Origin of the sequence: Micromonospora sp. NPDC048887, from assembly GCF_040649715.1 — a bacterium.
Taxonomy (GTDB): domain Bacteria; phylum Actinomycetota; class Actinomycetes; order Mycobacteriales; family Micromonosporaceae; genus Micromonospora.
Genome location: NZ_JBEZGA010000023.1, coordinates 1 through 55089 on the forward strand (window position 1 = coordinate 1; position 55089 = coordinate 55089).

Below are 55089 nucleotides of genomic sequence, written 5' to 3' on the forward strand. Positions count from 1 at the left end.
CACGCCACCGGTGAAAGCCAGACCAGCGATACCCAGGACGCTCTTACGCAGGATCGTGTTCATGAGGGGGCTCCATTCGGGGGTCGACGCACCCGAGGGACGGGATGCGGGGGCACCGTCAGGCGCTCAAAGTCTCAAGGGGGTTCGGCTACTCACGGGGCGGGGCCTCTCGCGGCGCCGGAAGGATGTCCAACGACCGGCGGCCCGGGATGATTCCCGAGGACGTCTCACGCACCCGGGATAGCAGGTGCGGGCCTCACGCCGCCAGAACCGTACTCAACGCGTGGCGGCCCGGCGAGATTCCCCGGGACCCGCCCCGCCTGGGGCGAGCCGCGCTCGGTCGTTCACCCGGTTACAACGCCACCGGCCCGCCGACGATTCCACCCCCAGAGTGCCGCCCACCACCCCCGAACCAGACACCCACCCCAAACCCCCAAGTCCCGCCCCCAGCACCGCGCCCTGCCACCCGTGATCAAGGACTTTGCGGCAGCCTTCTGCGCCAACGACGACACAAACCCCTTGATCACCCCCGAGAGGCACTCCCGGGTCACCCGGCACCCGGTGCCCGGCGATCATGAGGTTGGCGGCGACAAAACGGACACCGAGCGCCGTCAACTTCATGATCGACGCCCTCGGGCGGGGCAGATCGTGGGCGGGAGGCGGGCACTGCGGGACAAACCGGCGATCTTGCAGTTTGAGCCCATCGGATGCCCCATTCGCGCGCTATGCGGGGTACCGAAGTGCAAGATCGCGGCGTTCAGGGGGTGGTAGCGGTCAGCGCGTACGAGGATCCGCTGCGGTCTGGGGCGAGTTCATCGATCTTGGAGTTGTGGTACCTCGCGAACCTGCACCAAAAGGGCAATTCGGGGAGCCACAACTCCAAGATCGGCGTGGGTCGGCGCGCGAGCCACGGCGGCGGAGGGGTCAGGGCTCGAACTTGTAGCCGAGGCCGCGGACCGTGACGATGTAGCGCGGGGCGGACGGCTCCGGCTCGATCTTGGAGCGCAGCCGCTTCACGTGCACGTCCAGCGTCTTGGTGTCGCCCACGTAGTCGGCGCCCCAGACCCGGTCGATCAGCTGCCCCCGGGTGAGCACCCGTCCGGCGTTGCGCAGCAGCAGCTCCAACAGCTCGAACTCCTTGAGCGGGAGCTGCACCCCGGCGCCGCCGACCGTCACCACGTGCCGTTCGATGTCCATCCGCACCGGCCCGGCGGCGAGCGTCGGCGCACCCGTCTCGTTCGACTCGGCGCTCTGCCGGCGCAGCACCGCCCGGATGCGGGCGACCAGTTCACGCGGCGAGTACGGCTTCGTCACGTAGTCGTCGGCGCCGATCTCCAGGCCGACCACCTTGTCGATCTCGCTGTCCCGCGCGGTGACCATGATGATCGGCACGTGCGAGCGCTGGCGGAGCTGCCGGCAGACCTCGGTGCCGGACATCTCCGGCAGCATCAGGTCGAGCAGCACGATGTCGGCGCCGGTCCGGTCGAACTCGGTGAGGGCGGCGGGGCCCGTCGCGGCGACGGAGACCTCGAACCCCTCCTTGCGGAGCATGTAGGACAGGGCGTCGGAGAACGACTCCTCGTCCTCGACCACCAGTACGCGGCTCAACGGGTGTTTCCTTTCCTGTGGTCAGACCTGCCGGAGCTCGGCCGGGCCGGCCTCGATCCCAGCGGAGGCGAGTGTCGTCTCCAGGTCGTCCGGGGGGCGTGCGGGCAGCCGGAGAGTGAACGTCGATCCCCCACCAAGGGTGCTCGACACGTCCACCCGGCCGCCATGGTTGCTGGCGATGTGCTTGACGATGGCCAGGCCCAGGCCGGTGCCGCCGGTGGACCGGGAGCGGGCCTGGTCGGCCCGGTAGAAGCGCTCGAAGATCCGGTCGACCTCGTTCGGGGCGATGCCGATGCCCTGGTCGGCCACGGCGATCTCGACGTGCTCCTCGGTGCCGGTGACGGTCACCCGGACCGTGGTGTCCTCGCCGGAGTAGTTGATCGCGTTCTCCACCAGGTTCGCCACCGCCGTGGCCAGTTGGCTGTCGCTGCCGTACACGGTCAGGCCCCGCTGCCCGCCGACGGCGATCTCCACCCGGCGGGCGGTGGCCGCGGTGCGGGTCCGGTCGACGACCTCGGCGAGCACCCAGTCCACCGAGACCGGCTCGGGGGCGGGTTGCGGCTCGGCGCCCTGGAGACGGGTCAGTTCCAGCAGCTCCTGCACGAGGCGGCCGAGCCGGGTCGACTCGTGCTGGATCCGCTCGGCGAACCGCCGCGCGGCGACCAGGTCCTCGGACAGGTCGGGTGCGCCGTCGGCGGCCGGCTCGGTGGCGTCGACGAGCGCCTCGGCGAGCAGTTGCAGCGCGCCGATCGGCGTCTTCAGCTCGTGGCTGACGTTCGCGACGAAGTCCCGGCGTACCCGGGCGAGACGGTGCGACTCGGTGACGTCCACCGCCTCGACGGAGATGTAGCCGGAGCCCAGTCCCATCGCCCGCAGGTGCACGCCGAGCGGGTTGTCCCCACCGCCGTCGCGGCCCCGGGGGAGGTCCAGCTCGATCTCGCGCCGCACGCCCGTGCGGCGGACCTGCCCGGCGAGGGTACGGATCAACGGGTGCGCCGCGATCGACCCGGGCGTCGCCCCGGTACGGAGCAGACCCATCGCCCGGGCGGCCGGGTTCACCAGCACCGGCACGTCGTCCAGGTCGAGCACCACCACGCCGGCGCGCAGCGAGTCGATCGTCTTGCGGCCGAGCCCGGGCAGGCCCCCCTGCTGGTCGTCCGGAATGTTCGTCCTCCCTGCGTCACGACGGAGGATCCCGCCGCCCTGCGACGCCCTGCGGCGCCGCCACTCGTCAACGGGTCCGGACAGCAGCGCCCCGGCGACCAGCCCGGTCACCAGCGCTCCGGCCACCACGACGGCCACCGCCCATTCCACCCGGCGATCGTAGGGTCATTGTTAACCCGGAGATCGGTCACAGGGGGACGAATCACTCTCGCTTTCGGCAAAGTTCACCTGCGGGCCCAGCGTCGTTCACCCGCGTTCACCCTGGTGCCGACCGTTCGGCCTAGCGTGGGTCGCGCACCTGCTCCTGCCGTACCCCTCCAGGTGGCGGCAACCGACCCCAGGAAGTGACGATGCGCGACGAGTTCCGGGCCGACCTGCAGATTGTCAGCCAGTTGCTGGTGGACATGGCCGAGGCGGTACGCGCGGCCATGCGCCAGGCCACGAAGGCGCTGCTCACCGCCGACCGGACGGCCGCCGAGACGGTGATCGCGCGGGACGCCGAGATCGACGAGCTGTACCGGCACGTGGAGGAGCGGGTCTGTGACCTGCTGGCCCGGCAGGCGCCGGTCGCCTCCGACCTGCGCGCGATGATCACCGCGTTGCACGTGGCCGCCGACCTCGAACGGATGGGCGACCTGGCCGACCACGTGGCGAAGACGGCACTGCGCCGGCACCCGTCCCCGGCGGTGCCGGCGGAGCTGCGGCCGGTCTTCACCGACATGGCCGGGATCGCCGACCGGATGGCCGAGAAGATCGGCTCGGTGCTGGCCAAGCCGGACGCCGCCGTGGCCGCCGAGCTGGACCGTGACGACGACGCGATGGACGACCTGCACAAGAGCCTGTTCGGCGTGCTGCTCGGCGACGACTGGCCGTACGGGGTGGAGACGGCGATCGACGCGACGTTGCTGGGGCGCTTCTACGAGCGCTTCGCCGACCACGCGGTGAACGCGGGCGAGCACGTGGTCTACCTGATCACCGGTTCCACCTCCGCCTGACCGCGTGCAAGGAAGGGCCCCTTGTTAACGCGTCGGGTTAACAAGGGGCCCTTCCTCTACCTCAGGCGTTAATAGGGGCCCTTCCTTACACCTCAGCGGCCCTGGTTGGCCACCGCGGCGGCGGCGTCCTTCGCCGCGTCCGGGTCCAGGTAGGTCCCGCCGAGCACCTGCGGACGCAGATCGGCGTCCAGGTCGTAGCGCAGCGGGATGCCGGTGGGGATGTTCAGCTTGGCGATCGCCTCGTCGGAGATCTGGTCGAGGTGCTTGACCAGGGCGCGCAGCGAGTTGCCGTGCGCGGCCACCAGCACGGTCCGGCCGGCCAGGATGTCCGGCACGATCGAGTCGTACCAGTAGGGCAGCATCCGGTCGACGACGTCCTTCAGGCACTCGGTGCGCGGCATCAGCTCGGTCGGCAGCAGCGCGTACCGGGGGTCGCCGACCTGCGACCACTCGTCGGCGTCGTCGATCGGCGGCGGCGGCGTGTCGTACGAGCGGCGCCAGAGCATGAACTGCTCCTCGCCGTACTCGTCGAGGGTCTGCTTCTTGTCCTTGCCCTGCAGGGCGCCGTAGTGGCGCTCGTTGAGCCGCCACGACCGGCGCACCGCGATCCAGTGCCGGTCGGCGGCGTTCAGCGCCAGCTCGGCGGTGCGGATGGCCCGGCGCATCAGGCTCGTGTGCACCACGTCCGGCAGCAGGTCGTGCTCGCGCAGCAGTTCGCCGCCGCGCCGCGCCTCGGTCTCCCCCTTTGTGGTCAGGTCGACGTCGACCCAGCCGGTGAAGAGGTTCTTGGCGTTCCAGTCGCTCTCGCCGTGCCGCAGCAGGACCAGCGTCCCGACGGTGGGCCCCTCGCTCGCAGTCATGCCGATCATCCTGCCGTACGGCGCGGGCGGACACGCGGCGACCTGTGGTGACGACCACCACGTGGAAATCCTGATGACCACGGCTCCGGCCCGGCACTAGGTTGTAAGGCGTCTTACAGGGGTCGGTCATTACCAATCGGGGGCGTCGGGATGCGGACGGTACGGGGCTGGTTCCAGGACACGGCGGGTGGCCTGCCACGGACGTTCTGGTACCTCTGGGCCGGCACGCTGATCAACCGCCTCGGCTCCTTCGTGCTGATCTTCCTGGCCATCTACCTCACCCAGGAACGCGGCTTCTCCGCCGCACAGGCCGGTCTGGTGATCGGCCTCTGGGGTGCCGGCGGCGCAGTCGGCACCACTATCGGCGGCACCCTGACCGACCGCTGGGGACGGCGGCCCACGCTGCTCGTCGCGCACGTCGGCGCGGCCGGGATGATGGTCGCGCTGGGCCTCGCCCGTCCGCTGTGGGCGGTCGCCGTGGGCGCGCTGCTCCTCGGCGCGTTCGCCGAGGCGGCCCGCCCGGCCTTCGGCGCGATGATGATCGACGTGGTGCCGGACAAGGACCGGCTGCGTGCCTTCTCGCTCAACTACTGGGCGATCAACCTCGGCTTCGCCTGCGCCGCGGTGCTCGCCGGCTTCGCCGCGCAGAGCAGCTACCTGCTGTTGTTCCTGGTCAACGCGACCACCACGCTGGTCACCGCGCTGATCATCTTCGCCAGGGTCGGCGAGACACGCGGCCCGGTGACCGCGCTCCCGGCCAAGGGGATGCCGGCGCCGGCCGGCGCGCTGCGCACCATCCTTGCCGACCGGGTGTTCCTCGGCTTCGTCGCGCTCAACCTGCTCGCCGCGTTGGTGTTCCTCCAGCACATCTCGATGCTGCCGATCGCCATGGGCGACTCCGGGCTCAGCCCGGCCACCTACGGCTCGGTGATCGCACTGAACGGCGTGCTCATCGTGTTCGGCCAGTTGTTCGTACCCCGGCTCATCAAGGGCCGCAGCCGCTCGCACGTGCTGGCGCTCGCGGCGCTGGTGATGGGCGCCGGGTTCGGGCTCACCGCGTTCGCCGACACGGTCTGGCTCTACGGCCTCACCGTGCTGATCTGGACCGTCGGCGAGATGCTCAACTCGCCGTCGAACGCCACCCTGATCGCGGAGCTGTCGCCGGCCGCGCTGCGCGGCCGCTACCAGGGCGCCTTCTCGCTGTCCTGGCAGCTCGCCGGCGCCGCCGCGCCGATCCTCGGCGGCCTGGTGCGCGAGCACGCCGGCAACAGCGCGCTCTGGCTCGGCTGCGCGGGCATCGGTGTCGTGGCGGCGGTCGCCCACCTGGTCTCCGGCCCGGCCCGGGAGCGCCGCGCGGTCGCCCTGCGCGCCGCAGGCACGCCGGTCGCGCCGGTCACCGTCACCGCCGCCCCGGCGCCCGAGGCGGGCGAGGCCGCTGCCACCGCACCCGCCGAACCGGTCCGGGCCGGTTCCTGAGTGCGCCCGCGCGCGCCCTGCCCGAGGCGGATCGATACGGTACGGGGAGGAATCGTAAGGAAACCTTTCTGGAGGACGTGTGCGCGGCCTGGGGCGCTGGTGGGACGACACGGCCGGCGGACTGCCGGCCACGTTCTGGTACCTCTGGTCCGGCCTGCTGATCAACCGGGCGGGCGCGTTCGCGCTGCTGTTCCTGTCGCTCTACCTGACCGCCGCGCGAGGCGTCCCGCCGTCGCTGGCCGGGCTGGTGGTCGGCGCGTACGGCATCGGCGGCGCGGCCGGCACGCTGCTCGGCGGCGTCCTGGCCGACCGCTGGGGACGGCGGGCCACGCTCCTCGCCGCCCACCTGGCCGCCGCCGGGCTGATGGCGGCGCTGGCGTTCAGCACGCACCTGGCGGCGATCGCCGTACTCGCCACGCTGGTCGGGGTGGCGCACTCGATGCCCAGCCCGGCGTTCGTGGCCGCCATCGTGGACGTGGTGCCGGAGGCCCGCCGCTCCCGCGCGTTCAACCTCCAGTTCTGGGCGTTCAACCTGGGCATGGCGGTCGCCTCGCTGCTGGCCGGCATCCTCGCCGAGGCGAGCTTCACGGCGCTGTTCCTGGTCGACGCCGGTGCCACGCTGGCGGCGGCGGTGGTGATCGCGCTGAAGGTGCCGGAGACGCTCACCCGGCGGCCGGCGCTCACCCCACGGGCGGTGGTCGGACGCCGTCCCGGGCTACGCACCGCGCTCACCGACCGCACGTTCCTGGTGTTCGTCGGGCTGACGTTCCTGCTCGCCGTGCTGACCATGCAGACCTCGACGATCATGCCGCTGGCGATGCGCGCGGACGGCCTGCGCCCGTCGGCGTACGGGCTGGTGGTGGCACTCGGCGGGGCGCTGATCGTGGCCGGGCAACTGTTCGTGCCGCGGCTCATCGAGCCGTACCGGAAGTCGAGCGTGCTGGCCGCCTCCACCGGGCTGATGGCGCTCGGGTTCGGTGCGCTGACGATGGCCGACGGGCTGCCGCTCTACCTCGGCGCGGCGGTGGTCTGGACGGTCGGGCAGATGCTCGCCGCGCCGCCGAACGCACAGATCAACGCGGACCTCGCGCCGCCGGAACTGCGCGCCCGCTACCAGTCGGTTTTCTACCTGACGTTCCCGGCCGCGTCGTTCGTGGCGCCCGCGCTCGGCGGGATCAGCCTGGAACACCTCGGCGAGCGGCACTGGCTGGTGGTGGGCGCGCTCGGTCTGCTGGCCGCCGCCGGGCACCTGCTCGCCGGGCCGCGCCGGGAACGGCGGGTGGCCGCGCTGCGGGCGGCGGCTGCGGAGCCGGTCGGTGCCACCGGCTGAAGGGGCTCGGGACAACGGCAGAGCGCCCACCCCGACCCCCGTCGAGATGGGCGCTCTGACCGTACGCCCGGCGGCGGCGGGCGACACTCACCCCCGTAAGCGTCGCCCGCTCGCGCCGCCGGTTCCACGGGTGGCACCGTCCCCCAACGGTGTGCTCCACCCGATCTTCGCGTCTCGCCTGCGCGGACCTGATCGATCCACCGCTCCCCCGAACGGAAACAAGCGTGACGCGGTGCAATAAAGTTAGTTCGCCCGGATTCCGGATTCAACCCAGATCGCTGTCTTGCCCGTCACAGCGCCCTGTCGGAAACCCGGCTGTCCCTGTTGTCGTCCCTGGAGTGGCACCACGGCGTTCCCGTCCGCCATTCCCGTAAACCTCAGCCGTCCTCGCGATTCGGGTTCTCGGTCCGGAAGAAGTTGCTCTGCCGGCCGTCCCGCATCTGCTCCTGATAGATCAGGTTCAGCCGCCGGAGATCGAACGTGCGGAACCAGTCGTCCCAGGTGATCTCCCGGATCCGGCTGCTCTCCCGGTAGCCGGGGATGTTGAACGTGAGCACCCCGGGCCGGTTGCCGCGCTCGGTGCCGGCGATGGTGGCGGGCTTCGCGCCCCGCGCCCGCGCCCAGCGCTGGATCACCTCGTGGTTACGGGTGACCAGGCTCCGGCCCGGACGCTCCGGCCGGTCCGCGAGCGACGTGATGAGCTGCGACGATCCGATCGACCGGCTGGATGCCGGGCCACGGGTCGGCGCGCTCTGCGCCCGAGCGGACGACGCCTTCCGAGCCGGCGCCGCCTTCGCCCGCGACGGAGCGGCCTTCGCCCGTGACGGGGCCGCCTTCGCCCGTGACGGGGCCGCCTTCGCCCGTGACGGGGCCGCCTTCGCCCTCGACGGGGCCGCCTTCGCCCGAGCCGACGTCGCCGTTGCCCGCGACGAGGTCGCCTTCGCGCGGGCGGGTGCCGCCTTGCGCGTACCCGCCGCCTTGGCCCTGGCGCCGGTGGCCCGCGCGGCCGGCGCGGACTTGGCCGGCGACGTCGCCCGGCGGGCTGTGGTCTTCTTCGCGGCGGTGCTCTTGCGGGTGGCCGACGGCCGGCCGGCCGGGCCGGAGCTGCGCCGGGCGGCGCCGCCCTCCCCACGCATGGTGCGCGCCAGGGTCTTCACCAGTTCCGGCTTCCGCAGCGCGGAGATCCCGGAGACACCGCGCCGCCGAAGCTGGCTGCGGAGGTCGTCGACCTTCATCCGTGAGATCGCCGACTCCGACACCCTCGGGGTGTTCGGCGTCTGGTTGCCGGTTTGCCGCTTGGTCCGGGTCGCAGTCGTGCCGCGACCTGAGCTGTTGCGCTGAGCCATGGGACACGCTCCTCGACAGTCCGTCCTCGGCCCGCGGTGGGTCCCAGTGCTCCGCACCGCGCGGGGCGGCATACCCGTCAGGAGGGCTCCGAACCTCCGGCGGACGAACCGGCGGTCGCGGAGGGCTCGAAGAGGTGCGCGAACGCGGCCAGGTTCGCCGTCGACTCGCCGCGCTTGACCCGCCATTCCCACTCCCGGCGGATGGCGGTGCCGAAGCCGATCTCCAGCATGCTGTCGAACGACTCGTCGGCGTACGTCAGCACGGAACCGAGCAGCCGGTCCAGCTCGTCGGCGTCGACCCCGGCCAGGTTGACCCGCCCGGTCAGGTAGACGTCGCCGACCGAGTCGATGGAGAACGAGACGCCGTACATGCGGGCGTTGCGCTGGAGCAGCCAGGCCCACAGCTCCTCGCGGCGCTCGTCGGGCTGGCGCATCACGAACGCCTCGACCCGCAGCGCGTGCTCACCCACGATCAGGTTGCAGATCGTCTTGAGCTTGTGCGTGCCGGGCAGCGTCACCGCGTACGACGCCTCGCCCGTGGACTCCCACTCCAGCTCGCGCTCCGCGCAGACGGACTCGATCAGCGCGGCGACCTCACTCCTGCGGCTCATCGCACCCACTCTACGACCGGCGGACCGGGGCCGCCCGGTGGCCGGTGACGGTCACCAGGAGCACAGCAGGGCCGGGTCGCCGCACCGCCGCGCCAGCCGGGCCCGGTGCTCGGTGATCGCCTCCCCGTAGACCGCGAGCAGGCCGGCGGCGGTGCGCTGCCAGGAGAAGTCCCGGGCGTGCCGCTCGGCGCCCCGGCCCAGCGCGGCACGGCGTGCCCGGTCGGGCAGCAGGCGGGCGAGCGCCCGGGCCCAGTCGACCGGGTCGTGCCCGTCGATGAGCACGCCGCTGACGCCGTCGCGTACCGCGGTGACCAGGCCGCCCACGGCGGCGGCAAGCACCGGCGTGCCGCACGCCTGGGCCTCCAGCGCGACCAGCCCGAACGACTCGTTGTGCGACGGCACCGCGACCAGGTCGGCGGCGCGGTAGAGGGCGGGCAGGTCACCGCCGGTCTGCGGCGGGAGGAAACGCACCCGGTCGGCGACGCCGAGCGCGTGCGCCAGTTCGATCAGGGCGGTGGGCCGGTCCAGGCCGCTGCCGCTCGGCCCGCCGCAGATCACCACGGTCAGCTCGTCGGCCAGCGCCGGGTCCCGTTCGCGCAGCGCGGCGGCGGCGCGGACCAGCACGTCCGGCGCCTTGAGCGGCTGGATCCGGCCGACGAACGCGACCACGTACCCGTCGGCCGGCAGGCCGAGCCGGCGGCGCGCGGCCCGGGTCGCGGCGTCCCGGTCGCCGGGTGCCGGGCGGAACCGATCCAGGTCGACGCCGGGCTCCACGACCGCCACCCGGTCCGGGGCGGCCGCGTACCTGTCGAGCAGGTCGCGGGCCTCCACCCGGGTGTTGGCGACCAGCCGGTCCGCCTCGGTGACCACCTGCTCCTCGCCGATCACCCGGGCCTTCGGCTCGGGACGGTCGCCGGCGGCGAGGCGGGCGTTCTTGACCTTGGCCAGGGTGTGCGCGGTGTGCACAAGCGGTACGCCCCAGCGCTCCTTGGCCAGCCAGCCGACCTGCCCGGAGAGCCAGTAGTGCGAGTGGATCAGGTCGTAGTGGCCCGGCGGGCGGGCGGCCTCGGCGCGCAGCACCCCGGCGGTGAAGGCGCAGAGCTGACCCGGCAGCTCCTCCTTGGTCAGCCCCTCCAGCGGGCCGGCGGTGACGTGCCGGACGGACACCCCGGGCGCCACCTCGACCACCGGGGGCAGGTCACCGGCGGTGGCCCGGGTGAAGATCTCCACCTCGACGTCGGCCTCGGCCAGCCGCCGGGCCACCTCCAGGATGTAGACGTTCATGCCGCCCGCGTCACCGGTGCCGGGCTGGTGCAGCGGCGACGTGTGCACCGACAGGGTGGCGATACGGCGGGGCCGCGGCCACGGAAGGGCACCTCGCTGACGACCGACACCGGTGTGCAAATCCGCCACGTCCGCTCCCTCTGTCACGGTTGATGCCGTCCCGCACGACCGGCGCTTCTCGGTCAACCCGTGTGCCGGATGTCATCTTCCCCATCGGGGTACGGAAATGCTTTCCGCCGGGTCCCGGGCGTGACGGACCTCATCCCGCCGCCCGGCGCGGCGACGGGAGACAATGACCGGATGACTTCCATCGCCATCGTCACCGGGGCGTCCAGCGGCATCGGCGCGGCCACCGCCCGCCGGCTCGCCGCCGAGGGCTTCCACGTGCTGGCCGCCGCCCGGCGTACCGACCGGCTGGCCGCGCTGGTCACCGAGATCGAGGCGGCTGGCGGCGCGGCGACGGCGGTGGCCTGCGACGTGACCTCGGACGAGTCGGTGGCCGCCCTGGCCGCCGCCGCCGAGGCCGCCCCCGGGCCGGTCACGCTGCTGGTGAACAACGCCGGCGGCGCGCGCGGCCTGGACCCGGTCGAGTCCGCCGACGTGGGCGACTGGCAATGGATGTACGACGTGAACGTGCTCGGCACGCTCCGCGTCACCAAGGCGCTGCTCCCGGCGCTGGAGCGCTCCGGCGCCGGCACTGTCGTGATCGTCAGCTCCACCGCCGGGCACGTGGTCTACGAGGGCGGCGGCGGCTACACGGCCGCCAAGCACGCGCAGACCGCGATCGCCGGAACGCTCCGGCTGGAGCTGTGCGGCCGCCCGGTCCGGGTGGTCGAGATCGACCCCGGCATGGTGAAGACCGAGGAGTTCGGCCTGGTCCGCTTCGGCGGCGACGCCGACCGGGCCGAGGCGGTCTACGCCGGAGTCGCCGAACCGCTCGTGGCCGACGACGTGGCCGACTGCGTCGCCTGGTGCGCGACCCGCCCGCACCACGTCAACATCGACCGGCTCGTGGTCCGCCCGCTGGCCCAGGCCGCGCAGCACAAGGTGCACCGGATCTCCTGATGGAGCGTCCGCTCGGCGTGGCCACCCGGGGCACCACCAACCCCAACCGGCTCCGGCGGGTGGACAACTGGATCGTCGAGACCTGCGGCGACGCGCTGCGCGCCGCCGCCGACCCGCTCGTGGTGGACCTGGGCTACGGCGCCACCCCGGTCACCCCCGTCGAACTGCGGGCCCGTCTCGCCGCCGGGGTCCGCGCCGACGTGCGGGTGGTCGGCCTGGAGATCGATCCGGTACGCGTCACCGCCGCCTCGGCCGCCGCCGACCCACCCGGGCTGACGTTCGCCCGGGGCGGCTTCGAGCTGGCCGGGCTGCGTCCCGCGCTGGTCCGGGCGTTAAACGTCCTACGCCAGTACGACGAGAGCGAGGTGGCCGACGCCTGGCGTACCGTCACCGGGCGGCTCGCGCCGGGCGGGCTGCTGGTCGAGGGCACCTGCGACGAGCTGGGGCGGCTCGGCTCCTGGGTGCTGCTGGACGCCACCGGCCCGCGCACGCTCACCCTGTCGGCGAAGCTGACCACGCTGGAGAGCCCGGCCACGCTCGCCGAGCGGCTGCCGAAGGCGCTGATCCACCGCAACGTGCCGGGGGAACGCGTCCACGACCTCATCGAGGCGCTGGAACACGCCTGGCGTTCGGCCGCCGGGTACGCCCCGTTCGGCCCTCGCCAGCGCTGGCTGCGTACGGTCGAGGTGGTGAAGGAGGCGGGCTGGCCGATCCAGGACACCCCCCGCACCTGGCGCCACGGCTACCTGACCCTCCCCTGGCCCGCCGTCTCCCCCCGCTGAACCGCCCGCACCAAGGGCCGGAAGTGCAACATCGCGGGGGTGAGGCGGGCGGGGTGGGGTCAGATGGTGCAGTTGATGAGGACTGGCTCGGGGTGTAGGGGGACGCCGAAGCGGGACTGCACGCCGTCGCGGATCTCGCGGGCCAGCGCCACCAGCGCGGCCGTACTGGCGGTGCCGGAGCGGTTGGTGAGCGCGAGCGTGTGCTTGCTGGAGATGGCGACGCCCTCCGGGCCCGCGTACCCCTTGCCGAACCCGGCCTTGTCGATCAGCCACGCCGCGCTGAGCTTCACCGTGCCGTCGGCGCCCGGCCAGTGCGGCGGCTCCCCCAGGTCGGCGGCGCGCTCCCGCACCTGCGCGAACGCCTCGACCGGCAGCACCGGGTTGGTGAAGAACGAGCCCACCGACCAGGTGTCCGGGTCGGCCGGGTCGAGCACCATGCCCTTGCCGGCGCGCAGCTCGCGCACGGTGGCCCGGGCGTCGGCGAGCGGCACCCGGTCGCCCACCTCGACGCCGAGCGCCCGGGCCAGTTCGGCGTAGCGGACCGGACCGGACAGCGGCGACCTGGTGAGCTGGAAGTCGACCGCTAGCACCACCCAGCGGTCGCTGTACTTGAAGATGCTGCCCCGGTAGGCGAACCCGCAGTCGGCCGCCGCGATCCGCACCACCCGGCGTTCCGTCCGGTCGTACGCCTCGACGGCGACGATCGTCTCGGCGACCTCCTGGCCGTACGCGCCGACGTTCTGGATCGGGGTCGCGCCGGCCGACCCGGGGATGCCGGAGAGGCACTCCAGTCCGGACCAGCCGCGCTCGACGGTGGCGGCGACGAGGTCGTCCCACGGCTCGCCGGCCTGCACACGTACCGTGACGGTGTCGCCGTCCTCGGCGACGACCTGGAACCCCCGGGAGCGGACGAGCACGACGGTGCCGGGGAAGCCCTGATCGCCGATCACGACGTTGCTGCCGCCCGCCAGCACCAGCACCGCCTGCTCACGGGCTTCCGCTTCCTGCACCTTTAGTACGATCTGGGAGGCATCCCCGGCGACCTCCAGCCGCCCGGCGGGGCCGCCGAGCCGGAGCGTGGTGTAGCGCGCCAGGGTGGCCGGATCGGTCGGGTCACCGGCAGTCGCCGGTTCGGCGTAGACGTCTGACACGCCTTTCACCCTAGGCTGAGGGGTAGCCGGAGCACCCACTGGTGGCCCGGTCACCCCCGGGAGGATGGCGATGAGCAGACTGCACCACACGAAGGACTTCTGGATCGGCGCGCTGCGCACGGAGGGCCCCGCCTTCGCCGTGGCGGTGACAGAGGCGCCGCCCGAGACACCCGTGCTGTCCTGTCCCGGCTGGACGGTCACCGACCTCGCTCATCACCTGACCCGCGCGTACATCTGGGTGGGCACCGTCCTGACCGCCGGCGGGACGGCCCGGCCGGAGCGGCACGACCCGGAGCCGCCCGCGGGTCTGACCGCGGCGCAGTGGTACACGCGGGAGTACGAGCGGATCAGCGCGCTGCTGGAGGCGACGGATCCGGAGGCGCCGGCCTGGAACTTCGCGCCCCAGCCGAAGAAGGCCGCCTTCTGGCCGCGCCGGGTCGCGCACGAGACCGCCGTCCACCGCTGGGACGCCCAGCTCGCGATCGGTGCGGGTGACCCGATCGAGGCGAAGCTCGCGGCCGACGGGGTGAGCGAGGTGCTGGACACCTGGCTGCCGGCGGGACGGCGGGTACGGCCCGGGCAGTGGCACGGCGTGGTGCATCTGAACGCGACCGACGCCGCGCAGGAGTGGTATCTGCGGTTGCGGGGCGAGGGGGTCGCGCTGCTGGACACCGCGACGATCCTCGACCACGACGACCACCGGGCGCGGGCGCAGGTGTCCGGCACGGCGAGCGATCTGCTGCTGGCGTTGATGGGCCGGATCAGCTTCGACGCGCTGGACGTGGCGGGCGACTCGGCCCTGCTGGGGGGCCTGCGGGTCGGCTGACGACGGGCACCGGACGGAGAGGGACGGCGGCCGTCCCTCTCCGTTTCTTTTCGGACAGCTCTGAGAGCGCTCTCTTGACAAGGTCCGGGACCCTCCACCACGCTGTCGTGAGAGCGCTCTCTTAGTTCCGGAACCGCCTTCCACCACCCGTTTCGACGACCCGAGAGGTCAGGACAGATGCTCACCTTCACGCGCCGCCGCCTGGCGGCGGTGGCCCTGGTCGCCGCCACCGCGTTGCTCGGCACCACCGCCTGCGGCGGCGGTGACGACGACGCCGCAGCCGACGGGCCGATAACGCTCACCGTCGACGTCTTCGGCCAGTTCGGTTACGCCGATCTCTACCAGGAGTACATGGCCAGCCACCCCGGCGTGAAGATCGTCGAGCGGGGCACCGGCGGAAACCTCGACGAGTACTCCCCGAAGCTCACCCAGTGGCTCGCCGCGGGCAAGGGCGCCGGTGACGTGGTCGCCATCGAGGAGGGCCTGCTCGTCGAGTACAAGGCCAACCCGCAGAACTTCGTCAACCTCCTCGACCACGGCGCGGCCGACCTGAAGGGGAACTTCCTCGACTGGAAGTGGAACCAGGGGCTCACCGCCGACGGCAAGCAGCTCATCGGCCTCGGCACCGACGTCGGCGGCATGGCGATGTGCTACCGCACGGACCTGTTCGCCAAGGCCGGCCTGCCCACCGACCGGGAGGCGGTGTCCAAGCTCTGGCCCACCTGGCAGGACTACATCAAGGTCGGCGAGCAGTTCACCGCGAAGAAGACCGGCGCGTCGTTCCTGGACGCCGCGACGAACACGTTCAACACGATCCTGCTCCAGACCGCCGGCAACAGCAGCGGCTACAGCTACTACGACACCGGCAACAACCTGGTCGTGGGCAGCAACCCGGCGGTGAAGCAGGCGTACGACACCACGATGGACATCATCGACTCCGGGCTGTCCGGCAAGTACGGCTCCTGGTCCGAGGAGTGGGTGTCGGCGTTCAAGCAGTCGAAGTTCGCCACCATCGCCTGCCCGGCCTGGATGACCGGCGTGATCGAGGGCAACGCGGGCGCCGCCGCCAAGGGCAAGTGGGACATCGCCCAGATCCCCGGCAACGGCGGCAACTGGGGCGGCTCGTTCCTCGCCGTGCCGAAGCAGAGCAAGCACCAGGCCGAGGCGATCGAGCTGGCCAAGTTCCTGACCAGCACCAAGGGCCAGATCGGCGCGTTCAAGGCGAAGGGTCCCCTGCCCTCTTCGCCGCAGGCGCTGGAGGACCCGGCGATCCTCGACTCGAAGAACGCCTACTTCTCCGAGGCGCCCGTCGGCAAGATCTTCGCCACCGGCGCCAAGAGCCTGAAGCCGGTCTACATGGGACCGAAGAACCAGGCCGTACGCACCGAGGTGGAGAACGCCGTCCGCTCGGTGGAGCTGGGTAAGCGCTCCCCGGAGCAGGGCTGGACCGACGCGGTCGCCAACGCCGAGAAGGCCGCCGCCAAGTAACCCGAGCAGCGCGTGCGGGCGGCCACCCGGCCACGGGGGCCGCCCGCACGGCGGAAAGGAGTCCCGGGTCATGGCCGTCCAGCTCGACGCCCGCCCGCCGGTCGCACCGGCACCCCGTCCCACCCGTCCCGGCCTGGGCAACCGGCTCAGCCGGCTCGACACCAAATACTCGCCGTACCTGTTCATCGCCCCGTTCTTCCTGCTGTTCGGCGTCTTCGGGGCGTACCCGCTGGCGTACACGTTCTGGGTCTCGCTGCACGACTGGGACCTGCTCGGCGCGGAGCACCCGTTCATCGGCTTCGACAACTACACGCAGTTGCTCGCCGACACGGACTTCTGGCACTCGGTGGTGAACACGCTGGGCATCTTCGTGATCTCCACGGTTCCCCAGCTGCTCGCCGCACTCTGGCTGGCCAACCTGCTCAACCGGCAGTTGCGCGCCCGTACCACCTGGCGGATGGCGGTGCTGATCCCGAACGTCACCTCGACCGCCGCCGTGGCGATCGTGTTCGCGGTGCTGTTCGGCCGCGAGTTCGGCATGATCAACTGGCTGCTCGACCACATCGGGATCAACGCGATCGACTGGAAGGCGAACCGGTTCGCCGCCTGGGTCGCCATCTCCACCATGGTCGACTGGCGCTGGACCGGCTACAACGCGCTGATCTTCCTGGCCGCCATGCAGGCCATCCCCCGCGACCTGTACGAGTCGGCGGCGATCGACGGCGCCGGCCGGGCACGCCAGTTCTGGGCCATCACCGTGCCGCTACTCAAGCCGACGATCATCTTCGCGGTCATCATCTCCACCATCGGCGGCCTCCAGCTCTTCACCGAGCCGCGGATGTTCAACTCCGGCACCAACGCGATCCGCGGCGGGCCGCTGCGGGAGTCGCAGACGGTGACCATGTACATGTTCGAGAACGCCTTCGCGCCGCACTACAACTTCGGCTACGGCTCGGCCGTCGCCTGGCTGCTGTTCGCGTTGATCGCCGTGGTCGCCGCCATAAACGTCCTGCTCCTGCGCCGGCTCGGCGGCGGCTCCCGCAAGGAGGTCTCCCGATGACCCGCCTCTGGTCGGCAAGCCGGCTCACCTACCTGGCGCTGACGCTCTCGGCCGTCCTGTCGATCTTCCCGATCTACTGGATGTTCGTCGTCGCCAGCCGCACCAGCGACACGATGGGCCAGGTGCCGCCGCCGCTCACCCCCGGCGGCAACCTCGGCGCCAACATCGCCCGGCTGTTCGACAACACCGACGCGTACTTCCTGACCGGCCTGATCAACTCGGCGATCGTAGCCGTCACCGTGACGGTCTCGGTGGTGTTCTTCTCCACCCTGGCCGGGTTCGCCTTCGCCAAGCTGCGCTTCCGTGGCCGCAACGCGCTGCTGCTGGTCATCGTCGCCACCATGATGGTCCCAACCCAGCTCGGCGTCATCCCGCTCTACCTGCTGATGACCAAGCTGAACTGGAACGACCGGCTGCCCGCCGTGATCGTGCCGGCACTGGTCACCGGATTCGGCGTGTTCATGATGCGCCAGTACGCCGGCCAGGCGGTCAGCACCGAACTGATCGAGGCGGCCCGGATGGACGGCTGCAACACCGCGCGGATCTACTGGAACGTGGTGCTGCCCGCGCTGCGCCCGGCCGCCGCCGTCCTCGGCCTGCTCACGTTCATGACCACCTGGAACGACTTCCTGTGGCCGTACGCGGTCCTGAACGACCCGGAGAACCCGACTGTGCAGCTGTCGCTGCGGGCCCTCTCCGACGGGTACTACCAGGACATGTCGCAGGTGTTCACCGGCACGGCCATCGCCACGCTGCCGCTGCTGCTGGTATTCGTCGTTTTCGGCCGCCAGATCATCGGCGGGATCATGGAAGGTGCGGTCAAGGCGTGAGTGAGATGCGATTCCCCGAAGGGTTCGTCTGGGGCGGGGCCACCGCCGCGTACCAGATCGAGGGCGCCGCCCGCGACGACGGTCGCGGCCCGTCGATCTGGGACACCTTCAGCCGTACGCCCGGCGCGGTGTTCGCCGGACACACCGGCGACGTGGCCTGCGACCACTACCACCGGTACGCCGAGGACGTCGCGCTGATGGCCGAGCTGGGGCTGCGGGCGTACCGGTTCTCGGTGTCCTGGCCCCGGGTGCGGCCGGACGGCACCGGCCCGGTCGAGCCGCGCGGACTCGACTTCTACGACCGGCTGACCGACGCGCTGCTGGACGCCGGCATCGACCCGATCGTCACGCTCTACCACTGGGACCTGCCGCAGGCGCTGGAGGACCGGGGCGGCTGGACCGTCCGGGAGACCGCCGAGCACTTCGCCGAGTACGCGCTCACCGTGCACGGCCGCCTCGGCGACCGGGTCCGCACCTGGACCACGCTCAACGAACCGTGGTGCTCGGCCTACCTCGGGTACGGCAACGGGGTGCACGCCCCGGGCCGCCGCGACGCCGGTGACGCGTTCCGGGCCGTACACCATCTGCTGCTCGGCCACGGCCTGGCGGCGCGGGCGCTGCGCGCGGCCGGCGCGCAGACGCTCGGGGTCACGCTCAACCTGGCCGACGTGCAGCCGGCGGACGCCGGTAGCGCCGCGGACGCCGAAGCGGTCCGGCTCGTCGACGGCCTGCACAACCGGATCTTCCTGGACCCGCTCACCGGCGGCGGCTACCCGGAGGACGTGCTGGCCCACGTCAGCCGGATCGTCGCGCCCGACTTCGTCCGGGACGGGGACGAGAAGCTGATCGCCGCGCCGCTGGACCTGCTCGGCCTGAACTACTACGCGCCCACCTACGTGGCCGGGCGGCCGGGTGGCGCCGGGAGCGACGCCTACCCGGGCACCGCCGGGCTGGTCGAGTTCCTGCCGCCCGAGGAGCCGCTCACCGACATGGGCTGGTCGATCGAGCCGGCCGGGCTGACCCGGCTGCTGGAGCGGGTGGCGGCCGACCACCCCGGGCTCCCGCTGATGATCACCGAGAACGGCGGGGCGTTCCCGGACACCGACAGCGACACCGACGGCGCGGTGGCCGACGCCGACCGGGTCGCCTACCTCGACGGGCACCTGCGCGCGGCGCACGAAGCCATCGCCCGCGGCGTGGACCTGCGCGGTTATCTCGTATGGTCGGTGCTGGACAACTTCGAATGGGCCGAGGGTTACCGGAAGCGGTTCGGGATCGTCCACGTCGACTACCTGACCCAGCGGCGCACACCCAAGCGCAGTGCCCGCTGGTACCAGGAGGTGATCGCCCGGAACGGGCTGTGACGAGGTGGTGGTAACGGGGATGACGACGGCACAGCGACCGACCCTGGAGGCGGTGGCCCGGCTGGCCGGCGTGTCCCGGGCCACCGTCTCCCGGGTGGTGAACGGCTCGACCACAGTCGCGGAGCCGATCCGGCAGGCGGTACGCCGGGCGGTCGAGGAACTCGGGTACGTCCCGAACCTCGCCGCCCGCAGCCTGGTCACCCAGCGGACCGACTCGGTCGCGCTGGTGATGCCCGAGGCGGCCACCCGGGTCTTCTCCGACGACCAGGTGTTCCCGGGCATCATCCGGGGCGCCGCGCAGGAGCTGGAGGCGGCGGACAAGCAGCTCGTGCTGATGCTCGCCGGTTCGCCGGCCGGGCACGAACGGGTCGAGCGGTACACCACCGGCCGGCACGTCGACGGGGTGCTGTTCGCCTCGCTGCACGGCGAGGACCCGCTGCCCGGCCGGCTGGCCCGCCTCGGCATCCCGGTCGTGTGCAGCGGACGGCCGCTCGACGGCGCCGACGTGCCGTACGTGGACGTCGACCACACCGGCGGCGTCAGCACGGCGGTCCAGCACCTGATCACCAGCGGGCGGCGGCGGATCGCCACCATCGCCGGGCCGCAGGACATGGTCGCCGGGATCGAGCGGCTGATCGGCTACCGCGACGCGATCACCGGGGCCGGGCTGCCGGAGCTGGTCGCGTACGGCGACTTCACCCGGGAGTCCGGCACCGCCGCGATGCGCGAACTGCTCGCCGCCGACCCGGAGCTGGACGCCGTGTTCGCCGCCTCCGACCTGATGGCGCACGCCGCCCTGCGGACGCTGCGGGAGGCGGGACGGCGGGTGCCCGAGGACGTGGCGGTGATCGGGTTCGACGACATCGAGACGGCCGCGTACACCGAGCCGCCGCTGACCACAGTGCGGCAGCCGATAGTGGAGCTGGGCCGGTCGATGACCCGGCAACTGCTGCGCATCGCCGCGGGCGAGACGGTCGAGCAGGCGCTGGTGCTGCCCACGGAGCTGGTGCTGCGCGAGTCGGCTTAAGGAAGGGCCCCCTCTTAACGCCTCAGGTAGAGGAGGGGGCCCCTCTTAACAGCCTGCGGGGCAGCCCGCCGCGCGTTAACCGGTCGCGGGGCTGGCGGGCGCGGGGCTAGGGTCCGCCGGATGAGTGGAGCCGAGATCCGTCCCGCCCGCCCCGACGACGCGCCCGCAGTGGTGGCGTTGCGCGCGCTCGTCTACCCGTACCTGGTGCGCGGCGTCGAGTCGACCCGTCGCATGATCGCCGACCCGCCGGCCGGCGAGGACTGGTCGGCCTGGGTCGCCGAGGCGGGCGGGCAGGTGATCGGCTGGGTGTCGGCGTACCGCAACACGCAGACCTCGACGCCCGGCGTGGGCGAGATGGCCCTGCTGCACGTCCACCCGCGGCACCGCCGCCGGGGCACCGGCACCGCGCTGTTCGAGACCGCGTTCGACCACCTGCTGACGCTCGGGACGACACGCGTGCTCACCCATGCGCGTACCGACTCGCTGCCGTTCGCGCGGCGGCACGGCTTCGAGCCCAGCCGGGAGCTGCGCTACTCGGCGCTGGACCTCACCACCGCCCCGCCGATGCCGCAGCCGCCGCCGGGCGTACGGCTGGTGTCCGCCGCCGCGCTCGACCCGCGCCAGGTGCACCGGGTCGACGCCGAGGCGGCCCGGGACGAGCCGGGAGACGTGCCCACGGACTCGCTCGGCTTCGACCTGTGGCTCCACGAGTGCTGGGACAACCCGGGTCTGGACCGGGAGGCCAGCACGCTTGCCGAGGTGGACGGCGAACTCGTCGCGCTGAGCCTGGTCAAGCGGGACGGCGACCGGATGTGGTCGGACTTCACCGGCACGCTGCCCGCGTACCGGGGGCGAGGGCTGGCCCGGCTGGCCAAGCAGGCCGCGCTGCACACCGCCGCGACGCGCGGGGTACGCACCGCGTACACCTCGAACGACGGGGCGAACGCGCCGATGCTGGCAGTGAACGAGCGGCTCGGCTACCGGCCGGTGGACAGCCAGTGGTCGTGCCGGCGCACGCTCAGCTGAGCCTGGCGGCAACCCGCACCGCCGTGGCGTACGTGTCGCCGCCGAACAGCACCAGCCGGGCCTCGGTGACGTGCTCCGGGTTGGCCGCGTGCAGCACGGTGAGCGCCTGCGCCACCGCGTCGTCGACCGGCCACCCGTAGACGCCCGCACTGATCAGCGGGAACGCGATCCGGGTCGCGCCCAGCCCGTCGGCGACCCGCAGGCTGTTGGCGTAGCAGTCGCGCAGCAACGCCGACCGGTCCTCGTGCGGCGAGAAGACCGGGCCGACCGTGTGCACCACCCAGCGGGCGGGCAGGTTGCCGGCGGTGGTGGCGACGGCCTGGCCGGTGGGCAGCCCGCGCCCGTAGCGGGACGCGCGCAGCGCCCGGCACTCCTCCAGGATGGTCGGGCCGCCGCGCCGGTGGATCGCGCCGTCCACTCCCCCGCCGCCGAGCAGCGACGAGTTGGCGGCGTTGACTATCGCGTCGACCTGCTGCGCGGTGATGTCGCCCTCGATCAGGACGGTGTCCATCTCAGCTCTCCTCGATGGGCTGGCCCAGCGACCGGCGGGCCAGCAGCGCGGCCCCGGCGACGGCGGCCGGCATGACCAGCACCGCGCCGAGCGGGATCAGGAAGCACAGGAAGACCGCCACCCCGAAGCCGAGCGCCGTCGGCCGGTCGGCCCGCAGCCGCACCCGCCGGTCCGGCAGCCGCATCCCCCGCCGGTAGAACGGCGCGCCGACCAGCTCCAGCGCCAGGAACCAGCCACCCACCAGGGCACCGACCACCGGGACCATCGTCTGCCCCACCACCGGGATGAAACCGGCCGCGAAAAGGGGTACGCCGATCAGCGCGGACAGCGCCACCAGGCGCAGCGAGTCGGCGAGGCTGCGTCGCAGCGAGGACCAGAACGGCACGTCCACCGCACCGGGGGTGCCGCCGAGCCGGTCCTCGACCCGCTCGGAGATCGCCTCGTAGAACGGGTCACCGATGACCAGCGTGACGGCGGTGAACGTGAGCACCCCGACCAGCCCGGCGACCCCGACCACCGCCAGCCCGGCGGCCACCCGCAGCAGCCCGCGCCAGGGCGACGACCAGTCGTCGGCGAACGGGGTGAGCCAGCCCGCCAGGTCGTCCACGAAGTAGAGCAGCGTGGCGAACAGGGCCACGTAGAGCGCGCCGGTGATCAGCGCCGGGATCACGCCGAGCAGCATCAGCTTCGGGCTGCGGACGTACATGCCGAAGCCGCGCAGCAGCAGCCCGGCGCCGCCGAGGAAGCGGGTGGCCGCGCCGGTGACGGGCGCGACGGTACGGGAGGCGTTCACGACGGCACAGCCTAATCCGCCGGTGCACCACAATGGGCCTGTGCGTGCGTCGCGGCTGATCTCGCTGGTGTTGTTGCTCCAGTCCCGGGAGACGATGACGGCCGCCGAGCTGGCCCGCGAGCTGGAGGTGTCGGAGCGCACCGTCTACCGGGACGTGCTGGCGCTCTCCGCCGCCGGTGTGCCGGTGTACGCGGACCGGGGGCGGGCCGGCGGCTACCGGCTGCTGGGCGGCTACCGGACCCGGCTGACCGGGTTGAGCCGGGACGAGGCCGAGGCGCTGTTCCTGGCCGGGCTGCCCGGTCCCGCAGGGGACATGGGACTTGCCGACTCGGTCGCCGCCGCCGAGCTGAAGGTGCTGGCCGCGCTGCCGCCGAGCCTGCGGGACGCGCCCGCGCGTACCGGGCAGCGGTTCCACCTGGACGTGCCCGGCTGGTTCCGGGAGACCGCGCCGCCGCCGGCCCTGACCGAGCTGGCCCGGGCGGTCTGGCGGGACCGGTTGGTGGAGCTGCGCTACCGGCGCGGGGACCGGGAGGTGACCCGCACGCTGGCGCCGTACGGGCTGGTGCTGAAGAACGGGGTCTGGTATCTGGTCGGCCGGGTCGGGGACGGCTGGCGGACGTACCGGGTGGACCGGGTGGTCTCGGTCGAGGTGAGCGCCGACGGGTTCGAGCGGGACGAGGACTTCGACCTCGGGGCGTACTGGCGGGAGCAGGCGGGCGCGTTCCTGCGTGAGCTGCTGCGGGAGCGGGTGACGGTGCGGCTGGGCCCGGCCGGGTTGCGGGCGTTGCGGCACCTGGTGGACGCGCCGTTCGTCCACACCGAGGCGGTGGAGGCGGCCGGGCCGCCGGACGAGCAGGGCCGGCTGGTGCTGCGGCTGCCTGTCGAGTCGGTGGACGTCGCGTACGGCCAGTTGCTGGCGCTCGGCCCGGAGGTGGAGGTGCTGGCGCCGCCGCAGCTGCGGGCGCGCTTCGCCGAGGCGACCCGCCGCGCGGCGGCGCTCTACACCGATCCGCCGTCCGACGGTCAGCGGTAGCCGGTGGCGTCGGCCGGCTTACCGGCCTTGATACCTGACAGCGGAAGTCCGGTTTGCCGGACGATCCGGATGGGCGATCATCACCGGTATGCACCTGCTGTTGTCCGGGATCGTCGGCTCGGTCGCGTACGGGCTGGCCGGTCCCGGCTCGGACACCGACCGGATCGGCGTGTTCGCCGCGCCCACAGTCGCGTTCCACGGCCTGCGCCCGCCCCGCGAGTCGGTGGTCACCACCGACCCGGACGTCACGCTGCACGAGGCCCGCAAGTACGCGCTGCTGGCGCTGAGCGGCAACCCGACCGCCACCGAGCTGATGTGGCTGCCCGGCGACTGCTACGAGACCCGTACCGGGTTCGGCGACGAGCTGATCGCCATCCGGTCGGCGTTCCTCAGCGCGCCGCGCGTCCGTGACGCCTACCTCGGGTACGCCTCGCAGCAGTTCCGCAAGCTCGCCACCCGCTCGGCGGACGACGGCGGGCGACGGCGCTCGGCCAAGCACGCCCGGCACCTGGCCCGGCTGCTGCACCAGGGCCGGGTGCTGTACGCGACGGGCGTGCTGGAGATCCGCCTCGCCGACCCGGGCTGGTTCCGCGCGTTCGGCGAGCGGGTCGCCGGTGGCGCGCTGGACGAGGCGCAGGCCCTGGTGGCGGCCGCCGAGGCGGAGTTCGACCGGATCCGGTCGCCGCTGCCGGAGCGCCCGGACGAGCAGACGGTGGAACGCTGGCTGCTCGCCGTCCGGGCGGCGTACCTGCCGCGCTGAGCCGTCAGTCCGCCAGGCGTACGCGTACCCGGCGGTTGGCCCGGCCCTTGCTCTCCACCTTGACCACCTGGACCTTGCCGATCTGGGCGGTGGACGCGACGTGCGTGCCACCGTCGGCCTGCACGTCCAGCCCGACGATGTCGACGATCCGCACCTCCTGCTCCTCCGGCGGGATCAGGTTCGACTGGGTACGGATGATGTCCGGCAGGGCGAGCGCCTCGGCGCGCGGCAGCACCCGCACGGCCACCGACCGGTCGGCGGCCACCTCGGCGTTCACCAGTTCCTCGATGCGAGCCTTGAAGTCCGGCGGCACCTCGGGCAGGTTGAAGTCCATCCGCGCCTCGCCCGGTTCCATGTTGCCGCCGGTGACCAGCGCGCCGAAGTCGCGGAACACCACGCCGCAGAGCACGTGCAGCCCGGAGTGGGTGCGCATCAGCATGGTCCGGCGGTCGTCCTCCACCGCGCCGACCACCTCGGCGCCCACCGGCGGCACCGGGTCGCCCTCGGCCGGGATCAGCCACAGGTCGTCGCCCTTGCGGGTGCCGACGATCCGGGTCTGTACGCCCTGCCAGAGCAGCACCCCGTGGTCCGGCGGCTGCCCGCCGCCACCGGGGTAGAACGCGGACCGGTCCAGCACGATGCCCTGCTCGGGATCGGCCGCCAGCACCCGGCAGGTCCACTCGCGCAGGGTCGGGTCGGCGAGGTCGAGCCGGTGCGTACGGCCGTGGTGTGTGACGCCCATGGTCCGCGACGTTACCCGTTCAGGAACTCCGAGACGCGCCCCCGCAGGTCGGCGCGTTCGGTCCAGAGCACGCCGGGACGGTCGTACACGTGCAGTGTGGCGTTCGGGAGCGCGGCGGCGAGCCGTTCGGCGACGGCGACCGGGTGCAGGTCGTCCTCGGCGGCGGCGATGACGAGGGCCGGCGCGGTGACCGAGGCGAGCGACCCGGCGTCGTCGAGCGGCGCCTGGGCGGGCAGGTCGGCCAGCCCTGGTGCGAGCCCGTCGCGCAGCAACTGGTCGAGCCGCTGCCGCAGGTACGCCCAGCCGGCCGGGGTGTTGCGCACCGACGGCGGCAGCTCCAGCGACACCGCGTCGGCCAGCGCCGAGGCGTCGCCCTCGGCCACCGCGTCGAGCAGGCCGGTGAGCCGGGCACGGGCCACCTCGCCGCGTGGCGTGTCCAGTGCGGCGGGGAGGAAGAAGACGAGCCGCTCGAAGCGCTCCGGGCTCTCCGCGAGCAGCCGGCAGAGCGCGCCCGCACCGAGGCTGGCGCCGAACGCCCGGGTCGCGCCGCTCAGGTCGGCGATCGCGCGCAGGTCACGGGCGAGGTCGAGATAGCTCCACGGCCCGGGCGGGGAGTCGGATCGGCCGTGCCCGCGGAACTGGAAGAAGACGCGCCGCCCGGCGACGCCGCTGCCGAACGGGCGGGTGGTGGCGATGCCGCTGCCGAGCCCGTGGGCGAACACGGTTACCGGGTCACCGGTGCCGGTGACCAGCCGTTCCAGGCTCACCCCGTGCGGCGTGGCGACCAGTTCCGTCTCCGGCTCGGGCAGCGCGGGCCGCCCGGTCCGGGGCGCGCCGGGACCGGGCCCCCAGGTGCGGGGGCCGCCGTCCGGCGGCGGAGGCCAGCGGAAACCTCTCACCAGGACCCTCGGCCGTCGTGCAGGTCCCGCAGGCCGGGCCGCACGTCGAGCAGGTAGATGAGACCGGCCGCGATGCCGATCAGTCCGAACAGGCTGATCGGGCCGAAGCCGAGCAGGGTGAGCGCCAGGCAGACCGCCAGGATGGCGACCCAGCCGCCCTTGGGCAGCGTGCCGATCGCGGCGAATCCGTCGCCGCGCTGGGTGACCGCGTGCACCAGCGCCACCCCCTGAACGACGAGGGCGAAGACGAGCAGGATCAGCTGGATCACGCTTTGGACTGCGAACGCGAAGATCGGCGCGGCGGTGGCCATGGGTGCAAGCTTAAGCCGAGACCCCGGAAACGTCCGACAGGACGTTGTCCGGGGTCCCGGTGGAGCATCGGATCACTCGGCGGCCGGGCGGGTCCGCTTCGTGGTCTTCGGCAGCTTCGCCGCCGGAGTGGCCGGCTTGGTCGCCTTCGTGGCGGTCGTCTTGGTGACTGCCTTGGTGGCGGTCGCCTTGGTGGCTCGGGTCCGCTTCACCGCGGCCGGCTTGGCGGCCACCGCCTCGGCCACCTCGGCCGGGCTGGGCACCTCGGCCGGCGCGGTGGCGGCCGGCTTCGGGGCGGCCTCGGCCTTCGGGGCCACGTCGACGCCGGTGGCCTCGGTGGCCTCGATGTCGGCGTTCACGGTGTCGGCGGCCTCCAGCACCCCGGCGCCGACGACACGCTCACCCCGGGCGACAAGCTCGGCGTACGCGGCCAGGGCGCGCTCCTGCGCGGCGTGCGCACCGGCCACCACGACGGCGGCGTTGCGGGTGGCGGCCTCGCGGAGCTTCTCGATGTTGGCGGCCTCGCGCAGCTTCTCCAGGTTGGCCGCCTCGCGGAGCTGGTCGAGGTCGGTGGCGACGGCCCGCTCGCGCAGCCCGGTGGCGGTCTGGTTTGCCGTCTTCAGCGTCTCGGTGGCCTTCTGGCGCAGCTCGAAGCCGGTGACGACGGCCTTGCCACCGAGGTCGGCCACGACCCGGGTGCCGAGGCCGCTGACCACGGTGGGCAGCTTGCGCAGCTGCTCCAGGGCCAGCTCACCGGCGCCGGCGGCGGCGTAGAGGGGTGCGGGGATGCGGTTGGTCTTCGGCTGGGTGGTCATGACTGCTCCTCTTCGGCCGCACCGGCGGCCTTCCGGGCCGCCCGGCGGGCGGTCGTGTGCTCAGGGGCGGCGGTGGTCGGGGCCGGCGCGGCACCCGCTTCGGTGACGGCCACCGATTCGAGGACCGCCTCGGTCGGGGTGCCCTCCGGCGTGACCGGACCGGTGGCGGCCGCCGCGACGGTCGCCGGGGCCTCCGGCGCACCGGCCACCTCGGTCGCCGTTGTCCCCGTCGTGGCGGCCTTCTCGGCCGTGGCGGCCGTCTCCGCCGCCGTGGCCGCCTCGGTCGCCTCGGCCAGGCGGGCGTTCTCGCGCCGGAACGTCTCGTAGATCTGGGTGAGCGACTGCTTCTGGGCCATGGTCAGCTCGGGGTCGACGGCGATCGCCGCGAGCACGCCCTGGCCCTCCTTGTCGTCGAGCAGCCCGGCGCGCAGGTACATCGCCGGGGTGGAGACACGAAGCGCGCTGGCGAGCTGCTGGAGCACCTCGGCACTCGGCTTGCGCAGCCCGCGCTCGATCTGGCTCAGGTAGGGATTGCTGACACCCGCCTGCTCGGCGAGCTGGCGCAGTGAGATCTTCGCGTTGCGCCGCAGGTCGCGAATGAACCCGCCGACATCGGGAAGGTCCTTGCTGGTGGCCATGACTCAACGCTAGCCCGGTCCGCTAACTGCTGCAAGCAAAACGCTAGCCAGAGTTAGCAGGGTCACCGAAGGTGGGTTGCGGAGCCGATGTCCGGTCCGTACCGTTCCCGTCCGTGACCAAGATCGATATCAACGGCGCCCAGCTCGCGTACGACGAGAGCGGCGCCGGCACCACCGTGGTGCTGCTGCACGCCGGCATCGCCGACCGGCGGATGTGGCGCGAGCAGGTCCCGGCGCTCGCCCAGCGGCACCGGGTGCTCGCCCTGGACCTGCGCGGCTACGGCGAGTCGGAGCTGCCGCCCGCGCCGTTCGCCCACCACGACGACGTGATCGGACTGCTCGACGCCCTCGGCATCGAGCGGGCCGCGCTCGTCGGCTGCTCGTTCGGCGGCCGGGTCGCCGTGGACACCGCGCTCGCCCACCCGGAGCGGGTCTCGGCGCTGGCGCTGTTCGGCGCCGCTATCTCTGGCAACGAGTGGTCGGAGGAGACCGAGCAGCTCTGGGAGGAACTGGTCGGCGACGTGGACCCGGAGGACTTCGCCGCCACCGCCGCCGGGGAGGTGCGCTTCTGGGTGGTCGGCCCGACCCGCCGCCCGGAGGACGTCGACCCGGAGCTGATCCGGTTCGCCGAGGAGATGGACCGCCGGGCGCTCGCCGCCGAGCAGGCGCTGAGCGCGATCGAGGTGGGCGAGCTGGACCCGCCGGCCATCGACCGGCTGGGCGAGCTGCGCGTACCGGTGCTCGTCGCCGCCGGCGCCGACGACCTGGCCGACATCCGCCGCCTGGCCGACCGCATCGCCGACGAGGCCCCGAACGGCGTACGCCTCCCCGACGTCCCCGACGCGGCCCACCTGCTCCCCGTCGAGCGCCCCACCGAGACGAACGCCGCCCTCCTGCCCTTCCTCCCCTGACCCACTCTTTCGCCGATCTTGCACTTACGGCCCTCCGCGCGCCCGGAATACCCGGTTTGCCGGGGCAGCAAGTGCAAGATCAGCGAGGGGTGGGGTGAGGGTCACCAGAGGGGGCGGATGGCCCCTACCGGGAGGCCGCCGCCCAGCAGGGGGGGCTCGGCGTACTCGGTGAGGATGGGGGCGCGTACGTTCAGGCGGGCCAGGGCGGACACCAGGACAGGTGTGCGGGCTCTCGCGGCGCCGTCGTCGATCTTCAGGGCGACAGCGCCGACCTCCGGGATCGCCGCCGCGATCACACCCTCCGCGCCGATCTTGGCGAGCAGACCGGGTACGCCGCGCATCAGCCGCGTGTCCTCCGCCTGGGTGCCGCCGACCAGCTCCGGGTACGCCCGCATCGCGTCCGCCACCGTCCGCTCCTCGGTGCCCGGCTCGGCGCCGACCAGCCGCAGGAACGCCCGCGCCAGCCCGGTCAGCGAGACGGCGAGCACCGGTGCGCCGCAGCCGTCCACCCCGACCGCAGCCGCCCGCTCGCCGGTGAACTCCTCGATGGTGGCGGTCAGGTGCTGCTGGAGCGGATGCTCCGGCCGCCAGTAGCCGTCCAGCGGCCACCCGGCGGCCAGGCAGGTGCGCAGCATGCCCGCGTGCTTGCCGGAGCAGTTCATCAGCACCCGGGCCGGGCCGCCGCCGGCCCGCAGCACCGCCTCCCGGGCGGCCTCGCCGAACGGCAGGTCCGGCGGGTTGTGCAACGCGTCCCCGCTCAGGCCGGCGTCGCGCAGCAGCGCTGTCACCCGCTCGACGTGGAACTCCTCGCCGGCGTGACTGGCCGCGACGAGCGCGACGTCGGCCGGGTCGGTCAGCGGCAACCCCGCCCGGAGCATGCCGATCGCCTGCATCGGCTTGTTCGACGAGCGGGGGAAGATCGGCGAGGTGACGTCACCGGCCCCGGCGACCGGCTCACCGGCGGCGTCGAGCACCACCACTGAACCCCGGTGGACGCCCTCCACGAACCCGGACCGGACCACCTCGGCGAGCGGTACGCCGCCCTCGTACGTTTTTCCCACGTTATGGACGGTACCGAGGGGACGGGCCCGGTCGGCGGCGGGGTGACCTGCGACGTCGACCGAGGCGGTACGGGGCCGCAGCGGGGTGCGCCGCTTACCTGGCGGTAGCCGGGAGGCCGAGCAGCGTACGGGCCTCGGCGGTGGTCAGCGGCGGGCGCTGGGCGAGCTGGGCGAAGCCCACCGCCCGCGCGACGAGCTGCATGTTGGACTCCACCGGGCGCCCCTTGGCGTACGTGACCGTGTCTTCCATGCCGACGCGCAGGTGACCACCGGTCGACAGCGAGGCCAGCATCACCGGGATGGTGCTACGCCCGATGCCGGTGGCCGAGAACGTGGTGCCCTCGGGCAGGTCACGCAGCATCTGCTGGGCTGCCACCAGGGTCGCTGTGGTGCCCGGCATGCCGCCCGGCACGCCCATCACGAAGTCGACGTGCACGTGCCCGCCGTGCGGCAGGCCGTACTTGCCGAGCAGCCGCTGCAACGCGGTGAGGTGGCCCAGGTCGAAGATCTCGTACTCGGGGACGACGCCCCGCTCCTGCATCCGGGTGTGCAGGTCGACGATGAACTCCCACCGGTTGAGGAACACGTCGTCGCCGAAGTTGACAGTGCCCATGGTGCAGGAGGCCATGTCCGGCCCGGCGTCGAGCACCGCCAGCCGGGCGGCCTCCGGGTCGGTCACCGCACCGCCGGAGGAGAGCTGCACGATCAGGTCGGTGCTCTCCCGCAGCGCCGCCACCGTGTCGCGCAGCCGCCCCTGGTCGAGCGTGGGCCGCGCGTCGTCGTCGCGGATGTGGACGTGGATCACGGCGGCGCCGAGCGCCTCGCACTCCTTGGCGGTCAGCAGCAGCTCGTCGAGCGTCACCGGCAGCGCCGGCACCTCCGCCTTCGCCGACTCCGCGCCGGTGGGGGCAACCGTGATCAACGTCCCTGTCGTCATGCCCCGGATCCTAGACCGGTGCCCGACGCCGGGTCGACCGGAGGATTTCCGGTGCGAGCGGCGTTAAGAAGGGACCCTTCCTTTACCGGAGGCGTTAATAGGGGGCCCTTCCTTACACGTCAATGGCGGCGGCGCTCTCACCCACCAGCAGGCGGGCGTCGTCGGGCGTGTTGCGCTTCAACACGGCGAGCGCCACCTGGCCCAGCTCGAAGTGCTGCACGGCGGTGCCCACGAAGCCGACGGTCCGGCCGTCGAGCGTCACCGGCGTACCGGCCACCGGCGGCTGGTCGGTCGCCACGCCGTCCAGGTGCAGCAGGACGAGCCGGCGGGGCGGTTTGCCCAGGTTGTGCACCCGGGCCACCGTCTCCTGACCCCGGTAGCAGCCCTTGTCGAGGTGCACGGCCGGGGCGATCAGGTCCACCTCGGCCGGGATCGTCCGGTGGTCGGTGTCCACGCCGGCCCGGGCCCGCCTGGCGGCCACCCGCATCGCCTCGTACGCCCACAGCCCCGCCACCGGCACCCCGGCGCCGCGCAGCTCGGCGACCACCTCGTCCATGGCGGGCCGGGGCACCAGCAGGTCGACGCCGAGCGCCACCCGCCGGGCCCAGCCGTCGACGGGGAGCGGCTTCACGTCGTACACCACTGAGGGCCGCGCGGGCAGCTCACCGGAACGGAACTTCGGACCCGGCACCGCGACCACGTCGGGTGCGGCCAGCCCGGTGACGCCGAGCGTGTCCAGCGCGCCGGACGCCTCCGGCCCGACCAGCGACAGCAGCGCGTGCTCGGCGGTGGCGTCGCGCGGGTCGACCCGGCTGAAGAACCGCATCTTCTCCAGGAATGACAGGAGGCCCTCGGTCATCCCCGGCTCGGTGTCCAGCCAGGTGGTCTCGCCGTCGTCGGCGACCATCGCGTGCTGCTCGACGTGCCCGTGCGGGGAGAGCACCAGCAGTTCGGTGCCCTGCCACGGCGCCAGCGCGGCCAGGTGCTGGCTGGTGAGCGTGTGCAGCCAGCCGATCCGCTCCTCGCCCGGCACGGCGACCACGCCCCGGTGCGAGCGGTCGACCAGCCCCACGCCGGTGGCCAGGAGCCGCTGCTCGCGCATCGGGTCGCCGTAGTGCGCGGCCACCGGGCCGACCCCGGCGGCGCGGTGGGCCGGCTCGGGCTGGTCCCGGGTCTTGTCGTCGATGGCGTCGGTGGTCACCGCGCCGGCGATGTCGATCATGTGTGTTCCCCGTCCTGTGCGCAGCGGCCGCAGACCCCGAAGAGCGCGACGTGCCCGATGTCGACCTGGAACCCGCGCTGGTCGGCCAGCTGGTCGGCGAGCGGGCGGAACATCTCGGGTGAGATCTCGTCGATCGCCCCGCACTCCCGGCACACCAGGTGCACGTGCTGGTGCTCGCCGGCCGCGTGGTAGGTCGGCGAACCGTGCGACAGGTGCGTGTGCGTGACCAGACCGAGCCGCTCCAGCAGCTCCAGGGTGCGGTAGATGGTGGTGATGTTGACGCCGGCCGCCACCTCACGGACCGCCGTGTGCACCTGCTCCGGGGTGGCGTGCCCGAGGTCGAGGACGGCCTGGAGCACCAGCTGCCGCTGCGCCGTCAGCCGCAGCCCGCGCGCGCGGAGCATTTCCGCCAGGGAGGATTCGGACACCCTTCGATCATAGTTCGGCCGCCGCGCCGGTCCGTCCGCCGCCGGGGTACGCCACTACGCTGCGGCCGTGGAGGCGACGCGGGTGGCGGTGCTCGGCCGGGGGCTCGTACCGGCGGGTGAGCCGGTGCTGCGCGGCGACGACCGGGGCGTGCTGCACGGCGACGGCCTGTTCGAGACGCTGCACCTGCGCGACGGGCGGCCCTGGCTGCTGGAGCCGCACCTGGCCCGGCTGCGGGCCGGCGCCGCGGCGATCGACCTGCCGCTGCCCCCGGACGCCGCGCTTGTCGAACTGCTGGACGCGGTGTGCGCCGGCTGGCCCGCGCGGACCGAGGGCGCGCTGCGGCTGGTCTGCACCCGGGGGCCGGAGGGCGGCGGGCCGCCGACGGTGTACGCCACGCTCGGCGAGGTGCCCGCGTCGGCCCGGGCCGCCCGGCGCGACGGGGTGACGGTGGCCACGCTGCCGCTCGGGGTGGCCGCCCGGTCCCGCCCGGAGCTGGGGTGGCTGCCCAGCGGCGTGAAGTCCACCTCGTACGCGCTGAGCACCGCCGCCCGGCGGTGGGCGCGGCGGACCGGCGTGGACGACGTGCTCTGGGTCTCGTCCGACGGCTACGTGCTGGAGGGGCCCACCGCCAACGTGGTGTGGTGCAGCGGAGGCCGTCTCCTCACGGTGCCGGCGGCGCAGACCGGGATCCTGCCCGGCGTGACCGCCCACCACCTGCTGGAACGCGCGGCCGAACTGGGCCTGGCGGCCGGCGAGCACCTGCCCACGGTGCCCGACCTGCACGAGGCCGAGGCGATCTGGCTGACCAGCTCCCTACGCGGCCCGGTCGAGGTGACCAGCCTGGACGGCGATCCCCGCCCCAGGCACCACCTGACCCACCGCGTCCAGGCCCTCCTGCGCTTCACCCCACCCCGTTGACCATGAAGTTGGCGGCGTCGGCTGCCCGATTCGTCGCCGCCAACTTCATGATCGCCGGGATCGACGGCGGGGCGGGGTCAGCCGGCCACCCGGGTGAGACGGGCGGAGAGGTGCGGGCTCAGCGGCTGACCCACGGCGGCCATCTCCTGGGCGTACAGCAGGGCGCCCTCCACGATGCCGAACAGGCGGGCACCGGCGGTGACCTCCTTCGCCGTGGCGGTACGCACGACGGCGTCGGTGGCGAACTCGATCTGGGTGCCCTTGCGCTTGCCGATGTGCAGCTCCATCACGCCGGTCGGCGTGGTCATCAACGCCTCCAGCTCGTCGGTGACCCGCTCACCGTCGAGCACCGGACGCCACCAGCCCACCTCGCGGCCGGCCGGACGGACCGGGCGGCTCTGCTCGTCCAGGAGCCAGGCCCGTGACTCGTAGAACAGGAACGGCCGGCCGTCGTGGCTGATCCGGATCTCCTGCGCGTAGTCGAAGTCCTCGATCGTCGGGAACCCACCCCGGCCCCGGCCGCGCCACACCCCGACGTACGGCAGCAGCCCGTCCAGGCTCGGGTGCAGCTTCGGGCCGACGCGGAGGTCGTGGCTCTCCTCGTACGGGTACGGGTCGACCGGCGGCGCGTTCAACCAGGGCGGCTGAAGCGGATTCTCACTCACAGATTCACCACTTACCTCTAGCTATGCGGACCGCGAGATAGACCAGGCCACCGGCGAGCGCGCCCAGGCCGGCGACCAGCAGGCTGACGAACCCGATCTCGGTAACCATCCCGGCCATCCTATGCTGGCGGCATGGCGCGCACTCTCGTCGTGAAGGCCACCGCCGGCGCGGACTCCCCGGAACGCTGCGCCCAGGCGTTCACAGTCGCCTCAACCGCGGCCGCGGCCGGGGTGGACGTGTCGCTCTGGCTCACCGGTGAGTCCACCTGGTTCGCGCTTCCCGGGCGGGCGGAGACGTTCGAGCTGCCGCACTCCGCGCCGCTCGGCGAGCTGCTGCACGTCGTCCTGGCCACCGGCCGGCTGACCGCCTGCACCCAGTGCGCGGCCCGGCGGGACATCGGACCGGGCGACGTCATCCCCGGCGTACGCATCGCCGGAGCAGCGGTGTTCGTCGAGGAGGCGATGGCAGAGGGCGCGCAGGCGCTCGTCTACTGAGCCACCAACCAGCTTGTCCACTCTGCCCGGTGGGCCGATCCTGACCCGACATGTCCGGATTGCGCCTACCATGCGCATGTGAGTGAGGCGATCAAACGGTTCTTCGCGTCGCTGCCGGCGCGCGCCGCGGTGGTGCTCAACAGCCCGATCGGCGGCACGCTCCAGATCGATCTGGCTGACGGCAACCGCACCGAGCACTGGTACGTGACGCTGAGTCCCGGATCAGCGAAGGTCAGCCGGGAGGAGCAACGGCCGGCCGACGGCGTGCTGACCCTCTCCACCGAGCTGTTCGAGAAGCTGGTCACCGGCCGGGAAGCAGGCATGGCAGCGGTGCTGCGCAACGAGGCCACGTTCAGCGGGCACGTCGTGCTCTTCCTCGCGTTCCGCCGCTTCCTGCCGGCCCGGCCCGACGCACGGGATCCGCGGGACACCGCCCGCGAACACGTCCGGCGGCCGGTGTGAAGGACCGGGTCAGCATCCTCGACGGCAACACGTTCCTGGTCAGCGACGATCGCGGCAACATCGAGCCGTCGTACGACTTCCCCACCGGGCTCTTCTCCTTCGACACCCGGTTCCTCTCCACCTGGTTCCTCACCCTCGACGGGCAACGCCTGCACGCGCTCTCGATCGACGACTCGCTGTCGTACAAGACGCGGTTCTTCCTGGTCCCCGGCGAGCCGACGCACTATCTGGACGCGGACGTCTCGCTGATCCGCGCTCGCGCGATCGGCGGCGGCCTCGACGAGCAACTGACCCTGCTCAACCACTCCGAGCAGGAGAAGGAGTTCCGGCTCCGGCTGGAGATCGGCTCCGACTTCGCCGACCTCTTCGAGATCAAGCACAAGCGGGACAAGAAGGGACGCACCACACCCACCGTGGAGCGCAACGCGCTGCGGCTGACCTACCGCAGGCAGGCGTTCCACCGCGAGACGCTGGTGACGAGCAGCGCGCCGGCCGAGGTCGACGCTGACGGGATGACGTTCCGGATCCGGGTCGGCCCGCACAGCGAGTGGACCACCACGCTGCACATCGAGACGGTCATCTACGGTGCCCGGGGCGAGGACATCCGGGCCGCCCTTCCCCTCGGCCGCCGGCGCACGGCCGACGACATCGACGCGGAACAGAGCGACCTGATCAGCCGCGCGCCCAAGCTGGGCTGCGACTGCGAGCCGCTGGCCGGTGCGTACCGGCGCAGCCTCAACGACCTGGCCGCCCTCCGGTACGAGTCGATCACGCTCGGCGTCCGGCTGCTCGCCGCCGGCCTGCCCTGGTTCATGACGCTGTTCGGCCGGGACAGCATCTTCACCTCGTTACAGGTGCTGCCGTTCCTGCCGGAACTGGTCAAGCCCACGATCGTCATGCTCGCCGGCCTCCAGGGCAGCCGGATCGACGACTTCCGGGACGAGGAGCCCGGCAAGATCCTGCACGAGCTGCGCTACGGCGAGACCGCCGGCTTCGAGGAGCAGCCGCACTCGCCGTACTACGGCGCCGCCGACACCACGGCGCTGTTCGTGATCCTGCTCGACGAGTACGAGCGGTGGACCGGTGACGCCGCGCTGGTGCGCCAGCTGGAACACGAGACGCGGGCGGCGCTGACCTGGCTGGACACGTACGGCGACCTGCTCGGCACCGGCTACGTCTGGTACATGTCCCGCAACCCGGAGACCGGCCTGCCGAACCAGTGCTGGAAGGACTCGCCGGACGCCATCTCCTACGCCGACGGGCGGATGCCCGAATTCCCCCGGGCGACGTGCGAACTTCAGGGGTACGCGTACGACGCGAAGCTGCGCGGTGCCCGCATGGCCCGCACCCACTGGAACGACCCGGCGTACGCCGACCGGCTGGAACGCGAGGCGTCGGCGCTGAAGGAACGGTTCAACAACGACTTCTGGATCCCGGACCGTGAGTACTACGCGCTGGCGCTCGACCCGTGGGGCCGTCGGGTGGACGCGCTCACCTCCAACATCGGCCACCTGCTGTGGAGCGGCATCGTCGACGAATCCCGGGCCCCGGCCGTCGCCGCCCACCTGCTCGGCCCGCGCCTGTTCTCCGGGTGGGGCGTGCGTACGCTCGCCGACGGGCAGGGCCGGTACAACCCGGTCGGCTACCACGTCGGCACGGTGTGGCCGTTCGACAACTCGATCATCGCCTGGGGCCTGTGGCGGTACGGCTTCCGGCAGGATGCCGGACGGATCTGCGACGCCCTGCTCAGCGCGTCGCAGTACTTCGACGGGCGGCTGCCCGAGGTGTTCGCCGGCTACGCGCGCGACCTGACCGAGTACCCGGTGGAGTACCCCACCGCGTGCAGCCCGCAGGCGTGGTCCGCCGGCACGCCCCTGCTGCTGCTACGGGTGATCCTGGGCCTGGAACCGCAGGGCGAGCACCTGATCATCGACCCGGCCGTACCGGCGGGGATGGGCCGGGTGGAACTGCTCGACATCCCGGGACGCTGGGGCCGGGTGGACGCGCTCGGCCGCAGCCGCGAGCCACACGAGGAACCCGCGCCGCCGCCGCTCACGCTGCCCGACCAGTGACGTCAGGCCGGGCAGGACGTGGTCACCGCCACCCGGACCCGCTCGCCGGCCCGCTGCGCCAGCACCGCCGGGTCGCCCGGGCGCGCGTACCTGTCGGCCGAGTCCACGACCGGCGCGGCGCCGCCGCCGAACGCGACGGCCAGCGGCTGATCGGCCGGTGCGGCCGCCTCGGACCGGACCGTGCGGGCGGTCCCGCCGCCCGGGCAGGGCGCGGCCAGCACCTGGACCGGGCCGGTCGCGCCGCCCCACCGGCCCAGCGCCGCGGCCAGCACTGCCGACTCGGCGGCGGCGTCGGCGGACGGGGCCCGGTAACCGGAACCCACCGGGCGGCAGCCCGTGTCGGCGGTGAGCAGTAGCCGGCCCGGTCCACCGGCCCGGCCCTCGACGGTGACGAACTCGCCCGCGTCGGCGCGCAGCAGCGGCTCGCCGTCGAGCGTCGACACCCCGGCCCGCCACGGCGCCGGCAGCCGGTCGGCGATGCCGCGCAGCACCGCGCGCACGTCGTCGCCGCCGATCGCCACCTCGACGCCGCGCTCCAGCGTCGCGCCGTCGTCCATCGGCGTGATCCGGCAGCCGCGTTCCAGCCGGTCCGGCAGGAGCGCCGGTACGCCCGCACCGCCCACCGCGGCGGTCAGCTCGCCGATCGCCCGGTCCACCACCGGGCCGGCCTGCTCCAGCGACCGCTGCTCCTTGACCGTCGGCGGGTCGGTGCGCACCGACCACCAGGTCAGGCCGGCCAGCAGCACTGCCCACGCCACGGTGGCGACCACCGGCCAGCGCGGCCGGCGGCGGGCACCCGGTCCGGGGCCGGGCGGGTTGGGCGGGGCGTAGCCCGTCTCGACGGCAGTCACCCGGCAATGGTGTCACGTACCGGCGAGCTGCCCGGCCGCGCCTCGGCACCCTGGAACGGCTCGTGGCCCGCCACCCGGTCGGGTGGCGGGCCACGATCAGAGCGTGGGTCAGGCGGCGACCGAGACGGTCACCTCGTTGATCCCGCGGGTCGCCGACACGGCGGTGTCGCCGTTGCCGTGGCGGGACAGCGCGCGCAGGGTCCAGGAACCCGGCGCGGCGAAGAACCGGAACTGCCCGGCCGCCGACGTCACCACCTCGGCGGTGAACTCACCCGTCGAGTCGAGCAGACGCACGTACGCGCCCGGCACTACCTCACCGGACTCGGCCAGCACGCGGCCGGTGATGACGGTCTCCTTCTCCAGGTCCAGGCTGGCCGGCAGCGGAGCGGACTGGTCCGGCGCGGCGCAGCCGGCGGCAGCCGTCGAGGCTGCGGAGGCGGCGGTCATCAGGCCTCCCCCGGCTCGTCGCCGAGCGCCACCGGCACGCCGACGAGCGAGCCGTACTCGGTCCAGGAGCCGTCGTAGTTCTTCACGTTGCGGTGCCCGAGCAGCTCCTGGAGCACGAACCAGCTGTGCGAGGAGCGCTCGCCGATCCGGCAGTACGCGATCGTCTCCTTGCCGTCGTCCAGCCCGGCGTCGGCGTAGATCTTGCGCAGCTCGTCGTCGGACTTGAACGTGCCGTCCTCGTTCGCCGCCTTGGACCACGGGACGCTGATCGCGGTCGGGATGTGGCCGGCCCGCTGCGCCTGCTCCTGCGGCAGGTGGGCGGGGGCGAGCAGGCGGCCCGCGAACTCGTCGGGGCTGCGCACGTCGACCAGGTTCTTGGTGCCGATCGCGTCGACCACCTCGTCGCGGAACGCGCGGATCGAGGTGTCCGGCTCCTGCGCGACGTACTGCGTCTTCGGCCGCTCCACCGCGTCGGTGACGAGCGGACGGGCGTCCAGCTCCCACTTCTTGCGGCCGCCGTCGAGCAGCTTCACGTCGCGGTGGCCGTAGAGCTTGAAGTACCAGTACGCGTACGCGGCGAACCAGTTGTTGTTGCCGCCGTACAGGATCACGGTGTCGTCGTTGGCGATGCCCCGGTCGGACAGCAGCGCCTCGAACTGGGTCTTGTTGACGAAGTCCCGGCGGACCTGGTCCTGCAGGTCGGTACGCCAGTCGAGCTTGACGGCGCCGGCGATGTGCCCGGTGTCGTAGGCCAAGGTGTCCTCGTCGACCTCGACGAAGACGACGCCCGGGGCGCCGAGGTTCTTCTCGGCCCACTCGGCCGAGACGAGTGCGGTGTCGCGACTCATCAGATCACTCCCTGGTGAGGATGGTTTGGTGAGCCTGCGCGTGGGGATCGATCTCGGTGATTGTCGCACCACACGCGGACCCTGAGCTAGGAACGGATCACGGGTACGTGCGACGGCGCCGCTGCCGGGCGTTGAGGGGAGGTTCGTGGACCCTTGGGGCCGCCGTTCAGGCGGCCGGAGACAGCCCCGCCGTCAGATGACGGGGCGACACAGGCAGGTGGCCACGCGGCACAGGTCGACCGCGCGCCGTTTGGTGAGGAGGGTCCCCATGGGCAGGGAGATTACCAGCCCACGCCACGGACGCCACCAGGCCGACCAGCATCCGGGACGGCAGGCCCGGTCACCGGACCGGGCGCGGGCGGCTTGTCAGCCGGCGGAGTTGATGGCAGGCCGGCTTGTCAGCCGGCGGAGTTGATGGCAGGCCGGCTTGTCAGCCGGCGGAGTTGATGGCAGGCCGGCTTGTCAGCCGGCGGAGTTGATGGGCACGTTCGCCGCGTCCGCCGTAACCACCAGGCCCTCCGGCTTCGGCTCCACCTTGCGCAGGTTGAGCTGGAACGGCAGCTCCGGCAGCGGCACGTCGATCGAGATGCCCTGCGCGTACCGGGTCAGCGCGGCCCGGGCCAGCGGCAGGTTCGGCAGGCCATCGGCGGTGAGGTCGTTGAACCGCAGCGCCACCTTGTTGCCGGTCACCGTGACGTCGGCGGTGCCGTTGACGGTGAGCTTGATGCCCAGGACGTCGACCGGGGCGGTCACGGCGAGCTTGCCGTTGCGCTCGCCCAGCGTCAGCCCGGGCCGGTCCAGCAGCTTGGCCAGGCTCTCGTAGGTGACGGTGCCCCGCCCGTCCACGCTCTCGGCCACCACGTCGCCCCGGCCGGAGCGCAGCGTGTCCAGCGACGCGGTCACGTTGCGCGCGTCCACGTCCAGCTTCGGCACCTCCACCGCGTCACCCTGCACGTTCCCGCGCACGTCGGTGAGCTGGATCGAGATGCGTTCGTACCGGCCGTCGAGCACCTGGGTGAGGAACGGGAAACCGGCCACCTCGACCTGCGGCGCGGAGGACTGCGCGTCCTGCTTGGCGACCTCCTGCCGGACCTGGTCGGCGATGGCACGCTCGGCCACCCCGGCGGCGACCCGGTCGGCTACGACGAGCAGCCCGGCCAGCACCAGCAGCAGGACGAGGAAGCCGATCAGCACCTTCCGGCCCCGTCGCCGGGGTCGGCCCTCCGCCGGGTACGCCTCTGCCACGCCGCCTCCAGTCCTCGCCGCCGTCACCGCGCCTCGCGGCGCAACCGTACTTACCCGAGGCGAATCCTCCCCAACCGCGTCAGAGGAACAGCACGCACATGGCGTACGCGGCGGGCGCGGCCAGCGCGAACCCGCCCAGCGGCCCCTGCATGTGCCGGGCCACCCACATCGTCGGCGGCTCGCCGGCCATCAGCCGGCCCGCCTCGGCGTACCCCACGGCGAGGTCGGCCAGGACGGCGGTGGCCGCGCTGACCACCCCGACCAGGGCGGCGCTGGTCGGGGTGAAGCCGACCAGGTAGCTGCCGAGCACGGCGCTGGTGAGGGTGCCGATCATGGCGCCGGCGACCACACCGGCCGCGCCGCGCGGCACCTGCGGGGCGAGCCGGGGCCACGGCGCGACCGCGTCGGTGAGCCGGGCGACGAGCAGCGCCACCCCGGCGGCGGTGAGGCAGACGGTGATCGCCTGGGTGCCCTTGGGGATCCGGCTGAGCACGATGAGCGTGGCGAAGGCGACCACGCCCACCACGATGAACAGCGTGCCGCCGAGCGAGTCGGTCACCCGGACCCGGTCCACCCGCCGCACGAGCTGCCCCAGCACGCCGAGCAGGAAGCCGGCGGCCGCGGCGTAGCCGAGCGGGGCGAGGCCGGCGATGTCCGACCGCACGGCGGCGATGTCGGCGATCACGGCCGTGCCGGCGCTGACGAGCGCGACGACGAGCAGCGCGGGCGGTCGCATGGCCATCGTCCAGGCCAGCACGAACAGCAACTGGACGCCGAAGATGATCGCCGCGAACGGCAGCCGGTGCCCCGGGCCCGCGGTCTGCGCGCCGAGCACCAGGCCGACGCCGAGCAGCGCGGCGAAGCCCGCCACGGTGAGCGCCAGGGGCCGGCGGACGGGGACCGGCGGCACCTCCTCCTCGGGCTCCTCGTCGGACTCGTCGTCGGGACGCCGGCCGGGGCCGCCCTTACGCAGCCGGCGCGGGCCCTTGCGCTCCCGCCGGTCACCGTCCTCGTCGGCGGGGCCGGTACGCGGGGCGGGCGGGTAGCCACGGGCGGGGCCGGGCGGCCCGGCGGACGGGTCGCCGGCCCACGGTTCACGACCGGTGTCGCGCGAGGTGGAGGGAAACACGCCCCGATCGTGCCAGACCCGGGCGGCTCGGCGGAGGTCCCGGTTTCGGCGACGTTAAAACCTGCGGCGCGATCAAGGGCAGAAAGGGCAAACGGTAAATCGCGCGAAGGTGACGGCTGGCCCATCGGTTACGCTCAGGCCGTTACCCCGCCCGTCGACGACGCCGGGACCCACGCAAGTTCACAGTGCCGCCCCCACCCGGGCGTGTCGCTGGTCGCGCGCGGCCGAAAGGCCGCCGGGACGGAGGTGATCGTGGAGCTCCTGCTGCTCGTGACCGCACGGGCCGGTGAGCCGTCGGCGGTGTTGCCGGCACTCGACCTGCTACCGCACTCGGTTCGCACCGCACCCCGCGACGTCCGCACGCTGGTCTCCGGCCCGACGCCGGACGCCGTTCTGGTGGACGCCCGCTCCGAGCTGAGCGAGGCGCGGGCCACCTGCCGGATGTTGCACGCCACCGGGCTCGGCGTACCCCTGGTCGCGGTCGTCACCGAGGCGGGGCTGATCGCGCTGAACGCGGACTGGGGCGTCGACGACGTGATCCTGGCCGGCGCCGGGCCGGCCGAGGTGGAGGCCCGGCTGCGGCTGGCGGTCGGCCGCCTCAGTAACGCCACCGCCGGTGCCGGCGGCTCGATCCGGGCCGGCGAGCTGAACATCGACCCGGACACGTACGCCGCCAAGCTGAAGGGCCGGCCGCTCGACCTCACCTACAAGGAGTTCGAGCTGTTGAAGTTCCTGGCCCAGCACCCCGGGCGGGTGTTCACCCGGGACCAGTTGCTGCGCGAGGTCTGGGGCTACGACTACTTCGGCGGCACCCGCACTGTGGACGTGCACGTGCGGCGGCTGCGCGCCAAGCTCGGCTCGGAGTACGAGTCGATGATCGGCACCGTCCGCCAGGTGGGCTACAAGTTCGTCGTCCCGCCGTCGCGCTCGCTGCCGGAGTCGGAGCCCGCCCCGCTGCCGGTCTGACCGCCCACGCCCCACCCCGCTAGAGGGCACTTTTCTCGTATGCCCTTTTTGCCCGACAAGTCAGCCATATCCTGGCTGCCGGAATTGTCGGGCTAAGGGGGCGGCGGTGCGTGCGGTGAACACGGGGGCGACGAACGGCCGGTGCCGTTGATGCGGGGCTCAAGGCTGCGCGCCGCCGGGCTCGTGACCGTCGTGCTGGCGGGCCTGCTCGGCTCGGCGTTCGTGCTGGGTCGCAGCCTGGTGCCGGAGCCGCGCCGGTCCGACGCCGGGGTGGCCACCACGCTCAACGGCCCGCGTTACGGCGACCAACCACCCAGCACCGACCTCCCGAGCGGCACGGCAAGCGCCCGGCCGAGCCCCGACGCCGCGCCGGACACCGCCCCGGTCGAGCCCGGCGGCGACGGCCCGTACGGCGCCTTGATCGCCACCGGCTCGTCCCGCGTCGCGCTGACCTTCGACGACGGCCCCGACCCCCGCTGGACCCCGCAGGTGCTCTCGCTGCTGGCCCGGTACGGCGTGAAGGCGACATTCTGCGTCGTGGGCGAGAACGCCGAGGCCTACCCGGACCTGGTCCGGTCGATCGCGGCCGACGGACACACGCTGTGCAACCACTCCTGGAGCCACGACGTCAACCTGGGCAAGCGATCCCCGGCGACGATCCGGGCCGACCTGCTGCGGACCAGGGACGCGATAGTGGCCGCCGCGCCGGACGCGCGGATCGCGTACTACCGCCAGCCCGGCGGGGCCTGGACACCGTCTGTCATGTCGGCCTGCGCCGACCTGGGTCTCACCCCGCTGCACTGGAGCGTGGACCCGTCGGACTGGAGGGCGCCGGGCGCCACCACCATCGAGGCGAGTGTCCGCGCGCAGATGGGTCCCGGCGCGATAGTGCTCATGCACGACGCGGGCGGGGACCGGTCCGGCACCGTCAGCGCGCTGCAGGAACTCCTGCCCGAACTGCTGGCCCGGTTCGAGTTGGAGCCGCTGCCCGCCGGCAGGCCGTGACGAGCGCCACCGACCGCCGTCGTCGTCCACCGCGAGCCACGGCCCGCCGCCCGCTACCGTGACTCAGATGAGCAGCACCGAGCCGACGAGTGGTCCTGCGGCCGACCGGATCGCCTGGGGGGACCGGCTGACGCCGGACGGGATCGCCCGGGGGGACCGGCTGACGCCGGACGGGATCGCCCGGACGGACCGGCTGACGCCGGACGGGATCGCCCGGACGGACCGGCTGACGCCGGACGAGGTCGCCGAGGTGCTGGCGCTGGCCCGCGCCGCCGGTGACGCCGACGGCGCCGACCCCCTCGACGAGCACGTGCTGCTGCGGATGCGCGATCCCGAGGCGCCGGCCGTGCACCTCACCGCCCGGACCTCCGACGGCACCCTCACCGGGTACGCGCACCTCGACACCACCGCACCGGCCGACGGCGTGGGCGTGGAGATGGTGGTGCACCCCGCGTACCGGCGGCGGGGCGCCGGGCGGGCGCTGGCCCGGGGCGTGGTGGACGCCGCGTCCGGGCCGCTGCGCGCCTGGGCGCACGGCGACCACCCTTCGGCCGCCGCGCTCGCCGTCGACCTGGGCTTCTCCCGGGCGCGGGTGCTCTGGCAGATGCGCCGCCCGCTCACCGCCGAGTTGCCGGCGCCGGTCGTGCCGGACGGCGTGACGCTGCGCGCGTTCCGCCCGGGCGAGGACGACGAGGCCTGGCTGGCGGTGAACAACGCCGCCTTCGCCCAGCACCCCGAGCAGGGCAAGTGGACGCTCGACGACCTGCGCGTCCGGATCGCCGAGCCGTGGTTCGACAGTGCCGGTTTCCTGCTCGCCGTCGACTCCGGCACCGGGCGGCTGCTCGGCTTCCACTGGACCAAGGTGCATGAGCAGCAGGGCTCGGCCCGCATCGGCGAGGTGTACGTGCTCGGCGTGGACCCGTCCGCGCACCGGGGCGGGCTCGGCCGGGTGCTGACCGCCGCCGGCCTGACGCACCTGCGCGACGAGCGCGGGCTCGACCGCGTGATGCTCTACGTGGACGAGAGCAACACCGCAGCTGTCGCGCTCTACCAGCGGCTGGGCTTCGCGCGCTGGTCCGCGCACGTCAACTACCAGCTGGGCTGAGCCTTCGCCCGCCCGGGAAATTCGCCATAAAGGCGCTGCCGGGTCGCTAGTTCACGAAATGGACAACCCCTCCTCAGCGTACGGCCACCTCGCCGGCCGAACGTGTTCACCGTGCGTTCACTTGCGTCCGGCGAACCGTCCACCTGGCCCTCCTACCTTTCGTGTCAGCCGGTCAGCGCCGGCGCCCGGCACTCCGGGCGACCTGACCAAAGACGTGAAGGGAAACCCCTGAAGTGAAGCTCCAGCGGCACGGCGCCATCGCCTGTCTCGCTCTTACCGCGGTTCTCGGTCTCAGCGCCTGCGGCTCGGACAACAACGAGCCGGCCAGCGCCTCCGGTTCCACCGCCGCGGTGGACTGCGCGACGGGCACGCTGAACGCGCAGGGCTCCTCCGCCCAGAAGAACGCCATGGCCGAGTGGATCAAGGCGTACCAGCAGAAGTGCTCGGGCACCACGATCAACTACGAGCCCAGCGGCTCGGGCGCCGGCATCCAGGCCTTCATCGCCGGCACCGCCGACTTCGCCGGCTCGGACTCCCCCCTCAAGCCGGAGGAACAGCCGCAGGCCGACGCCAAGTGCACCGGCGGCCAGGCGCTCAACCTGCCGATGGTGATCGGCCCGGTCGCCGTCGTCTACAACGTCAGCGGCGCGGACAACCTCCAATTCAGCCCGGCCACCCTGGCGAAGATCTTCGCCGGCAAGGCGACCAAGTGGGACGACCCGGCGATCAAGGCCGACAACCCGGACGCCAAGCTGCCGTCGACCGCGATCCAGGCGGTGCACCGCTCCGACGAGTCGGGCACCACCGACAACTTCACCAAGTACCTCTCCAAGACCGCCGAGGCGGACTGGACGCTCGGCAACTCCAAGGCGTGGAAGGCCCCGGGCGGCGTCGGCGCGGCCAAGTCCGACGGTGTGGCCAGCAAGGTCAAGAGCACCGACGGCACCATCAGCTACGTCGAGTGGTCGTACGCCGAGAACTCCGACCTGAAGATGGCCAAGATCAAGAACGGTAACGGCGAGTTCGTCGAGCTGACCGGCGACTCGGCCGGCAAGACCATCGCCGGCGCCAAGTTCGAGGGTCAGGGCAACGACCTCAAGATGTCGATCGACTACAACACCAAGGAGGCCGGGGCGTACCCGATCGTCCTGGCGACCTACGAGATCGTCTGCAGCAAGGGGCTCGCCGCCGACAAGCTGCCGCTGGTCAAGGGCCTGCTCGGCCACGCCGCCAGCGCCGAGGGGCAGAAGGAGCTCGTCGAGCTGGGCTACGCGCCGCTGCCCGAGACCGTCCGCACCAAGGTCGAGGCCGCGGTCACGAGCCTCTCCTGACGCTCTGACCGACACCTCCTCAACACGAAGCGAGCGAGCAGATGGGTGACACCCCTCACCGCTCGGCCGACGCCGGCACCGGCGGGAACCCCGTGGCCACGAGCCACGAGCGACCCGCCGGTGCCTCGGCGCGTCTGGCCGAGCGCCCCGGTAACCCGGGCCGCCCCGACGGCGGCCTCGGCGGCGGCGGTGCCCTCCCCCGGGCCCGCGCCTTCGGCGCGGAACGGGCGTTCCGCGGCCTGACCCTGGCCGCCGGCACCACGGTCCTGGTGGTCATCGCGGCCATCGCGATCTTCCTCGTCGCCCGGGCCGTCCCGGCGCTGCGGGCCAACACCGAGTCGTTCTGGACATTCGAGGGCTGGTTCCCGAACGACAACCCGCCGCAGTTCGGCATCGGCGCGCTCGCCTTCGGCACCGTCCTGAGCTCGCTGCTGGCGCTGCTCATGGCGGTGCCGGTCGCGCTGGGCATCGCCCTGTACCTGTCGCACTACGCGCCCCGGCGGCTCGGCAACGCCCTGGGCTTCCTGATCGACCTGCTGGCCGCTGTGCCCAGTGTGGTCTTCGGCCTCTGGGGACGGGACTACTTCGCCCAGCCGGTCGCCGACCTGTCCGCGTGGCTGAACAGGTACTTCGGCTGGATCCCCATCTTCGGCGACGGCCCGTACGGCAACTCGATCCTGCTCGGCTCCGTGGTGCTCGCCATCATGGTGCTGCCGATCATCACCTCGCTGTCCCGCGAGGTGTTCCGGCAGACCCCGACCGCGAACGAGGAGGCCGCGCTCGCGCTCGGCGCCACCCGCTGGGAGATGATCCGCACCGCCGTCCTGCCGTACGGCCGGCCCGGCGTCATCGCCGCGGTGATGCTCGGCCTGGGCCGGGCGCTCGGCGAGACCATCGCGCTGGCGCTCACGCTCGGCTCCACGTACGCCATCTCGTTCAACATCCTTCAGAGCGGCGGGAACTCGATCGCCGCCAACATCGCCAACCGGTTCGCCGAGGCGAACGACACCGGCCGCGGCGCGCTCATCGCCTCCGGCCTGGTGCTGTTCGCGATCACGCTGATCGTCAACATCACCGCTCGGGCGATCATCTACCGGCGGCGCGAGTTCACGGAGTCGGCCGCATGACAACCACCCTTACCCCCCGCCGCCCGCGCCCGCCGGCCCAGCCGGCCACGCTGCGGGCGAGACGGCTTCCCGCGTACGCCGCTCCGGCCATCGCCGTCGCGGCGCTGCTGCTCGCGGCGGGCATCGTGTACGGCGCCGGCATCGGCGGCCCGGTCCTGGTCGTGGTGGTCGGCGCGCTGCTCTACCTGGCCGGTCTCTTCGCCGCGGCCAACGCGGTGGAGGGCCGCCGGTCGGCCCGCAACCGGACCTGGAGCGCGTTGATCCACTCCGCGTTCGTGCTGGCGGTGCTGCCGCTGGCGTCGGTGGTCTGGACGCTCGTCAGCAAGGGCTCCGAACGGCTGGACGCCGACTTCTTCGGCACCTCGATGAACAACATCGGGTCGCGGGACGCCAACGGCGGCGCGTACCACGCGATCGTCGGCACCTTGCAGCAGGTGGGCCTCGCCACGCTGATCACGGTGCCGCTCGGCGTGCTCTGCGCGATCTACATCGTCGAGTACGGCCGGGGCCGGTTCGCGTTCACCATCCGCTTCTTCGTGGACGTGATGACCGGCATCCCGTCGATCGTCACCGGCCTGTTCGTGCTGGCCTTCTGGGTGTTGATCGTCTCGCCGTGGTTCAACGACGGGCGGCCGGGCTTCTCCGGCTTCGCCGCCGCGCTGGCGCTGAGCGTGCTGATGCTGCCCACTGTGGTCCGCTCCACCGAGGAGATGCTCCGCCTGGTGCCCGCGCCGCTGCGCGAGGGCGCGTACGCGCTGGGCGTACCGAAGTGGAAGACGATCCTGCGCGTCGTGCTGCCGACCGCGCTGCCCGGCATCGTCACCGGCATCATGCTCGCCATCGCGCGGGCCGCCGGTGAGACCGCGCCGGTGCTGCTCGTCGCCGGTGGCGGCGCGGCGATCAACTTCAACCCGTTCGAGAACAACCAGTCGTCGCTCGCCCTCTTCGTCTACCAGCAGGCCGGCGAGGCGTCGAGGTACTCGCCGGCACGGGCGTGGACCGCGGCGCTGACCCTGGTCGCCCTCGTCCTCGTCCTCACCGTGGCGGCGAAGCTGCTGTCCCGCCGCAACCGGCTCGGCCGATGAACCCCGGAGGTACCGCCACCATGGCCAAGCGCATCGAAGCCACGAACGTGACCGCCTACTACGGCGGGTTCAAGGCGATCGAGAGCATCAACCTGACCGTCGAGCCGAAGACCGTCACCGCTCTGATCGGGCCGTCCGGCTGCGGCAAGTCAACCTTCCTGCGGTCGATCAACCGGATGCACGAGGTGCTGCCCGGCGCCCGGGTCGAGGGCAGCCTCACCATCGACGACCAGGACATCTACGACCGGGACGTGGACGTCACGGCGGTCCGCCGGATGATCGGCATGGTCTTCCAGCGGCCGAACCCGTTCCCCACCATGAGCATCTTCGAGAACGTGGTGGCCGGGCTGCGCCTCAACGGCGTGCGGCGCAAGTCGATCCTGGAGGAGGCGGCCGAGAAGGCGCTCCGCTCGGCGAACCTGTGGGACGAGGTCAAGGACCGCCTCGCCAAGCCCGGCGCGGGACTGTCCGGCGGCCAGCAGCAGCGGCTCTGCATCGCCCGCACCATCGCCGTCGAGCCGCAGGTGGTGCTGATGGACGAGCCCTGCTCGGCGCTGGACCCGATCTCCACGCTGGCCATCGAGGACCTGATGTTCCAGCTCAAGGACAAGTTCACCATCATCATCGTCACGCACAACATGCAGCAGGCCGCCCGGGTGTCCGACCGGACCGCCTTCTTCTCGATCGAGAAGACCGGCGACCCGGGCCGCCTCATCGAGTACGACAACACCCAGAAGATCTTCAGCAACCCGGCCCAGAAGAAGACCGAGGACTACATCACCGGCCGCTTCGGCTGAGGGGTGAGGGTCAGCTCAGGCGGAAGCGGGGCTCGGCACCGTCCAGGCCGTCGATGTGGGGCAGGATCGGCGTACCCGGGTCTCGCTCTGCCGCCGCGCGGGCCACGCCAGCGAGGTCGCCCGCGGCGGCGACCTCGGCGAGCGTGACCATGGTGGGCGGCAGCATGGTCAGCTCGCCGGCCTGCGCGCGGGCCAGCGCGTCCGCCGGGCGCAGCCACAGCGTGTGGTCGGCCTCGCCGGAGACGTCCCGGGTCCGCTGCCCGTCGGGCAGAAGGGCGACGAAGAAGTACGTGTCGAAGCGGCGCGGCTCGAACTCCGGGGTGATCCACCTGCTCCACGGCAGCAGCAGGTCGGACCGGAGCGTGAGGCCCCGCCCGGCCAGCAGGTCGGCGAAGCCGACCCGCCGTCCCTCCAGATCCTGCCGGGCCGTCTCCCAGTCGTCGCCGCTCACGTCGCCGACCACGGTGTCCGGGTCCGGCCCGGCGAGCAGCACGCCCGCCTCCTCGAAGACCTCGCGCGCGGCGGCGCACACCACCGCCTGCGCGGCGGACGGGTCGAGCCCGAGCCGCTCCCCCCACGCCGCCGGATCCGGGCCGGCCCAGCCCAGGTGCGCCTCCGAGTCGGAGCGGTCCACCCCGCCGCCGGGGAAGGCGTACATGCCGCCGAACGTCATCGCCGCCACCCGGCGGATCATGTAGACCTCGAACCCGTCGCCCTCCGGACGGAGCAGCAGCACCGTGGCGGCGACCCGGGGCACGGCCGGCACGGCGCCCTCGGCCTGGAACCGGCGGGCGTGCTCCACCAGGGCGGGGGGTGCGGCGAAGCCGTCGATCGTCATGCACCGAGCCTAGTTCCCGCCGGGCCGGTCGGCCCGGGGGCGGCCGGGCGGGGCGGCCGGCGCGGCCGGGCGGGGCGCACGCCCGCACTCCCCGAACGCGCCACCTTGTCACGATGCGTAGCTTTCGGCCCCGAGCAACAGACACCCCTCCGCCGCCTTTGCTCTGCAGCCAGATCCGCATCAGCGACCCTCCGTGAAGAGTGCGCATGGGGCTGCAAAGCAAAGGGGGCGGGAGGTATTCAGTCCGGCTCGCGAAAGCGCTGCCCTATGTCCGGTTAGCCGCCTTTAGGCGCCCGACTTCGGCGAGGAACTGGGCAGCACCCGTCACTTCGGGCAGTCTTCACGCTATGTGTTCGCCGGGAAGCGGCATCAGCTCGCCACGCCCGTCGTGATCGGCAGGGTGGAACCGACAGCCCACGCTGGCCACGCGGCGGGCGATGATCGAACGGGCCGCTCTGGCCGCCGCCGACGCCCGCGGCTGAGCGTCCCGACGGGTGGATCACCCTGCCGGCCGCCGAGCCGTAGGGGATAGCGTGCCGGGCATGACGCGTTGGGGAATCCTGGCCACCGGAAACATCGCCGCCCGCTTCGCCGAGGATCTGCGGCTGGTGCCGGACGCCGAACTGCTGGCGGTCGGCTCGCGTACCCGGGAGAGCGCCGAGCTGTTCGCGCAGCGGCACGACGTGCCGCGGGCGTACGCCTCGTGGGCGGAACTGGCCGCGGACCCGGACCTGGACGCGATCTACGTGGCCACCCCCCACGCCGCCCACCACGAGGCGGCGCTCGCCTGCCTGACCGGCGGCAAGGCCGTGTTGGTGGAGAAGCCGTGCACGCTGGACCTGCCGACCACCGTCGAGCTGGTGGAGACGGCCCGAGCCCGAGGTCTGTTCCTCATGGAGGCCATGTGGATGCGGACCAACCCGCTGATCCTGCGCGTGCTGGAGCTGATCCGGGACGGCGCGATCGGTGAGGTCACGCACGTACGGGCGGACTTCGGCGTGGCCGGGCCGTTCCCGCCGGAGCACCGGATGCGGGCCCGTACGCTCGGCGGCGGCGCGCTGCTCGACCTCGGCGTCTACCCGCTGAGCCTGGCCCACCTGGTGCTCGGCGTGCCACAGCACGTGCAGGCCTGGGCGAAGCTGACCCCGGAGGCGGTGGACGAGAACACCGGAATGGTCCTCGGCTGGGACTCCGGCGCGGTGGCGACGCTCAGCTGCGGCATGGTCGGCGCGACAGCGATCACCGCGTCGATCACCGGTACGACCGGCCGGATCGACCTGCCCGAGCTGTTCTTCCGGCCCGCGCACGCGGTGCTGCACCGGGCCGGCGCCGAACCGGAGACCGTTCCGGCGGACCTGACCGGCGGCGGCTACCAGTACGAGGCGATCGAGGTGCAGCGCTGCCTGGCGGCCGGGCTGACCGAGAGCCCGCTGGTGCCCCACTCCGCCACGCTTGAGGTGATGGGCCTGATCGACGACGTCAAGGCCCGGATCGGCGTCTCCTACGCGTGAGGGGTCCCCCGCCACGGCGGGGAACCCCTCGGCGTCAGGTCACTCAGAACAAGGGCCGGACCAGCAGGTACGCCAGGCAGGCGATCGCCGCGGCGGCCGGGAACGTGATGATCCAGGCGATGACGATGTTGCCGGCCACGTTCCAGCGCACCGCGGATAGCCGTTTCGTCGCGCCCACACCCATGATCGCCGAGGTGATCGTGTGGGTGGTGGAGATCGGCGCCTTGAGCACCAGCGCGTTGAAGTAGAGCACCGCGCTGGCCACGGTCTCGGCGGCGAAGCCCTCCGCCGGGCCGAGGTCGATGATCTTCCGGCCGAGCGTCCGGATGATCCGCCAGCCACCCGCGTACGTGCCGGCGGCCAGCATCGCGGCGGAGGTCCAGAAGACCCAGCCCGGGATGTGGGTCTTGCTCTCCTGGAAACCACCGGTGTAGAGCGCCAGCACGATGATGCCCATGGTCTTGGCGGCGTCCTGCATGCCGTGGCCGACCGACATGGCGGCGGCGGAGGCGGTCTGCGCCCACCGGAAGCCACGGCTGAGCTTGCCCGGCTGCCCCTTCCGGAACAGCCACATGATCGCCAGCATCATCAGGAAGCCCAGCACCAGGCCGACCACCGGCGAGAGCACCATCGGGATGAGGACCTTCTCGATGATGGTGGCCCACTGCACGATGCCGTCGGCGGCGAACAGGGTCGCGCCGACCAGGCCGCCGAAGAGCGCGTGCGACGACGAGGACGGCAGGCCGAAGTACCAGGTGATCAGGTTCCAGATGATCGCACCGAGCACACCGGCGAAGACCACGCCGAGGCTCTCCACCCCGGTCGGCAACGTCACCAGCCCGTCGCCGACGGTCTTTGCCACCCCGGCGCCGAAGTGCGCGCCGACGAAGTTGCCGACGGCGGCCAGCGCGAGCGCGATCCGGGGGGTCAGCGCCCGGGTCGAGATGCTGGTGGCGATCGCGTTCGCCGCGTCATGGAAGCCGTTCGTGTAGTCGAACGCCATGGCGACCGCGATCACCGCCAGCACGGCGATGAGTTCGGGACTCACTGGCTCAGGACTCCTTGACCGCGATGGTCTCGACCGTGTTGGCCACGTGCTCGAAGGCGTCGCAGGCGGCCTCCAGCTCGTCGGCCACCTCCTTCATCTTCAGCACCGTGAGCGCGTCGTACTCGCCGGAGAAGAGACGTACGAGCAGCATCCGGTACGCCTGGTCGCCGTCGTTCTCGAGCCGGTTGCACTCGATCCAGTAGTCCTCGAGATCCTTCATCGACTTCAGCCGGGGCATCGCCTCGGCGGTGAGCTTGGCCTGCAGGTCGAGCACGTTGACCAGCTCGTGCAGCTCGCGTGGGAGCGACGGGAGCTTGGTCAGGCCGTACAGGTAGAGCAGGTTGCCGACCGCCTCCAGGTGGTCCATCACGTCGTCGAGCAGCGAGCCCAGCCGGTAGATGTCCTCGCGGTCGAACGGCGTGATGAACGTGGAGTTGATCTTCTTGTACAGCTCGTGCGTGATCTGGTCGCTGTCGTGCTCGATGTCGGTCAGCCGCTCGCTGATCGACTGCACGTCGGCGCCGGGCAGGCCCAACTCGTTGAGCAGGTCGGTCCCCTTCACCAGGTTCTGCGCGGCCCTGGTGAAGAGCTCGTAGAAAGCGCCCTCGGTGGGACGGAAGGAAAACTTCACAGCACGGACCTCGTCGTGTCGGTGGAAGGGTGGCCGTCGCCCTCCGGGGCGTCTGCATTGCGCATGCTAGGGACCGCGTCCAGGCGGCTTTCGATCGGCCCACCCGTGGTCAAGCCCGATTCACCGCTCGTTCACCTTCCGTTCACCTGATCACCCGCCGAGTTGGTTCCGTAACCGGTCACGCTCCCGTTCAACGTCGAAATCGGCAGGCGGATACCCCAGATCCAACCCGTCGAACGTCTCACGCAGCAGGTGGGCGACCGCCCAGTCGCGATACCACTTGCGGTCCGCCGGCACCACGAACCAGGGCGCGGCGTCCGTGCCGCAACGCTCCATGGCCTCGGCGTACGCCGCCTGGTAGTCGTCCCAGCGGGCCCGGGTGTCCAGGTCACTCGGGTTGAACTTCCAGAACTTCGTCGGGTCGGTCAGCCGCTCCATCAGCCGCTCGCCCTGCTCGGCGTACGAGATGTGCAGCATGACCTTCACCACTGTGACCGCCTGCTCGGTCAGCTCCCGCTCGAAGTCGTTGATGACCTCGTACCGGGATCGCCAGGTCGCCTCGTCGACCAGCCCTTCGACCCGGGCGATGAGCACGTCCTCGTAGTGCGAGCGGTTGAACACGCCCACATATCCGGGTGGCGGCAGTGCCCGGCGCACCCGCCACAGGAAGTCGTGCCGCAACTCCTCCTCGGTCGGCGGCCCGAACGAGCGGATGTGCAGCCCGAGCGGGTTCATCGCGCCCGCCACCCGCTTGACGGTGCCGTCCTTGCCGCCGCAGTCCATCGCCTGGAGCACCAGCAGCACCCGGCGCGGCCGGTTCCCGTCCAGTCCGGCGTCCGCCTGAGCCGGCGCGCTGGTGGCGCTGCCCGGACCGGCGGCGCCCTGCGCCGAGGCGTACAACATCTCCTGCTGCCGCCCCAGTTCCCCGCCGACCAGTTCGACCTGGGCCCGCGCCCACTCCTTGCGCCCGGGCCCGCGCCCGGCCGCCGCCGGCAGACCCGGCGTGGACCGGGGATCGATCGCCGCCAGATCCACCGCCCCGGACCCCACCCGCAGCAACTCCCGCATCCGCCCGCCCTCGGGCCCCACCACCTCACTCATCCCCCGATCCTCACCCCCTCGGGCCATTCCCGCCCGCCCACCCCGTCGATCTTGCGGTTGCGGCCCCCGACACGCCCGGAAAGCGCCGTTTGTCGGGGCAGAAAGTCCAAGATCGACGGGGTGGGCGGGACGGGGCGGGGGCGGGGCGGGGGCGGGGTGGGGGCGGGGTGGGGGCGGGGTGGGGGCGGGGCGGCGGGCGGCGGGGCAGCCGGCGCGGGCGGTGGGCGGGAGAATGGGCGGGTGGACGAGCTTGCGGGGGAGTTCGAGGCGGAACGGGGGCGTCTCCTGGCAATCGCGCGACGGATGCTCGGCAGCCGCGGCGAGGCCGAAGACGCCGTGCAGGAGACCTGGCTGCGCTTCTCCGGGGCGCTGAGCGATCCGGAGCAACGCGCCCGCGTACGCGATCTGCGGGGCTGGCTCGTCACCACCTGCTCCCGGATCTGCCTGGACGTGCTGCGCTCCGCCCGGGTACGCCGGGAGGCGTACCCGGGTCAGTGGCTCCCCGAGCCGGTGGTGACCGCGGCGCCCACGCCGGACGGGTTCGCGCCCGACCCCGCCGAGCGGGCGGTGCGGGCCGACCAGCTCGGCACCGCCCTGCTGGTGGTGCTGGAACGGCTGACGCCGGAGCAGCGGGTGGCGTTCGTGCTGCACGACGTGTTCACGGTGCCGTTCGGCGACGTGGCGGACGTGCTCGCGGTGACCCCGGAGGCGGCGCGTCAGCTCGCCTCCCGGGCCCGCCGGGCGGTGCAGGGGCCGGACGCGCCCCGGCACAGCGCCGACCTGGCCGAGCAGCGACGGGTGCTCAACGCGTTCGTCGCGGCGGTGGAGTCGGGTGAGCTGGAGCAGTTGGTGCGGGTGCTCGCCCCGGACGTGGTGGCGATCGGCGACTCCGGCGGCCACTTCCCGGCGGCCCGCCGCCCGGTGGTCGGCGCGGAGGCGGCCGGACGCCTGCTCCTCGGCCTGTTCGGCCAGGCCCGCAAGTGGGGCGCGATGCGGGTACGGCCGGTGCTCGTCGACGGCGCGCTGGGCTGGCAGGGGGAGGTCCCCTACCGGGACGGA

The 55089-nt window shown here is 72.6% G+C and carries 58 protein-coding genes (1 of these 58 only partly in view); 28 read left to right on the plus strand and 30 right to left on the minus strand.

Annotation, left to right across the window (positions count from 1 at the left end; genetic code table 11):
• Window positions 1-924: 924 nt before the first annotated feature.
• Window positions 925-1608 (minus strand): response regulator transcription factor, encoded by a 684-nt coding sequence (locus AB0C17_RS26430; RefSeq protein ID WP_030272198.1) that lies wholly within the window; start codon window positions 1606-1608, stop codon window positions 925-927.
• 21 nt (window positions 1609-1629) lie between these two features.
• Window positions 1630-2802 carry an ATP-binding protein gene (locus tag AB0C17_RS26435; protein WP_357389278.1) on the minus strand — a complete coding sequence of 391 codons (1173 nt, stop codon included), beginning with the start codon at window positions 2800-2802 and terminating at the stop codon, window positions 1630-1632.
• Between the two features lie 320 nt (window positions 2803-3122).
• Between AB0C17_RS26435 and phoU the strand changes: the two genes are divergently transcribed.
• On the plus strand, window positions 3123-3767 hold the full coding sequence (gene phoU / locus AB0C17_RS26440; protein ID WP_357389184.1) for a phosphate signaling complex protein PhoU: 645 nt from the start codon (window positions 3123-3125) through the stop codon (window positions 3765-3767).
• Between the two features lie 92 nt (window positions 3768-3859).
• Here phoU and AB0C17_RS26445 read toward each other — a convergent pair whose 3' ends face one another.
• A complete protein-coding gene (locus AB0C17_RS26445) occupies window positions 3860-4627 on the minus strand; it encodes a phosphoglyceromutase (protein ID WP_357389185.1) in 768 nt (255 codons plus the stop codon).
• Window positions 4628-4777: 150 nt separating this feature from the next.
• On the opposite strand from AB0C17_RS26445, the gene AB0C17_RS26450 reads away from it, so the two are divergent.
• Window positions 4778-6103, plus strand: coding sequence for an MFS transporter (locus AB0C17_RS26450; protein ID WP_357389187.1), 1326 nt, complete (start codon window positions 4778-4780; stop codon window positions 6101-6103).
• A gap of 79 nt (window positions 6104-6182) precedes the next feature.
• Window positions 6183-7433: an MFS transporter gene (locus AB0C17_RS26455; RefSeq protein WP_357480967.1), complete on the plus strand. Its 1251-nt coding sequence runs from the start codon at window positions 6183-6185 to the stop codon at window positions 7431-7433.
• Window positions 7434-7810: 377 nt separating this feature from the next.
• Here the strand turns inward: AB0C17_RS26455 and AB0C17_RS26460 are convergent, their stop codons facing one another.
• The 3 genes from AB0C17_RS26460 to mshA form a co-directional block, all read right to left on the minus strand.
• Complete coding sequence (locus AB0C17_RS26460; RefSeq protein WP_357480970.1) at window positions 7811-8779, minus strand: hypothetical protein; 969 nt, start codon at window positions 8777-8779, stop codon at window positions 7811-7813.
• Between the two features lie 77 nt (window positions 8780-8856).
• Window positions 8857-9390, minus strand: coding sequence for a YbjN domain-containing protein (locus tag AB0C17_RS26465; protein WP_354868468.1), 534 nt, complete (start codon window positions 9388-9390; stop codon window positions 8857-8859).
• A 51-nt stretch (window positions 9391-9441) separates the two neighbouring features.
• On the minus strand, window positions 9442-10803 hold the full coding sequence (mshA, locus tag AB0C17_RS26470) for a D-inositol-3-phosphate glycosyltransferase (protein ID WP_357389193.1): 1362 nt from the start codon (window positions 10801-10803) through the stop codon (window positions 9442-9444).
• A gap of 171 nt (window positions 10804-10974) precedes the next feature.
• Here mshA and AB0C17_RS26475 point away from each other — a divergent pair, with 171 nt between their 5' ends.
• Together AB0C17_RS26475 and AB0C17_RS26480 are read left to right on the plus strand one after the other, a co-directional pair.
• A complete protein-coding gene (locus AB0C17_RS26475) occupies window positions 10975-11739 on the plus strand; it encodes an SDR family NAD(P)-dependent oxidoreductase (protein ID WP_357389195.1) in 765 nt (254 codons plus the stop codon).
• Window positions 11739-12521: a class I SAM-dependent methyltransferase gene (locus AB0C17_RS26480; protein ID WP_357389197.1), complete on the plus strand. Its 783-nt coding sequence runs from the start codon at window positions 11739-11741 to the stop codon at window positions 12519-12521. Before AB0C17_RS26475 ends, AB0C17_RS26480 begins: the two co-directional genes overlap by 1 nt.
• A 59-nt stretch (window positions 12522-12580) precedes the next feature.
• Here the strand turns inward: AB0C17_RS26480 and AB0C17_RS26485 are convergent, their stop codons facing one another.
• Window positions 12581-13672, minus strand: a complete 1092-nt coding sequence (locus AB0C17_RS26485; RefSeq protein ID WP_357480973.1) for a UDP-N-acetylmuramate dehydrogenase — start codon at window positions 13670-13672, stop codon at window positions 12581-12583.
• 70 nt (window positions 13673-13742) lie between these two features.
• Between AB0C17_RS26485 and AB0C17_RS26490 the strand changes: the two genes are divergently transcribed.
• From AB0C17_RS26490 to AB0C17_RS26520, 7 genes are all read left to right on the plus strand, one after another.
• Complete coding sequence (locus tag AB0C17_RS26490; protein ID WP_357389201.1) at window positions 13743-14498, plus strand: maleylpyruvate isomerase family mycothiol-dependent enzyme; 756 nt, start codon at window positions 13743-13745, stop codon at window positions 14496-14498.
• A gap of 177 nt (window positions 14499-14675) precedes the next feature.
• Window positions 14676-15986, plus strand: coding sequence for an extracellular solute-binding protein (locus AB0C17_RS26495; protein WP_357389203.1), 1311 nt, complete (start codon window positions 14676-14678; stop codon window positions 15984-15986).
• Between the two features lie 70 nt (window positions 15987-16056).
• Entirely contained in the window at window positions 16057-17046 is a 990-nt protein-coding gene (locus AB0C17_RS26500) for a sugar ABC transporter permease (RefSeq protein WP_357389205.1), read from the plus strand.
• Window positions 17043-17876, plus strand: coding sequence for a carbohydrate ABC transporter permease (locus AB0C17_RS26505; protein WP_357389207.1), 834 nt, complete (start codon window positions 17043-17045; stop codon window positions 17874-17876). The genes AB0C17_RS26500 and AB0C17_RS26505 overlap by 4 nt, the downstream gene beginning before the upstream one ends.
• The gene (locus AB0C17_RS26510; RefSeq protein WP_357480976.1) at window positions 17873-19240 is read left to right on the plus strand and encodes a GH1 family beta-glucosidase; all 1368 of its coding nucleotides are present in this window, start codon (window positions 17873-17875) and stop codon (window positions 19238-19240) included. Before AB0C17_RS26505 ends, AB0C17_RS26510 begins: the two co-directional genes overlap by 4 nt.
• Before the next feature lie 19 nt (window positions 19241-19259).
• On the plus strand, window positions 19260-20267 hold the full coding sequence (locus tag AB0C17_RS26515) for a LacI family DNA-binding transcriptional regulator (protein WP_357389211.1): 1008 nt from the start codon (window positions 19260-19262) through the stop codon (window positions 20265-20267).
• Between the two features lie 120 nt (window positions 20268-20387).
• On the plus strand, window positions 20388-21293 hold the full coding sequence (locus AB0C17_RS26520; RefSeq protein WP_357389213.1) for a GNAT family N-acetyltransferase: 906 nt from the start codon (window positions 20388-20390) through the stop codon (window positions 21291-21293).
• Here the strand turns inward: AB0C17_RS26520 and AB0C17_RS26525 are convergent.
• Window positions 21286-21804 (minus strand): O-acetyl-ADP-ribose deacetylase, encoded by a 519-nt coding sequence (locus tag AB0C17_RS26525; RefSeq protein WP_357389215.1) that lies wholly within the window; start codon window positions 21802-21804, stop codon window positions 21286-21288. The genes AB0C17_RS26520 and AB0C17_RS26525 overlap by 8 nt on opposite strands.
• A gap of 1 nt (window position 21805) precedes the next feature.
• Window positions 21806-22597, minus strand: coding sequence for an EI24 domain-containing protein (locus tag AB0C17_RS26530; RefSeq protein WP_357469042.1), 792 nt, complete (start codon window positions 22595-22597; stop codon window positions 21806-21808).
• 40 nt (window positions 22598-22637) lie between these two features.
• On the opposite strand from AB0C17_RS26530, the gene AB0C17_RS26535 reads away from it, so the two are divergent.
• Complete coding sequence (locus AB0C17_RS26535) at window positions 22638-23630, plus strand: YafY family protein (protein ID WP_357389218.1); 993 nt, start codon at window positions 22638-22640, stop codon at window positions 23628-23630.
• Between the two features lie 88 nt (window positions 23631-23718).
• On the plus strand, window positions 23719-24390 hold the full coding sequence (locus AB0C17_RS26540; RefSeq protein ID WP_357389220.1) for a nucleotidyltransferase domain-containing protein: 672 nt from the start codon (window positions 23719-23721) through the stop codon (window positions 24388-24390).
• A gap of 4 nt (window positions 24391-24394) precedes the next feature.
• Here AB0C17_RS26540 and AB0C17_RS26545 read toward each other — a convergent pair whose 3' ends face one another.
• The 5 genes from AB0C17_RS26545 to AB0C17_RS26565 form a co-directional block, all read right to left on the minus strand.
• Window positions 24395-25132, minus strand: a complete 738-nt coding sequence (locus AB0C17_RS26545) for an alanyl-tRNA editing protein (RefSeq protein ID WP_357389222.1) — start codon at window positions 25130-25132, stop codon at window positions 24395-24397.
• A gap of 11 nt (window positions 25133-25143) precedes the next feature.
• A complete protein-coding gene (locus AB0C17_RS26550) occupies window positions 25144-26031 on the minus strand; it encodes an alpha/beta hydrolase (protein WP_357389224.1) in 888 nt (295 codons plus the stop codon).
• Complete coding sequence (locus AB0C17_RS26555; RefSeq protein ID WP_357389226.1) at window positions 26028-26342, minus strand: DUF2516 family protein; 315 nt, start codon at window positions 26340-26342, stop codon at window positions 26028-26030. Before AB0C17_RS26555 ends, AB0C17_RS26550 begins: the two co-directional genes overlap by 4 nt.
• Before the next feature lie 72 nt (window positions 26343-26414).
• A complete protein-coding gene (locus tag AB0C17_RS26560) occupies window positions 26415-27155 on the minus strand; it encodes a hypothetical protein (protein ID WP_357389228.1) in 741 nt (246 codons plus the stop codon).
• Entirely contained in the window at window positions 27152-27793 is a 642-nt protein-coding gene (locus AB0C17_RS26565; protein WP_357480979.1) for a helix-turn-helix transcriptional regulator, read from the minus strand. The genes AB0C17_RS26560 and AB0C17_RS26565 overlap by 4 nt, the downstream gene beginning before the upstream one ends.
• Before the next feature lie 113 nt (window positions 27794-27906).
• Between AB0C17_RS26565 and AB0C17_RS26570 the strand changes: the two genes are divergently transcribed.
• Window positions 27907-28704 carry an alpha/beta hydrolase gene (locus AB0C17_RS26570; RefSeq protein WP_357389232.1) on the plus strand — a complete coding sequence of 266 codons (798 nt, stop codon included), beginning with the start codon at window positions 27907-27909 and terminating at the stop codon, window positions 28702-28704.
• 101 nt (window positions 28705-28805) lie between these two features.
• Here the strand turns inward: AB0C17_RS26570 and AB0C17_RS26575 are convergent, their stop codons facing one another.
• The 4 genes from AB0C17_RS26575 to AB0C17_RS26590 all read right to left on the minus strand — a co-directional run bounded on the left by AB0C17_RS26575 (window position 28806) and on the right by AB0C17_RS26590 (window position 32328).
• A complete protein-coding gene (locus AB0C17_RS26575; protein ID WP_357389234.1) occupies window positions 28806-29765 on the minus strand; it encodes an asparaginase in 960 nt (319 codons plus the stop codon).
• A gap of 94 nt (window positions 29766-29859) precedes the next feature.
• Window positions 29860-30702 carry a 3-keto-5-aminohexanoate cleavage protein gene (locus AB0C17_RS26580; protein WP_357389236.1) on the minus strand — a complete coding sequence of 281 codons (843 nt, stop codon included), beginning with the start codon at window positions 30700-30702 and terminating at the stop codon, window positions 29860-29862.
• A 112-nt stretch (window positions 30703-30814) separates the two neighbouring features.
• On the minus strand, window positions 30815-31924 hold the full coding sequence (locus tag AB0C17_RS26585; RefSeq protein WP_357480982.1) for a folate-binding protein: 1110 nt from the start codon (window positions 31922-31924) through the stop codon (window positions 30815-30817).
• The gene (locus tag AB0C17_RS26590) at window positions 31921-32328 is read right to left on the minus strand and encodes a Fur family transcriptional regulator (protein ID WP_357389280.1); all 408 of its coding nucleotides are present in this window, start codon (window positions 32326-32328) and stop codon (window positions 31921-31923) included. Before AB0C17_RS26590 ends, AB0C17_RS26585 begins: the two co-directional genes overlap by 4 nt.
• Window positions 32329-32419: 91 nt before the next feature.
• On the opposite strand from AB0C17_RS26590, the gene AB0C17_RS26595 reads away from it, so the two are divergent.
• The gene (locus tag AB0C17_RS26595) at window positions 32420-33271 is read left to right on the plus strand and encodes an aminotransferase class IV (RefSeq protein WP_357389240.1); all 852 of its coding nucleotides are present in this window, start codon (window positions 32420-32422) and stop codon (window positions 33269-33271) included.
• Between the two features lie 77 nt (window positions 33272-33348).
• Here the strand turns inward: AB0C17_RS26595 and AB0C17_RS26600 are convergent, their stop codons facing one another.
• The gene (locus tag AB0C17_RS26600) at window positions 33349-33936 is read right to left on the minus strand and encodes an FABP family protein (RefSeq protein WP_357480985.1); all 588 of its coding nucleotides are present in this window, start codon (window positions 33934-33936) and stop codon (window positions 33349-33351) included.
• Window positions 33937-33940: 4 nt separating this feature from the next.
• Complete coding sequence (mtfM, locus tag AB0C17_RS26605; protein WP_030504452.1) at window positions 33941-34045, minus strand: small membrane protein MtfM; 105 nt, start codon at window positions 34043-34045, stop codon at window positions 33941-33943.
• 23 nt (window positions 34046-34068) lie between these two features.
• On the opposite strand from mtfM, the gene AB0C17_RS26610 reads away from it, so the two are divergent.
• The 3 genes from AB0C17_RS26610 (at window position 34069) to AB0C17_RS26620 (ending at window position 36965) form a co-directional block, all read left to right on the plus strand.
• The gene (locus AB0C17_RS26610) at window positions 34069-34431 is read left to right on the plus strand and encodes a DsrE family protein (RefSeq protein WP_357389244.1); all 363 of its coding nucleotides are present in this window, start codon (window positions 34069-34071) and stop codon (window positions 34429-34431) included.
• Between the two features lie 78 nt (window positions 34432-34509).
• Complete coding sequence (locus tag AB0C17_RS26615; protein WP_357389246.1) at window positions 34510-34893, plus strand: SCP2 sterol-binding domain-containing protein; 384 nt, start codon at window positions 34510-34512, stop codon at window positions 34891-34893.
• A complete protein-coding gene (locus tag AB0C17_RS26620; protein WP_357480988.1) occupies window positions 34890-36965 on the plus strand; it encodes a glycogen debranching N-terminal domain-containing protein in 2076 nt (691 codons plus the stop codon). Before AB0C17_RS26615 ends, AB0C17_RS26620 begins: the two co-directional genes overlap by 4 nt.
• A 2-nt stretch (window positions 36966-36967) precedes the next feature.
• On the opposite strand, the gene AB0C17_RS26625 is transcribed toward AB0C17_RS26620, so the two are convergent.
• The 6 genes from AB0C17_RS26625 to AB0C17_RS26650 form a co-directional block, all read right to left on the minus strand.
• Window positions 36968-37816 carry a hypothetical protein gene (locus tag AB0C17_RS26625; protein ID WP_357389250.1) on the minus strand — a complete coding sequence of 283 codons (849 nt, stop codon included), beginning with the start codon at window positions 37814-37816 and terminating at the stop codon, window positions 36968-36970.
• A 108-nt stretch (window positions 37817-37924) separates the two neighbouring features.
• Window positions 37925-38263 carry a DUF1416 domain-containing protein gene (locus tag AB0C17_RS26630; protein ID WP_354868562.1) on the minus strand — a complete coding sequence of 113 codons (339 nt, stop codon included), beginning with the start codon at window positions 38261-38263 and terminating at the stop codon, window positions 37925-37927.
• Window positions 38263-39111 (minus strand): sulfurtransferase, encoded by an 849-nt coding sequence (locus tag AB0C17_RS26635; protein ID WP_357389252.1) that lies wholly within the window; start codon window positions 39109-39111, stop codon window positions 38263-38265. Before AB0C17_RS26635 ends, AB0C17_RS26630 begins: the two co-directional genes overlap by 1 nt.
• Window positions 39112-39303: 192 nt before the next feature.
• Entirely contained in the window at window positions 39304-39381 is a 78-nt protein-coding gene (locus AB0C17_RS26640; RefSeq protein ID WP_311202345.1) for an Ms5788A family Cys-rich leader peptide, read from the minus strand.
• Window positions 39382-39573: 192 nt separating this feature from the next.
• Window positions 39574-40356 carry a DUF2993 domain-containing protein gene (locus AB0C17_RS26645; protein ID WP_357389254.1) on the minus strand — a complete coding sequence of 261 codons (783 nt, stop codon included), beginning with the start codon at window positions 40354-40356 and terminating at the stop codon, window positions 39574-39576.
• Between the two features lie 79 nt (window positions 40357-40435).
• Complete coding sequence (locus AB0C17_RS26650; protein ID WP_357389256.1) at window positions 40436-41485, minus strand: hypothetical protein; 1050 nt, start codon at window positions 41483-41485, stop codon at window positions 40436-40438.
• A 246-nt stretch (window positions 41486-41731) separates the two neighbouring features.
• On the opposite strand from AB0C17_RS26650, the gene AB0C17_RS26655 reads away from it, so the two are divergent.
• From AB0C17_RS26655 to pstB, 7 genes are all read left to right on the plus strand, one after another.
• The gene (locus AB0C17_RS26655) at window positions 41732-42451 is read left to right on the plus strand and encodes a response regulator transcription factor (RefSeq protein ID WP_176722767.1); all 720 of its coding nucleotides are present in this window, start codon (window positions 41732-41734) and stop codon (window positions 42449-42451) included.
• A gap of 150 nt (window positions 42452-42601) precedes the next feature.
• A complete protein-coding gene (locus tag AB0C17_RS26660) occupies window positions 42602-43456 on the plus strand; it encodes a polysaccharide deacetylase family protein (RefSeq protein ID WP_357389258.1) in 855 nt (284 codons plus the stop codon).
• A gap of 67 nt (window positions 43457-43523) precedes the next feature.
• Complete coding sequence (gene mshD, locus AB0C17_RS26665; protein WP_357480991.1) at window positions 43524-44561, plus strand: mycothiol synthase; 1038 nt, start codon at window positions 43524-43526, stop codon at window positions 44559-44561.
• 233 nt (window positions 44562-44794) lie between these two features.
• Window positions 44795-45892 carry a phosphate ABC transporter substrate-binding protein PstS gene (gene pstS, locus AB0C17_RS26670; protein ID WP_357469009.1) on the plus strand — a complete coding sequence of 366 codons (1098 nt, stop codon included), beginning with the start codon at window positions 44795-44797 and terminating at the stop codon, window positions 45890-45892.
• A 41-nt stretch (window positions 45893-45933) separates the two neighbouring features.
• Entirely contained in the window at window positions 45934-47019 is a 1086-nt protein-coding gene (gene pstC / locus AB0C17_RS26675) for a phosphate ABC transporter permease subunit PstC (protein ID WP_357389264.1), read from the plus strand.
• Entirely contained in the window at window positions 47016-48104 is a 1089-nt protein-coding gene (gene pstA, locus AB0C17_RS26680; RefSeq protein ID WP_357480994.1) for a phosphate ABC transporter permease PstA, read from the plus strand. The genes pstC and pstA overlap by 4 nt, the downstream gene beginning before the upstream one ends.
• Window positions 48105-48124: 20 nt before the next feature.
• Entirely contained in the window at window positions 48125-48901 is a 777-nt protein-coding gene (pstB, locus tag AB0C17_RS26685; RefSeq protein WP_357389268.1) for a phosphate ABC transporter ATP-binding protein PstB, read from the plus strand.
• 10 nt (window positions 48902-48911) lie between these two features.
• Here the strand turns inward: pstB and AB0C17_RS26690 are convergent, their stop codons facing one another.
• On the minus strand, window positions 48912-49739 hold the full coding sequence (locus AB0C17_RS26690; RefSeq protein WP_357389270.1) for an NUDIX hydrolase: 828 nt from the start codon (window positions 49737-49739) through the stop codon (window positions 48912-48914).
• 542 nt (window positions 49740-50281) lie between these two features.
• Here AB0C17_RS26690 and AB0C17_RS26695 point away from each other — a divergent pair.
• The gene (locus AB0C17_RS26695; RefSeq protein ID WP_357389272.1) at window positions 50282-51250 is read left to right on the plus strand and encodes a Gfo/Idh/MocA family oxidoreductase; all 969 of its coding nucleotides are present in this window, start codon (window positions 50282-50284) and stop codon (window positions 51248-51250) included.
• 43 nt (window positions 51251-51293) lie between these two features.
• Here AB0C17_RS26695 and AB0C17_RS26700 read toward each other — a convergent pair whose 3' ends face one another.
• From AB0C17_RS26700 to AB0C17_RS26710, 3 genes are all read right to left on the minus strand, one after another.
• Complete coding sequence (locus AB0C17_RS26700) at window positions 51294-52298, minus strand: inorganic phosphate transporter (protein ID WP_357389274.1); 1005 nt, start codon at window positions 52296-52298, stop codon at window positions 51294-51296.
• Window positions 52299-52302: 4 nt separating this feature from the next.
• Window positions 52303-52929 (minus strand): DUF47 family protein, encoded by a 627-nt coding sequence (locus AB0C17_RS26705; protein ID WP_030504473.1) that lies wholly within the window; start codon window positions 52927-52929, stop codon window positions 52303-52305.
• A 150-nt stretch (window positions 52930-53079) separates the two neighbouring features.
• Window positions 53080-54030 carry a PPK2 family polyphosphate kinase gene (locus tag AB0C17_RS26710; RefSeq protein WP_357389276.1) on the minus strand — a complete coding sequence of 317 codons (951 nt, stop codon included), beginning with the start codon at window positions 54028-54030 and terminating at the stop codon, window positions 53080-53082.
• Window positions 54031-54270: 240 nt separating this feature from the next.
• Between AB0C17_RS26710 and sigJ the strand changes: the two genes are divergently transcribed.
• Window positions 54271-55089, plus strand: partial view of an RNA polymerase sigma factor SigJ gene (gene sigJ / locus AB0C17_RS26715; protein WP_357480997.1) — the 5' portion only. Its footprint extends 135 nt past the window's final position; 819 of the gene's 954 nt are visible here — the first part of the coding sequence; it begins with the start codon at window positions 54271-54273; the stop codon falls past the right edge of the window.

What these genes read in the sequence shown, in the direction of transcription:
- AB0C17_RS26690 (WP_357389270.1), bottom strand. Translation starts at nt 49,739, where the DNA reads ATGACGATCGACGGCTTCGCCGCACCCCCCGCCCTGGTGGAGCACGCC.
- AB0C17_RS26500 (WP_357389205.1), top strand. Translation starts at nt 16,057, where the DNA reads ATGGCCGTCCAGCTCGACGCCCGCCCGCCGGTCGCACCGGCACCCCGT.
- AB0C17_RS26555 (WP_357389226.1), bottom strand. Translation starts at nt 26,342, where the DNA reads ATGGCCACCGCCGCGCCGATCTTCGCGTTCGCAGTCCAAAGCGTGATC.
- AB0C17_RS26465 (WP_354868468.1), bottom strand. Translation starts at nt 9,390, where the DNA reads ATGAGCCGCAGGAGTGAGGTCGCCGCGCTGATCGAGTCCGTCTGCGCG.
- AB0C17_RS26515 (WP_357389211.1), top strand. Translation starts at nt 19,260, where the DNA reads ATGACGACGGCACAGCGACCGACCCTGGAGGCGGTGGCCCGGCTGGCC.
- AB0C17_RS26580 (WP_357389236.1), bottom strand. Translation starts at nt 30,702, where the DNA reads ATGACGACAGGGACGTTGATCACGGTTGCCCCCACCGGCGCGGAGTCG.
- AB0C17_RS26450 (WP_357389187.1), top strand. Translation starts at nt 4,778, where the DNA reads ATGCGGACGGTACGGGGCTGGTTCCAGGACACGGCGGGTGGCCTGCCA.
- pstC (WP_357389264.1), top strand. Translation starts at nt 45,934, where the DNA reads ATGGGTGACACCCCTCACCGCTCGGCCGACGCCGGCACCGGCGGGAAC.
- AB0C17_RS26495 (WP_357389203.1), top strand. Translation starts at nt 14,676, where the DNA reads ATGCTCACCTTCACGCGCCGCCGCCTGGCGGCGGTGGCCCTGGTCGCC.
- AB0C17_RS26475 (WP_357389195.1), top strand. Translation starts at nt 10,975, where the DNA reads ATGACTTCCATCGCCATCGTCACCGGGGCGTCCAGCGGCATCGGCGCG.
- AB0C17_RS26630 (WP_354868562.1), bottom strand. Translation starts at nt 38,263, where the DNA reads ATGACCGCCGCCTCCGCAGCCTCGACGGCTGCCGCCGGCTGCGCCGCG.
- AB0C17_RS26590 (WP_357389280.1), bottom strand. Translation starts at nt 32,328, where the DNA reads ATGCTCCGCGCGCGCGGGCTGCGGCTGACGGCGCAGCGGCAGCTGGTG.
- AB0C17_RS26525 (WP_357389215.1), bottom strand. Translation starts at nt 21,804, where the DNA reads ATGGACACCGTCCTGATCGAGGGCGACATCACCGCGCAGCAGGTCGAC.
- AB0C17_RS26460 (WP_357480970.1), bottom strand. Translation starts at nt 8,779, where the DNA reads ATGGCTCAGCGCAACAGCTCAGGTCGCGGCACGACTGCGACCCGGACC.
- AB0C17_RS26695 (WP_357389272.1), top strand. Translation starts at nt 50,282, where the DNA reads ATGACGCGTTGGGGAATCCTGGCCACCGGAAACATCGCCGCCCGCTTC.
- AB0C17_RS26585 (WP_357480982.1), bottom strand. Translation starts at nt 31,924, where the DNA reads ATGATCGACATCGCCGGCGCGGTGACCACCGACGCCATCGACGACAAG.
- AB0C17_RS26445 (WP_357389185.1), bottom strand. Translation starts at nt 4,627, where the DNA reads ATGACTGCGAGCGAGGGGCCCACCGTCGGGACGCTGGTCCTGCTGCGG.
- AB0C17_RS26480 (WP_357389197.1), top strand. Translation starts at nt 11,739, where the DNA reads ATGGAGCGTCCGCTCGGCGTGGCCACCCGGGGCACCACCAACCCCAAC.
- AB0C17_RS26545 (WP_357389222.1), bottom strand. Translation starts at nt 25,132, where the DNA reads ATGGGCGTCACACACCACGGCCGTACGCACCGGCTCGACCTCGCCGAC.
- AB0C17_RS26635 (WP_357389252.1), bottom strand. Translation starts at nt 39,111, where the DNA reads ATGAGTCGCGACACCGCACTCGTCTCGGCCGAGTGGGCCGAGAAGAAC.
- AB0C17_RS26640 (WP_311202345.1), bottom strand. Translation starts at nt 39,381, where the DNA reads ATGGGGACCCTCCTCACCAAACGGCGCGCGGTCGACCTGTGCCGCGTG.
- AB0C17_RS26710 (WP_357389276.1), bottom strand. Translation starts at nt 54,030, where the DNA reads ATGAGTGAGGTGGTGGGGCCCGAGGGCGGGCGGATGCGGGAGTTGCTG.
- phoU (WP_357389184.1), top strand. Translation starts at nt 3,123, where the DNA reads ATGCGCGACGAGTTCCGGGCCGACCTGCAGATTGTCAGCCAGTTGCTG.
- mtfM (WP_030504452.1), bottom strand. Translation starts at nt 34,045, where the DNA reads ATGGTTACCGAGATCGGGTTCGTCAGCCTGCTGGTCGCCGGCCTGGGC.
- AB0C17_RS26565 (WP_357480979.1), bottom strand. Translation starts at nt 27,793, where the DNA reads ATGGCCACCAGCAAGGACCTTCCCGATGTCGGCGGGTTCATTCGCGAC.
- AB0C17_RS26520 (WP_357389213.1), top strand. Translation starts at nt 20,388, where the DNA reads ATGAGTGGAGCCGAGATCCGTCCCGCCCGCCCCGACGACGCGCCCGCA.
- AB0C17_RS26490 (WP_357389201.1), top strand. Translation starts at nt 13,743, where the DNA reads ATGAGCAGACTGCACCACACGAAGGACTTCTGGATCGGCGCGCTGCGC.
- pstA (WP_357480994.1), top strand. Translation starts at nt 47,016, where the DNA reads ATGACAACCACCCTTACCCCCCGCCGCCCGCGCCCGCCGGCCCAGCCG.
- AB0C17_RS26540 (WP_357389220.1), top strand. Translation starts at nt 23,719, where the DNA reads ATGCACCTGCTGTTGTCCGGGATCGTCGGCTCGGTCGCGTACGGGCTG.
- pstB (WP_357389268.1), top strand. Translation starts at nt 48,125, where the DNA reads ATGGCCAAGCGCATCGAAGCCACGAACGTGACCGCCTACTACGGCGGG.
- AB0C17_RS26560 (WP_357389228.1), bottom strand. Translation starts at nt 27,155, where the DNA reads ATGACCACCCAGCCGAAGACCAACCGCATCCCCGCACCCCTCTACGCC.
- AB0C17_RS26610 (WP_357389244.1), top strand. Translation starts at nt 34,069, where the DNA reads ATGGCGCGCACTCTCGTCGTGAAGGCCACCGCCGGCGCGGACTCCCCG.
- AB0C17_RS26660 (WP_357389258.1), top strand. Translation starts at nt 42,602, where the DNA reads ATGCGGGGCTCAAGGCTGCGCGCCGCCGGGCTCGTGACCGTCGTGCTG.
- AB0C17_RS26505 (WP_357389207.1), top strand. Translation starts at nt 17,043, where the DNA reads ATGACCCGCCTCTGGTCGGCAAGCCGGCTCACCTACCTGGCGCTGACG.
- mshD (WP_357480991.1), top strand. Translation starts at nt 43,524, where the DNA reads ATGAGCAGCACCGAGCCGACGAGTGGTCCTGCGGCCGACCGGATCGCC.